This is a genomic window from Thermostichus sp. MS-CIW-38 (assembly GCF_054058415.1).
This window is the reverse complement of sequence record NZ_JBSSAH010000020.1, coordinates 1-51,494: the sequence shown is the minus strand read 5'-3', so window position 1 is coordinate 51,494 and position 51,494 is coordinate 1. Positions and strand designations below refer to the sequence as shown.

The 51,494-nt window shown below is 58.6% G+C and carries 42 protein-coding genes; 20 read left to right on the top strand and 22 right to left on the bottom strand.

Going from position 1 to position 51,494, the window contains the following annotated elements:
• Positions 1-331 precede the first annotated feature (331 nt).
• Positions 332-799: a peroxiredoxin family protein gene (locus ACVWXZ_RS08525; protein ID WP_011432999.1), complete on the top strand. Its 468-nt coding sequence runs from the start codon at positions 332-334 to the stop codon at positions 797-799.
• 223 nt (positions 800-1,022) lie between these two features.
• Here the strand turns inward: ACVWXZ_RS08525 and ACVWXZ_RS08520 are convergent, their stop codons facing one another.
• Positions 1,023-3,485 (bottom strand): glycoside hydrolase family 31 protein, encoded by a 2,463-nt coding sequence (locus tag ACVWXZ_RS08520; protein WP_457482392.1) that lies wholly within the window; start codon positions 3,483-3,485, stop codon positions 1,023-1,025.
• Between the two features lie 214 nt (positions 3,486-3,699).
• Between ACVWXZ_RS08520 and ACVWXZ_RS08515 the strand changes: the two genes are divergently transcribed.
• A complete protein-coding gene (locus ACVWXZ_RS08515) occupies positions 3,700-4,788 on the top strand; it encodes a PQQ-dependent sugar dehydrogenase (RefSeq protein ID WP_457482393.1) in 1,089 nt (362 codons plus the stop codon).
• Positions 4,789-4,882: 94 nt separating this feature from the next.
• Here ACVWXZ_RS08515 and psbH read toward each other — a convergent pair whose 3' ends face one another.
• A complete protein-coding gene (gene psbH, locus ACVWXZ_RS08510) occupies positions 4,883-5,086 on the bottom strand; it encodes a photosystem II reaction center phosphoprotein PsbH (protein ID WP_414331336.1) in 204 nt (67 codons plus the stop codon).
• A 210-nt stretch (positions 5,087-5,296) separates the two neighbouring features.
• Between psbH and psbN the strand changes: the two genes are divergently transcribed.
• Complete coding sequence (psbN, locus tag ACVWXZ_RS08505) at positions 5,297-5,428, top strand: photosystem II reaction center protein PsbN (RefSeq protein ID WP_011432995.1); 132 nt, start codon at positions 5,297-5,299, stop codon at positions 5,426-5,428.
• A 26-nt stretch (positions 5,429-5,454) separates the two neighbouring features.
• A complete protein-coding gene (gene dapF, locus ACVWXZ_RS08500; RefSeq protein ID WP_457482391.1) occupies positions 5,455-6,324 on the top strand; it encodes a diaminopimelate epimerase in 870 nt (289 codons plus the stop codon).
• 3 nt (positions 6,325-6,327) lie between these two features.
• Here the strand turns inward: dapF and ACVWXZ_RS08495 are convergent, their stop codons facing one another.
• A complete protein-coding gene (locus tag ACVWXZ_RS08495) occupies positions 6,328-6,972 on the bottom strand; it encodes a hypothetical protein (RefSeq protein ID WP_457482390.1) in 645 nt (214 codons plus the stop codon).
• Between the two features lie 130 nt (positions 6,973-7,102).
• The gene (locus tag ACVWXZ_RS08490) at positions 7,103-7,735 is read right to left on the bottom strand and encodes a hypothetical protein (RefSeq protein WP_457482389.1); all 633 of its coding nucleotides are present in this window, start codon (positions 7,733-7,735) and stop codon (positions 7,103-7,105) included.
• Between the two features lie 132 nt (positions 7,736-7,867).
• Here ACVWXZ_RS08490 and pcrA point away from each other — a divergent pair, with 132 nt between their 5' ends.
• Positions 7,868-10,228, top strand: a complete 2,361-nt coding sequence (gene pcrA, locus ACVWXZ_RS08485) for a DNA helicase PcrA (RefSeq protein ID WP_457402621.1) — start codon at positions 7,868-7,870, stop codon at positions 10,226-10,228.
• A gap of 251 nt (positions 10,229-10,479) precedes the next feature.
• Here pcrA and ACVWXZ_RS08480 read toward each other — a convergent pair whose 3' ends face one another.
• Positions 10,480-10,794: a hypothetical protein gene (locus tag ACVWXZ_RS08480; RefSeq protein ID WP_457440289.1), complete on the bottom strand. Its 315-nt coding sequence runs from the start codon at positions 10,792-10,794 to the stop codon at positions 10,480-10,482.
• Between the two features lie 520 nt (positions 10,795-11,314).
• Here ACVWXZ_RS08480 and ACVWXZ_RS08475 point away from each other — a divergent pair.
• A complete protein-coding gene (locus ACVWXZ_RS08475; RefSeq protein ID WP_414331736.1) occupies positions 11,315-11,806 on the top strand; it encodes a cytochrome c oxidase assembly factor Coa1 family protein in 492 nt (163 codons plus the stop codon).
• Positions 11,807-11,889: 83 nt separating this feature from the next.
• Positions 11,890-13,428 (top strand): YcjF family protein, encoded by a 1,539-nt coding sequence (locus ACVWXZ_RS08470; protein ID WP_457440291.1) that lies wholly within the window; start codon positions 11,890-11,892, stop codon positions 13,426-13,428.
• A gap of 20 nt (positions 13,429-13,448) precedes the next feature.
• Here the strand turns inward: ACVWXZ_RS08470 and ACVWXZ_RS08465 are convergent, their stop codons facing one another.
• The gene (locus tag ACVWXZ_RS08465) at positions 13,449-13,763 is read right to left on the bottom strand and encodes a hypothetical protein (protein WP_457440293.1); all 315 of its coding nucleotides are present in this window, start codon (positions 13,761-13,763) and stop codon (positions 13,449-13,451) included.
• Positions 13,764-13,958: 195 nt separating this feature from the next.
• On the opposite strand from ACVWXZ_RS08465, the gene rpsN reads away from it, so the two are divergent.
• The 4 genes from rpsN (at position 13,959) to ACVWXZ_RS08445 (ending at position 17,068) form a co-directional block, all read left to right on the top strand.
• A complete protein-coding gene (gene rpsN, locus ACVWXZ_RS08460; protein WP_011432985.1) occupies positions 13,959-14,264 on the top strand; it encodes a 30S ribosomal protein S14 in 306 nt (101 codons plus the stop codon).
• 57 nt (positions 14,265-14,321) lie between these two features.
• Positions 14,322-14,954, top strand: coding sequence for a ribonuclease D (locus ACVWXZ_RS08455; RefSeq protein ID WP_414409223.1), 633 nt, complete (start codon positions 14,322-14,324; stop codon positions 14,952-14,954).
• A gap of 438 nt (positions 14,955-15,392) precedes the next feature.
• Complete coding sequence (locus tag ACVWXZ_RS08450; protein WP_414426232.1) at positions 15,393-16,229, top strand: ABC transporter ATP-binding protein; 837 nt, start codon at positions 15,393-15,395, stop codon at positions 16,227-16,229.
• Positions 16,230-16,294: 65 nt separating this feature from the next.
• Positions 16,295-17,068, top strand: a complete 774-nt coding sequence (locus ACVWXZ_RS08445) for an ABC transporter permease (RefSeq protein WP_457482388.1) — start codon at positions 16,295-16,297, stop codon at positions 17,066-17,068.
• Between the two features lie 33 nt (positions 17,069-17,101).
• Here the strand turns inward: ACVWXZ_RS08445 and ald are convergent, their stop codons facing one another.
• The 3 genes from ald to ACVWXZ_RS08430 all read right to left on the bottom strand — a co-directional run bounded on the left by ald (position 17,102) and on the right by ACVWXZ_RS08430 (position 20,811).
• Entirely contained in the window at positions 17,102-18,190 is a 1,089-nt protein-coding gene (ald, locus tag ACVWXZ_RS08440) for an alanine dehydrogenase (protein WP_457441439.1), read from the bottom strand.
• 176 nt (positions 18,191-18,366) lie between these two features.
• Positions 18,367-19,479, bottom strand: coding sequence for an LptF/LptG family permease (locus ACVWXZ_RS08435; RefSeq protein ID WP_414417559.1), 1,113 nt, complete (start codon positions 19,477-19,479; stop codon positions 18,367-18,369).
• A 108-nt stretch (positions 19,480-19,587) separates the two neighbouring features.
• Complete coding sequence (locus ACVWXZ_RS08430; protein ID WP_457482387.1) at positions 19,588-20,811, bottom strand: pentapeptide repeat-containing protein; 1,224 nt, start codon at positions 20,809-20,811, stop codon at positions 19,588-19,590.
• Positions 20,812-20,976: 165 nt separating this feature from the next.
• On the opposite strand from ACVWXZ_RS08430, the gene ACVWXZ_RS08425 reads away from it, so the two are divergent.
• Entirely contained in the window at positions 20,977-22,782 is a 1,806-nt protein-coding gene (locus ACVWXZ_RS08425) for a DUF1565 domain-containing protein (RefSeq protein ID WP_457482386.1), read from the top strand.
• 166 nt (positions 22,783-22,948) lie between these two features.
• On the opposite strand, the gene ACVWXZ_RS08420 is transcribed toward ACVWXZ_RS08425, so the two are convergent.
• Entirely contained in the window at positions 22,949-23,692 is a 744-nt protein-coding gene (locus ACVWXZ_RS08420; RefSeq protein ID WP_414424424.1) for a response regulator, read from the bottom strand.
• A gap of 252 nt (positions 23,693-23,944) precedes the next feature.
• Positions 23,945-24,862 (bottom strand): ribokinase, encoded by a 918-nt coding sequence (rbsK, locus tag ACVWXZ_RS08415; protein ID WP_457482385.1) that lies wholly within the window; start codon positions 24,860-24,862, stop codon positions 23,945-23,947.
• A 388-nt stretch (positions 24,863-25,250) separates the two neighbouring features.
• Here rbsK and ACVWXZ_RS08410 point away from each other — a divergent pair, with 388 nt between their 5' ends.
• Positions 25,251-25,562, top strand: coding sequence for a YbjQ family protein (locus ACVWXZ_RS08410; RefSeq protein ID WP_457482384.1), 312 nt, complete (start codon positions 25,251-25,253; stop codon positions 25,560-25,562).
• Positions 25,563-25,615: 53 nt separating this feature from the next.
• On the opposite strand, the gene ACVWXZ_RS08405 is transcribed toward ACVWXZ_RS08410, so the two are convergent.
• Together ACVWXZ_RS08405 and ACVWXZ_RS08400 are read right to left on the bottom strand one after the other, a co-directional pair.
• Positions 25,616-26,365 carry a YebC/PmpR family DNA-binding transcriptional regulator gene (locus tag ACVWXZ_RS08405; RefSeq protein ID WP_011432973.1) on the bottom strand — a complete coding sequence of 250 codons (750 nt, stop codon included), beginning with the start codon at positions 26,363-26,365 and terminating at the stop codon, positions 25,616-25,618.
• Between the two features lie 172 nt (positions 26,366-26,537).
• Positions 26,538-27,290: a hypothetical protein gene (locus ACVWXZ_RS08400; protein ID WP_457482383.1), complete on the bottom strand. Its 753-nt coding sequence runs from the start codon at positions 27,288-27,290 to the stop codon at positions 26,538-26,540.
• A gap of 319 nt (positions 27,291-27,609) precedes the next feature.
• Here ACVWXZ_RS08400 and ACVWXZ_RS08395 point away from each other — a divergent pair, with 319 nt between their 5' ends.
• The 6 genes from ACVWXZ_RS08395 to ACVWXZ_RS08370 all read left to right on the top strand — a co-directional run bounded on the left by ACVWXZ_RS08395 (position 27,610) and on the right by ACVWXZ_RS08370 (position 34,640).
• The gene (locus tag ACVWXZ_RS08395; RefSeq protein ID WP_457402642.1) at positions 27,610-28,527 is read left to right on the top strand and encodes a CoB--CoM heterodisulfide reductase iron-sulfur subunit B family protein; all 918 of its coding nucleotides are present in this window, start codon (positions 27,610-27,612) and stop codon (positions 28,525-28,527) included.
• A 156-nt stretch (positions 28,528-28,683) separates the two neighbouring features.
• Positions 28,684-30,210: a hypothetical protein gene (locus ACVWXZ_RS08390; RefSeq protein WP_457482382.1), complete on the top strand. Its 1,527-nt coding sequence runs from the start codon at positions 28,684-28,686 to the stop codon at positions 30,208-30,210.
• A 140-nt stretch (positions 30,211-30,350) separates the two neighbouring features.
• The gene (locus tag ACVWXZ_RS08385; protein WP_457440311.1) at positions 30,351-31,337 is read left to right on the top strand and encodes a pentapeptide repeat-containing protein; all 987 of its coding nucleotides are present in this window, start codon (positions 30,351-30,353) and stop codon (positions 31,335-31,337) included.
• Positions 31,338-31,481: 144 nt separating this feature from the next.
• Positions 31,482-32,960, top strand: a complete 1,479-nt coding sequence (locus tag ACVWXZ_RS08380; RefSeq protein WP_011432968.1) for a sensor histidine kinase — start codon at positions 31,482-31,484, stop codon at positions 32,958-32,960.
• A gap of 109 nt (positions 32,961-33,069) precedes the next feature.
• Positions 33,070-33,828 (top strand): sensor histidine kinase, encoded by a 759-nt coding sequence (locus tag ACVWXZ_RS08375; protein ID WP_414343700.1) that lies wholly within the window; start codon positions 33,070-33,072, stop codon positions 33,826-33,828.
• A gap of 68 nt (positions 33,829-33,896) precedes the next feature.
• The gene (locus ACVWXZ_RS08370) at positions 33,897-34,640 is read left to right on the top strand and encodes a response regulator transcription factor (protein ID WP_011432966.1); all 744 of its coding nucleotides are present in this window, start codon (positions 33,897-33,899) and stop codon (positions 34,638-34,640) included.
• Positions 34,641-34,685: 45 nt separating this feature from the next.
• On the opposite strand, the gene ACVWXZ_RS08365 is transcribed toward ACVWXZ_RS08370, so the two are convergent.
• Positions 34,686-36,332: a DUF3352 domain-containing protein gene (locus ACVWXZ_RS08365; RefSeq protein WP_457402648.1), complete on the bottom strand. Its 1,647-nt coding sequence runs from the start codon at positions 36,330-36,332 to the stop codon at positions 34,686-34,688.
• Between the two features lie 872 nt (positions 36,333-37,204).
• Between ACVWXZ_RS08365 and ACVWXZ_RS08360 the strand changes: the two genes are divergently transcribed.
• Positions 37,205-39,928 carry a glycosyltransferase gene (locus tag ACVWXZ_RS08360; protein WP_457402650.1) on the top strand — a complete coding sequence of 908 codons (2,724 nt, stop codon included), beginning with the start codon at positions 37,205-37,207 and terminating at the stop codon, positions 39,926-39,928.
• 60 nt (positions 39,929-39,988) lie between these two features.
• Here the strand turns inward: ACVWXZ_RS08360 and ACVWXZ_RS08355 are convergent, their stop codons facing one another.
• The 8 genes from ACVWXZ_RS08355 to ACVWXZ_RS08320 all read right to left on the bottom strand — a co-directional run.
• Positions 39,989-40,498: a ribonuclease H family protein gene (locus ACVWXZ_RS08355; protein ID WP_457440313.1), complete on the bottom strand. Its 510-nt coding sequence runs from the start codon at positions 40,496-40,498 to the stop codon at positions 39,989-39,991.
• 483 nt (positions 40,499-40,981) lie between these two features.
• Complete coding sequence (locus ACVWXZ_RS08350; protein WP_414343695.1) at positions 40,982-42,088, bottom strand: phosphotransacetylase family protein; 1,107 nt, start codon at positions 42,086-42,088, stop codon at positions 40,982-40,984.
• A 78-nt stretch (positions 42,089-42,166) separates the two neighbouring features.
• Complete coding sequence (locus tag ACVWXZ_RS08345) at positions 42,167-43,639, bottom strand: TrkH family potassium uptake protein (RefSeq protein WP_457402653.1); 1,473 nt, start codon at positions 43,637-43,639, stop codon at positions 42,167-42,169.
• A gap of 11 nt (positions 43,640-43,650) precedes the next feature.
• Positions 43,651-44,340 (bottom strand): potassium channel family protein, encoded by a 690-nt coding sequence (locus ACVWXZ_RS08340; protein ID WP_414356515.1) that lies wholly within the window; start codon positions 44,338-44,340, stop codon positions 43,651-43,653.
• Between the two features lie 70 nt (positions 44,341-44,410).
• Positions 44,411-45,757: an ATP-dependent protease ATP-binding subunit ClpX gene (gene clpX, locus ACVWXZ_RS08335; protein ID WP_457402654.1), complete on the bottom strand. Its 1,347-nt coding sequence runs from the start codon at positions 45,755-45,757 to the stop codon at positions 44,411-44,413.
• Positions 45,758-46,551: 794 nt separating this feature from the next.
• Positions 46,552-48,612, bottom strand: a complete 2,061-nt coding sequence (gene ligA, locus ACVWXZ_RS08330) for an NAD-dependent DNA ligase LigA (RefSeq protein WP_457402656.1) — start codon at positions 48,610-48,612, stop codon at positions 46,552-46,554.
• A 32-nt stretch (positions 48,613-48,644) separates the two neighbouring features.
• Entirely contained in the window at positions 48,645-50,660 is a 2,016-nt protein-coding gene (locus tag ACVWXZ_RS08325) for an ArsA family ATPase (protein ID WP_457402658.1), read from the bottom strand.
• Positions 50,661-51,494: RNA-guided endonuclease InsQ/TnpB family protein (locus ACVWXZ_RS08320; protein WP_457482381.1), on the bottom strand; the 834-nt coding region annotated here is incomplete at its 5' end. It abuts the gene before it with no gap.

Below are 51,494 nucleotides of genomic sequence, written 5' to 3'. Positions count from 1 at the left end.
GCATACCGCCAGCGTTCATCCTGAGCCAGGATCAAACTCTCCGTGTCGATGCAAGAGCTTGTCTCTGGAAAAATGGAAACTTGACAGGGTTGAATGAGCAGCCACCAGCCGACTCAGGGAGCCTGCTGTGCTGCTTGGCGATGGTTGACTGAACGAGTTACTTGTCAAGGTTCTGGGGCGCCGGGGCTGGGTGGCCTTGTGGCGCTTTACTACCCTATCCCCACCACCACTCCCACGTCAAGATATCCAACCCAAAATTTTTTGAAGCCAGAAGGGATCCGGATCCACCGTTAGACTGTTGAAGTGAGCTCAGATTGGGTTAGACGGGTCTATGGGGATTGTGATTGGGGCTGTTGCTCCTGACTTTAGCTTGCCTGCGGTGGGGAAAGGGATCCAAAAGGGAGCCCAGATTTCACTGGCGGCCTACCGGGGCAAGAGCAAGGTGTTGCTGGCCTTTTACCCGGCGGATTTTTCCCCGGTATGCACGAGCGAGATGCGTTGCTTTCGGGAGGATTGGGAAGCTTTCCGGGCCGCGGGCTGCGAGATCTTGGGGATCAGCAGCGATCCCCTCTCCAGGCACCAAGCCTTTGCCGAGCAGCTTAAGCTGGAGTTTCCTTTGCTGAGCGATGTGGACAGAACCGTGAGCCAGCAGTACGGGGTGGACAGCCTGCTGGGGACGCGGCGGGCCTATTTTTTGGTGGATAGCCAAGGGATCCTACGCTACCAGCATGTGGAGTGGCTGCCCTTGTTCAAGCGAGACAACCGGGAGCTGCTGGAGGCCGTGAGGGCGATTAGCTAGCTCGCCGGGAAGCCCCGCACTCTCTGCAACAGCAGGAGGGTCGGGATGAAAGGCGGATATATTCTGTACTATAATCAACATGGTTGTACAAAACGGCGTTGCCGGAATCTGGTGCAACTACGCGGTGGGGCATCCCGTGTCTGCTCGCAGAGGGTTCTTGCAGTAGCTCCCCGATGAAGCGAGAAGCCCACGCTGTACCTGTAGGGTCAGTGATGGGAGTATGTCACCTAAACGGGGGATCCTCTGGGGTGGGCCAGAGAACCCGTTGCGGCTGTCCGGTGTCCGGCAGGGAGAGGGGAGTGTGGCCAAGGGGCTCCAGAAGCCAGCTACGCTGGGGCGGGCTCCAGTTGCCCTGGCGGGCCTCGATCTCCAGAATGAGCTGGCCATTTTGCTGTCGCAAGCGGAAGAGGGTGGTGGCCCAGGCTCCTGCTCGATGGGCGAGGGTTTCCCCGTCGTCTTCGTAGAGGGTGAAGCTGCCGTTGCCGGGGTAGAGTTTGAGGTGCGGTTGGTCACGGCGCAGGTGGGCGGTGGACGGGCAGGGGGGAGCTAAAGGCAGAACGGAGCCACCCCGCACAAACAGCGGCAGTTGTTCGAGAGGGGCAGGGACGAGAATGTAGCGGGGGCCGGTGTGGGCCTGACCTGTCCACCAATCAAACCAAGTGCCCTGGGGTAGGTAAACAGCGCGGCACCGCACGCCAGGCCGAACCACAGGGGCAGCTAGGAGGGCGGATCCCAGCATGGCTTGATCTGAGATCTCGTAGGTTTGCGGATCGTCGGGAAACTCGTAGAGAAGGGGGCGCAAGATGGGGGATCCGGTTTGGCTGGACTCCCAAAAGAGGCTGTAGAGGTAGGGCAGCAGCTGGTAACGCAACTGAATGGCCTGCCGGCAGATGGTTTCCACTTCGAGGCCAAAGCTCCAGGGCTCGTGGGGGCGGGTGCCCAGGGCGCTGTGGCCGCGCATGAGGGGGTAAAGAATTCCCATTTGCATCCAACGGGCAAACAGCTCGGGAGTGGCATTGCCACCGAAGCCGCCGATGTCCGCGCCGACAAAGCTAACTCCCGACAGGCCCAGGTTTAGGAGCATGGGCAGGGACATCTCCAGGTGTTCCCAGGAGGATTGGTTGTCGCCTGTCCAGACGGCAGCCCAGCGCTGGATCCCAGCAAAGCCGGAGCGGGTCAGCACGAAGGGGCGCCGGTTGGGGTTGAGCTGTTCCAAGCCTTCACGGGAAGCGCGTGTCATCAGCAGGCCGTACAGGTTGTGAACTTCGGCGTGGGTGGTGGGTTCGTCGGGTGGGCCTTGGGGGGCATCGAGGGGGATATCGACGATCTGGCCGCCGTCTCCAAAGGGGCGGTCGTTGAGGGCCGGCTCGTTCATGTCGTTCCAGATGCCATCCACACCGGCTTGGGTGAGAACCCGTTGCCAGGATCCCCACCACTGCCGCACTCCGGGGCGCAAGAAGTCGGGAAAGAGGACTTTGCCTGGCCAAACGTAGCCATGGAAGAGGTGGCCGTCGGCGCGGCGGATAAAGAAATCCTGGGCCAAGCCCTCGTCGAAGACGGCGTAGTCGGCTTCGGGCTCGAACTTGACGCCGGGATCCACAATGGCTACCACCCGGAAGCCAGCCTCGTGGAGTTGGGCCATGAGCCGGGCCGGTTCGGGGAAGCGGCGGGGATCCCAGGTGAAGACGCGGTAGCCGCGCATGTAGTCGATATCCAAGTAAATGACGTCGCAGGGGATCTGCCGCTGGCGAAATTGCTGCGCAACGGTTTGAACCTGAGCGGCGCTGGCGTAGCTCCAGCGGCACTGTTGGTAGCCCAAGGCCCAGAGGGGAGGAAGGGGAGGCCGCCCAGTGAGTTGGGTGTAGGTCTCGAGCACCAAGGCCGGGGTGGGGCCGTAGATCAGGTAGTAATCCAGCTCGGGGGCGCGCACCTCGATGGCCCACTGCTCGGGATCGATCTGGCCCAGGTCGAACTGGCTCCAGTGGGTGCAGTGCAGGAAGAGCCCGTAGCAGAGGTTGGGGCGAAGAAACAGGGCGAAGGGAATGGCCTGGTAGAGATTGTCGCTGTGGGCGTCGTAGTTCCAGCAGTCGCGAGTCCAGTGGCTGTAGCGCCGACCCCGTTTGTTGAGTAGCCCCGCCCGTTCCCCTAGGCCATAGATGTGCTCGGCAGGGTGGAGGTGTTTGACCAGGCGGATGCTATCGGATCCCCAGGTAAGGCCGGAAGGGACATCGGCGCAGAACTCTTGCCCTTGAGAATCTTGAAAACTAAACCGGATGGGATCCCGGTCGATGCGGACTTGCACCTGGGAGGTGGACAGGTGGATTTGGGTGGAGCTTTCCTGCAGTTCAAAGGGAGCCGGCGGCCACTCTTCATCGGCTGGAGCCACATCCCAGGAACGACGGGGCAAAAACGCTCCGCTGGGGCTAAAGCGCAGCCGAAACAGACGGGGGGTGAGCACCTGCATAGACCAGCAGCCCTGGGCACAGATGAGGTGGATCCCGCGAGAGTGAGCCTGGAGCTGTTGCAGGGATCCACAAGTTTGCCTTTGGGGCGGGCGAGCGGGGGATTGGCCGTTCGCGCCCGCGGGATCGAGTCCCAAGATCTCGCCAGGTTCCAGCATGCTTTGGAGACAGATTGCTGCTCTCAAGGCTAGCCTATGGCCGGGAGGGGACAGGGGGTTGCCCACGCTTGTCCGTAGCGGGTTCTGCCCTCATCGGTACCCCTCTCCAGAAGAGCAGCGGTAATAATCGACTAGCTCAGACCCCAGAATCCATCGCGAAAACGAGGCGGCAATGGCCATGAGGATCCCGGCGAGCAAACTTCTCTCCGCGCTACTGCTTTTGGGAGGGTTGTCCGCCCCCCCTGCCGTGGTGGCCTATCCGGTCAGCCCTGAAACGGTGATGGCCCTGCAACGGGGGGAGCATGCCCAAGCCTTGCCCAGGGCCAGAACAGAGCAAGCGTTTCGGGTGGTTACTTTGGCCCAGGGTTTGGAGCACCCTTGGGGGATGGCCTTTTTGCCGGATGGAACTCTCTTGGTTACCGAACGCCCAGGGCGGCTGCGCCGAGTTACCCCCCAGGGATTGGATCCCCAGCCCATAGCCGGTGTGCCCGAGGTGTTTGCCCAGGGGCAGGGGGGCCTGCTGGACATTGCCTTGCACCCTAATTACGCGGAGAACGGCTGGATTTACCTGTCCTATGCCGCTCCTGGGCCCAGTGGGGGAGGCACGCGGGTGGCGCGAGCCCGTCTGGGGGAAGGGGGCCTACAGGATCTGGAGGTGATTTTCGACATGGAGCGCAAGACCCCCGCTCAACAGCACTTTGGCTCCCGCCTGGCCTTTGATGAACAGGGATTTCTCTACATCAGCACCGGAGACCGGGGAGAACGGGATCGAGCCCAAGATTTGGGGGATTCTGCCGGTAAAGTGTTGCGCGTCACTGATTCAGGAGGGATCCCGGCGGACAACCCATTTGTCGGCCAAGCAGGGGCTTTGCCGGAAACTTTTACCTACGGCAACCGCAACATTCAGGGAATGGCCCGCCACCCTGAAACAGGGGCAATTTGGTCCCATGAACATGGGCCGCAGGGTGGGGACGAGATCAACATCTTGGCCCCCGGCGTCAACTACGGCTGGCCCCTAATCACCCACGGTCGAGAATATACGGGAGAACCCGTCGGCCAAGGACTGGCGGCAGCTCCCGGCTTGGCTTCCCCTCTGCTGCACTGGACGCCCTCTATCGCTCCTTCTGGCATGACTTTCTACACGGGGGAGGCTTTCCCCGAATGGCGGGGCAACCTGTTTGTGGGGGCGCTGGCCGGGCAACACTTGGCCCGTCTGGTACTGGATGGAGAGCGCGTGGTGGCAGAAGAGCGTCTCTTAGAGGGGGCGGTGGGCCGCATTCGCGATGTGCGGCAGGGGCCGGATGGACTCCTTTACCTGTTGACGGACGCCCCGAATGGATCCCTGCTGCGCCTGGAGCCAGCACCCTGAAGGCATCGGCTTAGGAGATGACGGAAACTATCCTGCTCCCGCTGGGCAGCTCTTTGGCGGGACAGGGACTTTCCCCAGAGTAGGGCTGGGGAACTCAGAAGCTGAGGCTCTCCCAAGAAACGTTGATGTCTTCCAAAAGCAGCGACTTGTTGTAAATCTGCAGGATGATCAACAGGAAGACGGCGAATAGGGCCATGAAGACCGCCATCAGGGGCGTGGTGCCCCAGCCGGGAGCCACTTTACCGTATTCCGAGTTGAGGGGACGCAGCAGATCGCCCAGTTTGGTACGAATGGCCATAGGTTCTCGCTTAGAAACCGAACACGTTGACGAAGTCGAAGATAGCAGGCTCGAAGGCGGATCCCTGGTGCTCGGCACCGCCCAGACAGCCACCCCATTAAAATCACGCTATCAGAATCTGGCCAACCCCTTTTGCCTTGAGCAATGAATTGTAAACTTGTGTAATACTGTAGTCGAACGCTCTCAGGATCTGAGGACTCAGACTTAGATATGGAACCCACCTTTTCCCTAATTGTGGCGATTGCGGCAGTCACCATCTGCATCACCGCGTTTGCCATCTACACGGCCTTTGGCCCCCCTTCCAAGGACTTGCAGGATCCCTACGAGATGCACGAGGATTAAAGCTTGTCGTTGGGATATCTGGGTAAATGTCTGCTCGGCTGATCCCCCGTCTCTCCTTTCACAAGTACCAGGGATTGGGGAACGATTTTATCTTGGTGGACAACCGCCGGCAGTCTCAGCCCTGCTTGAGCCCAGAAGAGGCCGTTGCCCTTTGCAATCGCCGCTTTGGGGTGGGAGCCGATGGGGTTATCTTCCTGCTGCCAGGGCAGGAGGGGGCAGATTTCAGCATGCGCCTCTTCAACAGCGACGGTTCCGAGGCGGAGATGTGCGGCAATGGGATCCGCTGTTTGGCCCGCTTTCTGCAGGACTTGGGGATCCCAGGTCGGGATGGCGCCTACCAGATCCACACCTTGGCGGGGCGAATCGTGCCGCAGGTGCGGGCAGATGGGCTGGTCACAGTGGACATGGGGATCCCTCGCCTTTTGGCCAAGCAGATCCCCACCACCTTGGTCGAACCGGATGAGAAGGTCATTCGGCAGCCGCTTGCAGTGGCCGGGCGAGAGTGGCGGGTGACGGCGGTGAGCATGGGCAACCCCCATTGTGTGGTCTTCCTGGAAGAAGAGGGATCCCTGGAGGAGCTGGACTTGGCAGCTGTGGGCCCCCTGTTTGAGCATCATCCGGCCTTTCCTGAGCGCACCAACACCGAATTTGTGCAGGTGCTCAGCCCGACTCGTCTGCGCCTACGGGTTTGGGAGCGGGGAGCAGGGGCAACGCTGGCTTGTGGGACGGGTGCCTGTGCTGTTTTGGTGGCTGCTGTTTTGGAGGAGCGCGCAGAATCGCAAGCTACAGTAGAACTGCCGGGAGGAAATCTGGAAATTCGCTGGGATCCGAGCACACAGCACGTGTGGATGACCGGCCCTGCCCTACACGTCTTCAGCGGCACCACTGCCGGTTGAGAACTAGGCTCCCAGACCCAACAGGAGGATGGCTAGGAGGCCGAGGATCCCATAGGCAACGCTCCAGCCCTGCCGCCAGATCAGCGCCACTGCCAGGCCCAATAAGACCAAGCCCAAGCCCAGGCCAAGGCGGAGAAATAGAGGGTGTACAAACTGGCTGAGGGAGCGTTTGAGCCAGGGGAAGATCACCCCCAAGGCGAAGGCCAGTCCTACGGGGATCCAATCGATCCAACCTGTCTTCTCCCAGCCCCCCAACAGGTAAAAGCCGCCCAGACAAAGGCCCAGGCAGAAAAACAGCACCCGCATGCCGGGATAGTCTTGTCGATAGTTGAAAGCAAGGCTTCGGAGCTCCTTGGGGTGGGCCAAGACCAATGGCTCTACAGCAAAGCTTTCGCTCCACTCCGGCGCTTCTTCAGTTTGTCCGCGGCACCAAAGGTAAACGTTGACCTTGCGCAACCCTTGCAGCAGAGAGGCTTCCACCGCACTGCGCACCACCTCCATCACCTGCAGGGTATCCACCACATCGCCCGGCAGCCGTTCCAGCAGCACGTTGAGAACAGGCCCCTTCAGCTCGGCTCGGCCAAACAGCCGCAAGTTGGCAAGCTTGTAATCGAGGATTTGGTTCAAGATTTTGAGCTGGCGGCGCATGGGATCCCGCGAACAGAGAGCCGTCGTTCGACCGGTTGACTCAAAGCTTCAACATGACCGGTATGACCAGTCTAACGGTTGGGCCAGAGCAGCAGAGGAGAGGCGTTGCCGGTGTGAAAGGGAAGTGGGACTATCCGATGAGGGTGCGAATGCACCGGCGAATGCTGAGGTTGGATTGCTCCAAGTCGGCAAATCCGCTCAGAAGAGTTCCCTGGCCGTCCAAAAGCAACAAAACAGCCTGGCGGCGAAAATTGATCCCAGGCAAGGTTGCAGCGGCTATTTCTTGCAGCTTCTGGATGGTTTCTCCCTCAAAATCGACCGAGACATACACAAACGGAGAAACCAGGCGGGGATCCGTCGGTACACTCTCCCGGATGGCCTGCAAAACCAAGTGGCGCACCAGCAGCAGCCCCCTGCCATCCACCAGCACGATCTGGCGCAGCCGAGGGTTTTGCCCAAACTCCAGGGCCAAACTTTTGGAGAGGGCTTCCGATTGCGAGCGGGTTTGGCTGTTGGTCAAGATCAACGCTTGAATGCCCTCATACCGACTTAGGTCAAGCTGCCCTCCGAAAACGCTCTCCACTTTGAAAGCCAGAGATTCATCACGGTTACCATTGCTGGGGCAGTTGCCGGCTTGAACGGGATCGAACGCACCTTGAGAAAGCAGGGCAAGGGTGGCAAACCCCAAAGCCACAAGTCTCTTTTGAACGCAAAGCCAGCAGCGGTTAGCCGGGGCACAGCAGCAGGACAGCACTCGGTTCATGGCGGGGAGCTCTGGAGCGGGCCGGCCAAATCTTAACCGATCTTCATCTTTGGTGCTCCAAAATGCCCTCTGGGCTTCTCATCCCCATTGGGTTGGTGCCCATAATGGAAGGCAGTTTCTGGTTTGCTGGCCATGACTCACGCCTCTTTGCTGGATGCCCTCAACCCTTCTCAACGGCAAGCGGTGCAACACTTTTGTGGCCCGCTGCTAGTGGTGGCGGGGGCAGGTTCCGGCAAGACGCGCGCCCTCACCCACCGCATTGCCTACCTGGTTCGCCACTATCGGGTGGATCCAGGAGAAATTTTGGCCGTGACCTTCACCAACAAGGCCGCCCGTGAGATGAAAGAGCGCATTGAGCAGCTCTTTGCCGAACAAGAAGCTCAAGAACAATTTGGGATCCCCTTAGAGGAATTGGAGCCGGCCCAGGCAACGCGACTAAAATCTGCTGTTTACCACCGCTGGATTAAGCCTCTTTGGATTGGCACGTTCCACAGCTTATTTGCCCAGATCCTGCGCCTGGAGATCGAAAAATATCAGGATCCCAAGGGGCGCAAGTGGACTCGCCACTTCTCGATCTTCGATGAATCAGATGCCCAATCTCTGGTGAAGGAGATTGTAACCAAGCAACTGAACTTGGATGAGCGCAAGTTTGACCCAAGGTCGGTACGCTACGCCATTAGCAATGCCAAAAACCAAGGTTGGACTCCTGCCGACCTGGAGCGCAATCAGCCCAACTTCCGTGGCCGTACCATTGCCCAAGTTTACGAAATCTATGAAGACCAACTGGCAGCCAACAATGCTCTGGACTTTGATAACTTGATTTGGATACCAGTGCAGCTTTTTCGACAAAACGAGCAGGTGTTGGCTTACTGGCACCAACGATTTCGACACATTTTGGTGGATGAATACCAAGACACCAACCGCACTCAGTATGAGTTGATTCGTCTGTTGGCCACCAACGGCGAGACCTGCAGATCTCGGTTGGATTGGAGAAACCGATCGATCTTTGTGGTGGGAGATGCCGATCAAAGCATCTATCGGTTTCGCGGGGCAGATTTTACCATCTTGCTGGAGTTTCAAGAGACCTTTGGCGATGGTCTTCCGGACGATGATACCCGCACCATGATCAAGCTGGAGGAGAACTATCGCTCTACAGCTACCATTCTGCAGGCGGCCAACGCCCTCATCGAGAAAAATACAGAGCGCATTGATAAAGTTCTCAGGCCAACCCGTCAGCAAGGAAATCCGATTTTTCTTCATCAGGCGGATGATGAGATTGCAGAGGCCGAGTTTGTTGTCAATACCATCCGACGATTACACGGCCAAAATGCCAATGCTTTTTCCTGGGGAGATTTTGCCATTCTCTACCGCATCAACGCTCAATCCCGTCCTTTTGAAGAGGTCTTGCTGCGGTGGGGGATCCCTTACACGGTGGTGGGCGGACTGCGATTTTACGACCGCAAAGAAATTAAGGATGTCCTAGCCTATTTACGGGTTGTGGCTAACCCTGCCGACTCCTTTAGCCTGCTGCGAATTATTAACGTGCCGCGCCGTGGCATTGGCAAATCCACCCTGGACAAGCTGACCGAAGCGGCGGCGGCTCTCAACGTGCCTTTGTGGGCAATTCTCAGCGACGAAACCTCTGTAAGTAGCTTGGTGGGTCGTTTGGCTAGGCCTGTCATTCAGTTTGCTCAGCTGATTCAGCATTGGCATCGACAGGCTTCTCAGACTTCAGCCGCCACCCTTATCGAAGGGTTGCTAAGGGATTCCGGCTATTTGGAGGATCTCAAGGCGCAGGGTACAGACGAAGCCGAAGAAAGAGCGGCCAACGTGATGGAACTTTACAATGCCGCTCGCCAATTCGAGGAAGAACAGGAGGATCCCAGCCTTGAGGCTTTTTTGAGCAATGTGTCTTTGGCTTCCGACTTAGATAACCTTCAGGAAGGCGCTGAGAAAGTTTCGCTAATGACGTTGCACTCTTCCAAAGGTTTGGAGTTTCCTGTTGTGTTCTTGGTGGGGGTAGAGCAGGGTCTGTTTCCCAATTTCCGGGCTTTGGAGGATCCCGCTGCCTTGGAAGAAGAACGACGCCTTTGCTATGTGGGCATTACCCGTGCCCGTGAGCAGTTGTATATCAGCCACGCCAGGGAAAGGATGCTCTACGGCAACCGCGAACCAGCTATTCCTTCGGTATTTTTAAGTGAACTGCCCCAAGAGTTAATCGAATTCGACAGACGCGGAGCCGTTTCTCGACAGCTCTCCCACGGCAGTGGACTGTCCCTTTCAGATGCACCCAAGGCCAGGCCCAATCGCCGCCAAAGCCGTTCAGAACAGTGGGCGATTGGAGATCGTTTGCAACATCCCCAATTCGGACAAGGCCAGATTACCCATGTGTTCGGCAGTGGTGAACGGGTCACGATTGCGGTGAGGTTTCCCGCTATCGGTCAACAGAAAATCTTGGATCCCCGTATCGCTCCTATTCAAAAGCTCAGCTAAGCGGCTGAACTCGGAAGGGCTCCAGCGATGAAGAGAGGCAAAGGGAAGTGCTGTAGAAGTCCGTAGCTCATTCGAGATTGCCTTGCCGTTGACGTCGTTGGTGATCCCTTGCTTTATATGTGTTTGCTTTATATGTGTTGCTGCACGACGGGGAAAGCAAAACCTCAGCTCCTCCTTTCCCTGATTTGACCGTTGCCCAACCCTCGACCTTACCTCTGCCCCCTCGTCACTAATTGCTTGTAATTGCTTGACTACCCGGTCTTGGGATCCCTCGCCAGGTTTAACCCAGTCGGCTGGGACTGAGTTGTCTCGGCTCTGTCCGGTACCAGGCGCAGGGGCGGGCCAAAGCGGCCAACCGCTACAGTGTTGTTCAGGGCCGGGATCTGGCGGATGGATCCCTGGCGTAGGCAGCGGTGTAGACGGCGCAGCAGGAAGAGGTCGGCTTCGGAGCACTCCTCTCGAAATAGCCTTACGTTAAGTTCGTGTTCCTGAGCAGCGGTGAGCAAACCGGTCATCATGGCGGTTTGAATGATCTGCTGCACGGTTATGGTTGTCGCTTCATCCATAGGTTTAGGCGATTGGATGGAGACCTTTTGCTGCTCTTATTCTCGACAAATCCCTCTGATATTGACTCCGCCAAATAGCGGATTCGGTATGCGCGCACTTTGTCTTCTTTCTCGGTGCTCGGAAATAGGGCTTTCCAGATACCTATTGACCTTCTGAGCCATCCGGATTCCGTGTAGGCGAAAAGCTTGAAATCTTTGTGTCACAAGCCTTTCTAATCGAAGTGGGAGCAGAGCCAACAATTGGATACGTAGGGATCCCATCCTCACCGCAGTACAAAATTAGACTCAACAGTGAGTTGCTTGAACTGGCCAAAGAGGTGCTGATCCCATGATTTTTCGAGCTGTTGCTTGAGGCCGTAACAGATATCTGTGGCAATACGGAACTGAGAAGCGATGTTCGTCACCGACAAATGGCGTAGGGTTGCTTGGCTTTTTGTCTGTACCTTGTCGGCAACGCAGGCATAGAGGATGAGCAACAGCCTTGTGTTAGGGTGGGGGCATTTTAGGGTGGCAATGGGCTGTGTCAGAAACTCCACAAAAAGTCGGCTGTGCTGTCCCTCTGGGCTGCTGTGGCTGCGGCTGTTTGGGCCTGCTGGCGGTGTTGGGCCTGGGGCTGGCGGGGGCAGGGATCCTAGTCTGGAATGGGATCCGTGCCTCAGGAGCCTATCGCACCTACCAGTTGGCGGTGGAGCAGCTCGAACAAAATGCCGTGGTGGTGGAACGTTTGGGAGAGCCCCTGAGGCCGGGATGGCCCTCGCGGCTGCGTTTTCAGGAAGATGAGGAAGCCGGTTGGGTGTGTCTGTTCTTTTTGATTACAGGGGCCCAGCGCACCGGCGATGTGGTGGTGGAATCGGAGCGGGGCATGGCCGGCTCGGCATGGCAGTTGCGCCATCTGCAAGTGAAAGTTGACGGGGATCCGCAGGCCATTCAGGTCATCGAGGGGGAATCTCGGTGTGAAAAGGAAGAGTCGGATGGAGAAGCCCTGCCCCTGCAGCCAGAAGGCGACATCTAGGTAGCCGGATATGCTCAGCCGCGGGTAGAGTCAAAAGGACTCCGTCCCGCTGACGCGAACGGTTGTGGCCTTGTTGGATCCCTATGCGGTCGCTCCCTTACCTGCGCTTGCTGCTGCTGTTGGCGCTGTTGGCCTCGTTCACCGGGCTGATCGTCTGGCTGATCCAATCGTTTCTCGATCTGTACTACGCCACCCGCTACCACCCGATTTTGGGGGGGCTGTTGATTGGGGTGCTGCTGCTGCTGCTGCTGGTGTTTTTGGCCGCTGCCATCTACTACTTGTTTCTGTTTCGCCAACCCGCCCCCAGCAGGAGGGAAATTACCCAACCCCTTGCCTTGCCGGAGACGGCTTTGGAAAAGCGGAAAGCGGCGCAACAGAACTTGGCCCAACTGGAGGCGCAGCTAGCGCAAATCCAGGATGAAGTGGCGCGGGCAGCGCTGGCGGAGCGGTCGGCTCTGCTGGCCCAACAGTTGGCCCAGCCCCAGCTGAAGGTGGTGGTCTTCGGCACCGGGTCGGCGGGCAAGACTTCTTTGGTCAACGCGCTGCTGGGGCGGCGGGCGGGGGCGGTGGGGGCCACTCTGGGCACCACCCAGGCGGTGGCTTGTTACGATTGGAACTTGCCTGGGATCCCGCAGCCGGTGCAGATCCTGGATTGCCCCGGCATTTTGGAGATCGGCCCGGCAGGGGTGATGCGGGAACAGGAGGCGCAAGCCCAAGCCCAAGCTGCCGATCTGCTCCTAGTGGTGGTGGATGGGGATCTGCGCCAGTCGGAGGTGGATCCCTTGCGCCGGTTGATCGCCCTGGGCAAGCGGGCCTTGCTGATCCTGAACAAAGCGGATCGCTACACCTCAGAAGAACGGCAGATCCTCTTGCAACGCCTGCGGGAGCGGGTCTACCCCCTGATTCCACCTCAGGATGTGTTGATAGCTGCCGCTGCTCCAGCCCCTGTGCGGGTGGGATCCCAAACCTGGCGACCGGAGCCGGATGTGGCCGCCGTGCGGGATCGCGTGCAGGCAGTGCTCTATGCCGAAGGTGGATCCCTGGCCTTGGACAATGCTCTGCTGCAATCGCAACAGTTGGGGGAAGAGGCCAAACGGATTCTCCAAGCCCAACTGCGCCGCCAAGCCGAGGAAGTGATCGATCGCTTTCAGTGGATTGTTACAGGGGTGGTATTTGCCAACCCCATCCCGGCGGTGGATCTGCTGGCCATTGCCGCCATCAACGCCCAGATGGTGGTGGAACTGGGATCCCTTTACGGCTGCAAAATGAACCTGCAGCAGGGGCGGGAGCTGGCCTTGTCTCTGGCCAAAACCCTAGCGGGCTTGGGCTTGGTGGAAGGGGCGATCCAACTGACCACGGGGATCTTGGCCACCGTTGCCGAAGTGAGCGTCGTCGGTTTTCTGGCGACAGCCCCCATTCAGGCAGCCAGTGCTGGCTATCTCACCCGCATTGCCGGCAAGAGCTTCATTGAGTATTTCCAGCACAACCAAAGCTGGGGAGAAGGGGGGATGCAGGCGGTGGTCAAAGCCCAGGTGCAAAATACCCAAAAATCCGGTTGGCTCAAAGAGTTTGTCCGCGAGGCTTCTCGGCGCATCTTCCGAAATGGAATGAGCAAAGACTAAAGGGCCAGCCCAAGGGATCCCTAGCAGCCACTCACGGCAATATCGGTCGGCATAAAGGCCAGCTCCATTTGCGCCACATAATCGGCGTAGCTCAGTGCCGGCCCAGTGTCCCAATCCGCCAAGCCATGCATGCACTTCGACCATTGAATGAAGGCGGCAGGATAGATATAGGCCAAACTGGGATCCTGCAAAACCTCTTTGGGCAGCGGAGGAGCGGACTTGAGCACCGCCAACAGAGCCGGGGGCTTGGGGAGAATCCCGCGCGTGGCCTCGATCTGCTCTGGGGAAACCCTAAACTTGGCGGCGATAAACGGGATCACTCTGGAAATGGCCATCACCCAACACCAACCTCGCCTATAGAGGTAGGTTGCCCCCAAGCCGAGGGGCTGGCCTCAGGGATCCTACGGAGAGCGGAAAAGAGGGATGAACATTGGCGAGGATGGCCGTGGGCGGGCCTGGGATCCCCTTGCTTGGGGCCGCTGCTCCCCGTTATTCTAGTAAAGCTGAAAAATCTGGGGAAACAGTGAGCCGTGGCTAAAAAGAGCATGATCGAGCGGGAGAAAAAGCGCCAACGCTTGGTCGAGAAGTATCGGGAGAAGCGCCAACAACTGAAAGCGGCCATGGCCGATCCCAACATCGACCAGGCCACCCGCATGGAGCTGCACGCCCAACTGCAAAAACTCCCTCGGGCCAGCTCGCCCACACGCCTGCGCAACCGCTGCTGGAAAACCGGGCGTCCCCGGGGTTACTTCCGCGATTTCGGCCTGTGCCGCAACAGCCTGCGGGAAATGGCCCACAGAGGCTTATTGCCAGGTGTGGTCAAGTCTAGCTGGTAGTTGCCTGGCCTTCGCCGCTTGGTTATGCAGCCAAAACACCCTTTTGAGAGATCCTGAGTGGGCCTGCAACCTTTCCAGCTCTGCGACGAAGATCTCACCCCTGCAATGGCAAAGGCCCTGGCCGGGGAACCCCACTTGGCCGTGGATACGGAGACGATGGGGTTGATCCCGCAGCGGGACAGGCTCTGCGTGGTGCAAATCGCCAACCCTGCCGGCGAGGTGGTGTTGTTGCGGTTGAGCCGTGGAGTAAAGCAGGCCCCCCTTCTGGCGGGGCTGCTGACGGATCCCAACATTGAAAAGATTTTCCACTACGCCCGCTTTGACCTGGCGATGCTGCGCTATCACCTGGGAATCCGGGCGTGGCCCGTCTTTTGCACCAAAATTGCCAGCAAACTGGCCCGCACCTACACCAGCAAGCATGGCCTCAAAGATGTGGTGAGCGAGCTGTGCGGGGTCGAACTCAACAAAACTGCCCAAAGCTCCGATTGGGGAGCCGTCCACGCGCTATCCGCCGAACAGCTGGAATATGCCGCCAACGATGTTCGCTATTTGATTCCGGTGCGCCACAAGTTGGCGGAGATGTTACGGCGGGAAGAACGCTGGGAGTTGGCGCAGCAGTGTTTCCAACATTTGCCTACTTTGGTAGAGCTGGATCTGTTGGGCTTCAGTAACGTCTTCGAACATCAGTAGTCGGAGTCTTATTTGATAGATAGTTATAGATAGTTATAGTCGTTTCAGGTTAGGTTGAGACGCCAGGGCTACTGAGAAAGGCTTTCTGGCTTCGTGCATTATTGCTCCGCAACGCTGGCGCGACGACGCGACCAACGTTTTAGTGTGGGTGCAGTGTCTTAGTTTGCATCGAAATGACCATATTCTTTTGGATGACCGGATTCTCAGGGATCCCCCCTCTCCCGAAGCTGAAAATGGGGATACGTCACCGGCGCATAAAGTATCTGCCAACACAGTTGGCCGCCCTTCTCTTTGATGTAGTGAGGATGGGGCTGGTCGTACCAATGGGCTTCTCGAGATAAACCGGCCTGCAACCCTCATTGCTCCCGCCATCATCTGTCTAGATCAGGGGGATCAGCCCTCACTTGGGCCACTATGAAAATCATTGGAGTTGAGTCAATGTTGGAGTCGCAGAGGGTAGTTCAAAGTGGGTTATCTTCCCCCGCTGTTTCGGGCAAGCCCGTTCTGGAGTTGCGCCACGTCTCGCTGCAGTACCCCACCAAGGGATCCCCGGTCACGATCATCCGCGACGTCAGCTTTTCTGTTGCCCACTCGGAGTTTGTCTCCATTGTTGGGCCGAGCGGCTGTGGCAAAACCTCGCTGCTGAAGATGGTCTCCGGCCTGAACACCAACTACAGCGGCACCCTCTACTTCCAGTCGCAGCCCATCACCGGCCCCCTGAAGAGTGTGGGCATGGCTTTCCAAAACCCGGTGCTGCTACCCTGGCGCACGACCTTACAGAACGTGTTGCTGCCGTTGGAGGTGGTGGAGCCTTACAAGCGTACCTTCAAGCAAAACCTGGCCCAGCATGAAAAGTCGGCGCTGGAGCTGCTGGCCACCGTGGGCTTGGAGGGTTTTCAGAAAGCCTATCCTTGGCAGCTTTCCGGGGGAATGCGGCAGCGGGCTTCCTTGTGCCGCGCTTTGATCCATCAGCCGGAGCTGCTGCTGTTGGACGAACCTTTTGCTGCTCTGGATGCCTTTACCCGCGAGGATATGTGGGAAATGTTGCAACGGCTGTGGATGCGCACCGGCTGCACTGCTATTCTGATCACCCACGACTTGCGGGAAGCAGTTTTCCTCTCCGATACCATTTATGTGATGGGGCCACGACCGAGCGAGATCATCTTTTCCCTCAAAGTGGATCTGCCCCGTCCACGCCCGCTGGAGATCTGCCTGACGGACGAGTTTCACCACTTGGTCTCGGAAGTGCGCAAGCACATTCGGCGCAGCTATTAGGCTAAACAGCCATTGGCCTAGTCAAGCCTGGATAGACTACTGCCCAACTCTGCCGAGGGATCCCGATGAAAAAATCATTTGACCGATTTTTGCAGACCAAAGCGGCTTCTGTTATTTTACCTGCTGCCACCATCGTTTTGACCATTGTGCTCTGGCAGGTGGGGGTGGGGCTGTTCAACGTTCCTCGCTTCATTCTGCCGGCGCCCACCCAGATCCTCGCAGCCATGAACCAGTGGAGCCCGGTGATTCTGCGTCACTCCCTAACCACCCTCACTTCGACGCTGCTGGCCTTTGCGCTGGCTTTGGTGGGGGGGATATTGCTGGGATCGATCATCGGCAGCTCCCGCCTGGCCCATCTGTGTTTGTACCCGCTGCTGGTGGGGTTTAACACCATCCCGAAGGTGGCTTTGGTGCCGCTGCTGGCGATTTGGTTTGGCTTGGGCCTGATCCCGGCGGTGATCACGGCCTTTTTGCTGGCTTTTTTCCCCATTGCGGTCAATGTGGCGGTGGGGCTGGAGACGGTGGAAGCCGAGATGCGGGATGTGCTGCGCTCGTTGGGGGCCAGCTCTTGGGAGATCTTCACCAAGGTGGGGCTACCCCACAGCATGCCCTACCTGTTTGCCTCGTTGAAGGTGGCCATCTCCTTTGCTTTTGTCGGCTCGGTGATCTCGGAGACGGTGGCTTCTAACCAGGGGCTGGGCTACCTGATCGTGTCGGCCAGTTCTTCTTTTGATGTGCCTTTGGCCTTTGCGGGTTTGGTTGCCCTCGGCATTATGGGCATTTTGCTCTACACCTTTTTTGCGGCTCTGGAGCGCTATGTCCTGTCCTGGCGACAGTAGCATCTCTCCCCAGGGAGCCAACCCCTGCCTGAGCTAGCCCAGGTCTGGAAAGGTGGCCCGCACCGCCGGGTGGATGAGCTTGCCTGCCCTGACGTTTAGCCCTTTGGCCAAGGCCGGGTCTTGTTCCAAAGCAGCGGCCAGGCCAAGGTTGGCCAGCTTGAGGATGTAGGGGAGAGTGGCGTTGACCAGCGCTTGGGTCGAAGTCCAGGGAACGGCTCCGGGCATGTTGGGAACGCCGTAGTGTAGCACCCCGTGGGCTTCGTAAACCGGCTGGGCATGGGTGGTAACCCGTGTGGTAGCAATGCACCCCCCCTGATCCACCGCCACATCCACAATGAGGGAGCGAGGACGCATTTGGGCCACCAACTCTTCTCCCACCAAGACCGGCGCCCGCCTTCCCGGCACCAACACTGCCCCCACCAGCAGGTCGGCCTCGCGAACACACTCTTCCACGCTTTGGGCCGTGCTGTAGAGCAGCTCCACACGGGATCCAAAGAGCAGCTCCAGCTCGTTCAGCCGCTGCAGGTTGATGTCCAAAATCTGCACCCGCGCCCCCAAGCCTACGGCCATTTTGGCCGCCTCAGTGCCCACGGTTCCCCCGCCCAGGATCACCACCCGCCCCGGCGGCACCCCCGGGATCCCACCCAGCAACACGCCTCGCCCCCCCTGTTGTCGGGTGAGGTAATGGGCGCCAAACTGCACCGAGAGCCGCCCGGCAATCATGCTCATGGGCGCCAACAAAGGCAGGGATCCATCTGCCAATTCCACCGTTTCATAGGCGAGGCAGGTGGCCCCCGATTGCAACAGCGCCTGGGTCAGCTCGCGGCTGGCGGCCAAGTGCAAATAGGTGAACAGAATAAGGTCGGGATGGAGCAGAGAATACTCAGCCGGCAGAGGCTCCTTGACCTTCACCACCAACTGCTGCTGGTAGATCTCCTCAGGGGTGGCGGCCAGTTTGGCCCCCGCTTTTTGGTAGTCCTCATCCGTGAAGCCCGCCCCCTGGCCTGCTTGGGTTTCCACCCACACCTGATGCCCCTGTTCGGTTAAGGCCCGCACCGCCGCCGGTGTCAGCCCGACACGGAACTCTTGCTCTTTGATCTCTTTGGGCACGCCAATTCGCATAGGGATCCCCGTAGGGCTGCTTTCCAGTCTAGACAGACTCTCCCCGCAATGGGATCCCTGGCCTGTTGATCCCTACCTTGTAAGGGGACGGAGGAAGGAGAAGCAAGGGAAGTTGATCCCTGTCTTCTGCAGGAGATTTTCGAGAACGTAGGACTGGCGGATGCTGGGGTGGATCTCTAGCGCAAGAAGCGGGCCAAAAGCAGCAGGCCGAGGCCGCCGAAGAGGATGTTGAAGCTCCAGGCCGCTGCCCAGGGGGGAAGGGCGCCGGCTTCTCCCAGGCTGCGAGACACGCTGAGCACCACGTAGTAGGCAAACACCAACAGGATCCCGAAGACGACGCCCCCGTAGCGTCCCACCCGCCGCGCGGTGGTGGATCCCAGGGGTAGCGAAATCAGCACGGCAAAAAAGCTGGCCAAGGGCAGGGAGAAGCGCATGTGGAACTCGGTGCGCAGAGCCTGAGTATTGAGATTGGAGCGGGCCAGGCGGGAAATCCGCTCCGCCAGCTCCGGCAAGCTCAACTCGCTGGGGGGAACCGGCGGCTGCATTAGGGTAGCCAGATCCTGGGAAACTTGCAGCGGCTTGCGATGAAACGTTTGCTCGGCAATGCTGAGACCCGTGGGGCCGTAAAGGTGGGTTGCCCCTTCGCTCAGGCTCCACTCCAGTCCGTTCCACACTGCCTGAGCGGCCAAGGTCACTTCCGCCAACTGGTATTTGCCCCCCGGCAAGGGATCCACCCGCAAAATCGTAACATCTTGCATCGTATTTAACCGGGGATCCACTTGGCGGATGAAGAACCAGAGGTTGTCTTCGGTTTTGAAAAAGACATCGTATTGCACCGGGGTGGTGGCCTGGGCCAGCAAAGCTTGCTGATCGATCTGGCGGATTTGCTGTTTGCTGGCCGGCAGCAGCACGTTGCTAATGAAAAAAGCGCTCAAGCTCATGGCCAACCCCACCAGCAGCAGGGGTCGGAAAATCCGGCTAAACGGGATCCCGGCTGCCCGCATAGCGGTGATCTCGCTGTTGCCGCTCAGCTTGCCCAAGGTGAGCATGGTGGCAAAGAAGGCGGCAATGGGCATGCCCAGCACCACCATCTCCGGCAGATCCAAAACCAAAAGACGCAACACCGTCAGGGGGGGGACGGATCCCTCGACCAGCCGCTCGGCCAGGGTAAACAGTCGGCCCACCAGCAGCAGCAGGGTTCCCCCCGCAACACCGGTCAGCACCGGGGTGAGCATCTGCCCAAATAGATAGCGCTCCAGCAGCCAGAACTTGGTGAGCAACCGTGCCATGTTTGAGAATTGAAAGGGATCGCCCTCATCCCCAAGGGAGAGGCGAGTTGCAATAGCCGAAAAATCGGCAGCAAAAGCCCTGAACCGGGCTCATCAATGCATTCTCGCTCAAGGGCTTGGGGCAGGTGGGGGAAACGACTCCGTTTTGTCGGCAGGATCCAAACGCGGCTGAGGAGAGTTGAGGAGAGGTTCGGACGCGGGATCCAGCTTGGCACCCCAGGTGACCAGGTAGGCCCGCTGTTCGGGGGAAAGGCGGCGAGCCTGGCGGAAATCTGCCCCTGCCACGATAGCTCCGGTGTAGGCTCCGGTCTTAAAATCCGGCTTTTGCCCCGGCTGAGCAGGGGAAGCTGTCTGAGGGGATCCCACAAACAGCAAAGCGCGGTAGAGATCGGCCCCGCGCAGGTCGGCATTCCGCAAGTTAGCTCCGCACAGATTGGTGTGGCTGAGATCGCAGCCGCTCAGGTTGGCCCGCTCCAGGCTGGCTTCGCTGAAATCCACCGCCCGCAACAGGGTGCCATGCAGGTCGGCTCCCTCCAGCATCGTGCCCAGGTTGACCACTCGGATGCCGTTCACGCGATCCCGCTGGTAACCCCCTTTGCCGTCCAGAATGGGTCGGCCCAGGTGTTCGTCTCGCCGCAGAGGGCTGAGCAGGTTAGCGGTGGAGAGAAAGCGCAGGATCTTGGCTTTGCCGAAGCGATCCACCCCGTTCAACAAAGCAGCCGTGCGCCCGGCAGCAATGGCCCGCTCCAGGGGCCAATCGTCCAACTGCCCATCGGGAGACAAGACCAGGTTGGAAATGCCTTCAAAGTAGGCGTCGATGGTCTGCTGCTGGGTGATGATATTCTGCTGAATGGTGAGATCGCGGGAGATGATGTACTGCCGCCAGGCAATGTAGGCAGCCAGGATGGCAATCAAGATTTGGCCTGTGGCCCCAAACACTTCTCCCAAAGCCCCAATCGCCTCCCAACTCAGGGATCCCAAAGCGGAAAACACCCCGCTCCCAGCAACCCCTCCCATCAGGGCCAAGCTGAGGGCCACTCCCGCCCAGGCCAATTGAGGCCAAGTGGTCAGCCACTGCCAAAGACGGCGTCCGATCTGAGCCCAAAGCGATCGCCCCCACCAGCCCGCCAGGCCCAGCCAAGCCAGCACCGCCCCCCAGCCCAAGACCGGCTGAGCCATCAGCTTTCCCAAGAGCAGCAAGAAGGCCGGGATCCCCAACAGCAGCAGATGAATCAGGGGTTGCCACGGTGAGACCGGAGACAGCAGGATCCCGGATTCAAGCAGCGACGGCTCTTGGGGCAGATGTTCGGGGACAAGGGTTTTGTAGGTCATGGCGCAAGCAGGGAGGTTACTCTAGGGCTAGTGTTAGACTTGCAAAAAAAGCCTGCGTTAGTCCGTATTTAGAGTTGGCGGATAGGGCAGGATCCCGCCTACTCAGTTTGGTAGGATAACCTCGGCCTTTCTTCTCTAGCCCAGCCTGGTGTGAGGATAACCACCATGATCTCTTCCTTATTGTCCTTACTGCCTATTGGTCTGCAGAAATCCGGCGAACACCAATCTACAGCAGTCCTGCCCGGCCTGCGGGCGCAGCGCCATCGTTCTGCAATGCTGACGCGGCTGGCAACCTCTCTGATGCTTGGCACCACCTTACTGCTGACAGCAAAGTTGGATCCCGGCTGGGCGCAAACTTCCCTGGACACCGGCATTACCGGCGAGCAGACCCTGCCTCAAGCTCCCCCGCTCCCGGACAATCGCCCGGCCATTTTCGTGGATGCAGCCAACGGCAGCGATACCCGTGGGGATGGATCCCGCAATAACCCCTTCAAGACGATTACTTATGCCATTCAGCGGGCTGAGGCTGGCAGCGTCATTCAGCTTTTTCCTGGGGTGTATAGCGAGGAGAGCGGCGAAACCTTCCCCATTCGCCTGAAAGCGGGCCTCACCTTACGTGGGGACGAGTCCACCTTGGGAGAGGGCTATCTCATCACCGGCGGCGGTACCTACATGAGCCCGACCCTAGGCCGACAAAATGTTGCTCTGCTGGCAGAAACCGGCGCAGAAGTGCGAGGAGTTACCCTGCGCAACCAAGGGCGGCGCGGCTATGCCCTCTGGGTCGAATCGGCCTCCCCGCGCATTCTCAACAACAGCTTTGTGGGCAGCATCCACGATGGAATCTTCATCGCTGGCGCTGCCAATCCCTGGGTAGAGGGCAACCGCTTCTATAAAAACGGGGCCAACGGCATTTCCGTTTTGGGCACCTCCCAGCCCACCATCGTCAATAACCTGTTCCAAGAAACCGGCTTTGGCCTCACCATCGACCAACGCTCGGCGCCTGTTGTGCGCAACAACCGCATTCTGCAGAACCGTACCGGCGTGATCGTCGGGGGCAGCTCCAGGCCCATCCTGCGCAACAATCTCATCGCCCAGAACTTGGAGACCGGCCTCACCGCCATCACCACTGCCCAGCCGGATTTGGGCACGGCCACGGATCCCGGCAACAACATCTTTGAGGGCAACGGCCAATACGACATCCACAACGCCACCCGCGGCCTGCGCATCAATGCCAACGGCAACCAACTGCGGGGCAAAGCCAAAGGGGATCTGGATCTGTCCGGTCAAACCACCGTCGCCGCTCTCCCCGATAGCGCTCCCCGCCCCATTGCCCCTGGCACTTTGGCTCTGCCCAGTGCCCCGGCCCAGCCGGCTACTCCCAGGGATCCCCGGCCAGCCGCTGAGACCCCCTCCACCTTACCGGTTGTGACGGTGCCGCAATCGACGGATCCCAGCCCAGTTGCCTCTCTATCGGGATCGGGGGGGCGCGTTTTGCCCAACGTTCCTGCCCAGCCGGCGGACACTCAACCCCAAGCGCAGGAGTTTGTTGCCGTCCCCTTCACGCCAGATGGCTCTACCGCACCTGCTCAGCCGGTTGGCCCTGCCCCCGCAGCTCCTGTTCCCAGGCCACCCTCGGCTCCCCTCACAGATATCACCACCCTTCTGCCCCCGCCGGCCCGTCGCTCATCGGCAGGGATCCCGGCCACTCCCTCTGCTCCCACTACAACTCCAGTTGCCCCCCCTGTGGCTGCTGTGGGCTCGGCAACCCAATTTCGCGTGTTGGTGACCCCCAAAAGCAGCGATGACTTGAACCGATTGCGGCAGCTCATCCCCGAGGCGGTGGAAACGGTTTTCAACGGCAGAACAGTGTTGCAGGCGGGCCTGTACGACAGTCGCAGCCAGGCCCAGTCGGTCTTGGATCGGCTGTTGGATGCCGGCTTTGAGGCGGTTGCCGAGATGATTTTCCGCTAGCGACCCCCCACCCTACCGGCTTGCTTCTCCATAGCGGTACGAGGGAGCTTTGATCCCAGTTCTTTGGCGGGGTGGCCAGCCATTGAGCCCAAGTCTCCTTGGTCGCTGGCAAGGGAATTGACTACAAGTGCTTGCCAAGAGCGATGACGGCTCGAACACCCCCTCTCTAGTCCAGCGGATCCAGTCGGTAGCGGCTGAGCCAGTGATCCAAATGCACTTCCTCCTCATCCAGCAGTTGGGCGTTGATCAACCCCCGTTTGAAAGCAAGGCGGATGGCTCTGGCCCGCAAGCTGAAAGTGGTTCCCCACTCGTCGCTCTCAATTTGGTCGTTGCTCACCTCTAGTTTGTCGTAGAGGTTGCGCAGACGGTTGGTTACCCCTCGGCGGGACAAAAAGCGCCGTGCAGCAATGGCTTGGTCGGTGAGGCCGAGGGCAATGTCGATCAACACTTCGTACTCGGCGTCGCTGAGACCGGTAATTTTGTTTTGTGAACGGGAATCGACTCCGCGCACCTCTCGGTCGATCACACATTGCTCATCCTGCACCACTGCTTGGATAGCGCTGACCAATTTTTCATCGGTGCAATTTTTCAAAAGGTAGCCATAGACGGTTTGCGGAGGCACGATCTTGTGCAGTTCCCGCACATAGACTTCATCGGCAAAATGCGACCAAAAAATGATGCGCGTGCTGGGGCACTCTGACCAAACCTGTCGTGCTACCTCGATCCCGGCCATCTCGGGCATGCGGATATCCATCAACACGAAGCTGGGGTGGTGCTGGCGGTAGAGTTCCAACGCCTCTCTACCATTCGAGGCTATATACACCGGGCCGAACTCAGGCAAATGTTGTGTTAGCAGGCTATGAACATGCTGACGGTAGAGAGCGTCATCTTCAGCAAGGAGGGTACTCACGGGCCTTTATCAGAATTACCGAATACTTTCTTTTCACTACCTAACTCTAAAGACACCCACAAGGGAAGACAAGGCACTATTGAGCAGTACTCAATGGAGCAAGGGATCCCCTCCGCCGGCGATGAGTAGCAGCTCGGAAAAAGGATTTGGCCCCGCTCTGTCCTGTGGAGGTTGCGGTTTCCCCTAGCACCCACGCAGACGGCTCATGAACTTCTCCACCGCAGATGTTAAAAACTTTTGACAAGCGGCAGTCTAAGCTGTTTCTACGGCAGAGGCCAAAAACGCCTCAATCTCAGAGCGCTGGGGCAAGCTGGGTTGGGCTCCCGCACGGGTTACGGCCAAAGCAGCGGCGGCATTGGCAAAACGCAGGGCTTCCCTCAGGGATCCCCCGGCAGCCAAACAGGCAGCTAAGGCCCCACAAAACCCATCTCCGGCAGCGGTGGTATCCACCACTTCCACAGGATGAGCTGGCCAATGGCCACTTTCTTCCCCATCTGCCCAGACCAGCCCTGCCCCTCCCAAGGTGAGGATAACGGTTGGGATCCCGTGTTTCTGCAGTTCTTGAGCCACCTTTTGGGCTTGTTCCGGCGTCTCCACAGGAGATTGGGCAAGGGCAGCCGCTTCGGTTTCGTTGAGCACCAAGTAGCGAACCTGGCGCAACAGGGATCCCGGCAATGGCGCGATGGGGGCGGGATTGAGCAAAATCGGGATCCCTTGGGCAAAGGCTTGTTCTGCTGCAGCTTGCACGGTGGGCAGGGGGATTTCCAGTTGCAGCAGGAGCAGGGCCGCCGGGGTAAAGGGAGGCAAATGCTCCGGCAGATAGCGACCATTGGCTCCAGGGCTGACCACAATTCTGTTTTGCCCGCCGGGATCCACTGTGATCAAAGCTAGGCCGCTGGGCCCCTCCAACTGCCTCAGGTGGCGGGTATCCACGCCGTTGTGCTCCAGGTTCTCTTGGAGCAGACGCCCAAACTCATCGGATCCCACCGCTCCCCACATTTCCACCTGGGCTCCCGCCCGCGCCGCTGCCACCGCTTGATTGGCTCCCTTACCGCCAGGGTAGGTGGCGTAGTCGGATCCCAGCACCGTTTCCCCAGGGCCGGGATGATGGGGCACCTGCACCACCAAATCCATGTTCAAGCTACCCACCACTCGGATCGGGCCTGCCATCGGGCTTGTGGGGAAATCCTGTTGGAAAAGCAGAGATCTAGAGATCTTTGGTTTGGATCCCTGGGCAGCTATTGTATCAGCCGCCGGTCTTGGCCAGGGATCCCCTTGAGCGCCCTACCACGCGGCAAGGGCTGATAGCAGTCGTGGTTTTTATTACCATCTATTTCAACTGATCGCGCTAGCGGGCCGGAGGCCTTAGCAGGAAGCAACCGGTCGTTTGTTTCACCTCAACGGTGAGATAAATGACTATGCGTTGTGGAACGGTTATCTGTAGGGATTGGTCGCCCTTCGACATATCGCCACTCTGCTGAAAACACAGGGCAAGAACCCGATTCCAAAGGTTGAGGATCCCGACTATCTTGGTGGGTGTTGACCCAGGAAGCAAGCCATGCTGCTGACCACTACAGACGTGCTCCAAGGTAGAGAGGTTGAGCGTTACTTGGGCATTGTTACCGCCGAGGTAGTTTATGGCACCAATGTTCTACGGGACTTCCTTGCTAGCCTCCGCAACATCATCGGGGGACGCACAAGAACCTATGAAGAAGTTTTCGAGAATGCCCAGAAAAAGGTTTTGGAAGAGTTGGAGCAGCGAGCCAAACGTTTGGGAGCAAATGGCATCCTAGGCGTTAGCATTCATACCAACATGAGCACGACAATGATCCTCGTTACCGCCGCCGGCACCGCCGTTAAGCTCCGCTGACGGATGCTTCTGTTGAAGGTTTCCCTTTCTCGGAAGATGATGGCAGCCTGTTCTCAGGCCAGGCTTTCCATCACCGCCTCGTCGATCTCGAAATTGGCGTAGACATTCTGCACATCGTCTAGGTTGTCGAGACGCTCCATCAGGGCAAGCACTGACTTGGCCGTATCGGGATCCTCCACATGCACCTCAGTGGATGGGATCCAGCGGATGGCCGCATCTTGCACTGGGTAGCCCTCTTTTTTCAGGTAGGTGGCCACCTGCTCCAGCAAAGAGTAGTCGCAGTACACCTCTGCTCCTGTGCCTTCCACCTTGAAGTCGTCTCCTCCCGCTTCCGCCACCGCCAGCAACAGGGCTTCGGGATCCAACACCTCCTCCAGGCTGATCACCCCTTTTTGCCGGAACAGCCAGCTTACGCAGCCGGCTTCTCCCAAGCTGCCGCCGGTTTTGCTGAAGGCTTCTCGCACCTCGGCAGCCGTGCGGTTGCGGTTGTCGGTCATGGCCTCGATCAACACAGCCACCCCACCGGGGCCGTAGCCCTCGTAGCGAACTTCTTCCAGGGGGCTGTCGTCGCTCCAGTTGCCGGCTCCCTTGGCAATGGCTCGTTCAATGTTTTCGCTGGGCATCCCCGCTGCTTTGGCTTTCTCCACTGCCGCCCGCAACTGAAAATTCCCATCCGGATCTGGCAAGCCGTTGCGAGCTGCCACGATGATGGCCCGCGAGAGTTTGGTAAAGAGGCTGCCCTTTTTGGCATCTACACGGGCCTTTTGCCGTTTAATGTTGGCCCACTTGCTGTGTCCTGCCATGCCGCCACACACCAGTCAAGCAATGAATTGGAGGGATCCCTCCACTTTTGAAGCCTAGATCACCTCGGCTCAGGACTCAACCCCGCGACAACTGGGAGGGTACCGGCCTGGTCACAAAACAAGGGATCCTGAGGATCCCTCACAACCCAGACTTAGCCACCCCATAACCCCCTCAGGGCTGGATCGGCTGCCGCTGGATCACATCCCCTTGGGGCGGAGGCGGAGGGGCTGGGGTTTCTTGAGGGGTAGGCGTTGCCTCTATGGGAGGAGTTTCCCCAGGAGGCGGGGGCAGAGGGGGCACACCTTCTCCAGGCACAGGCCCAGGTGTAGGCGTGGGGGTTGGGGATGGAGTTAGAAAGGGCGTCACCTGTCCCAACAGCTCGGCATAGAAAATCGCATCTTGCTCTGGCCCAAAGCGCCCCACTTCCCAACGGTGACGGGGCACAAACATTGTTTGCAGCAGCACTTCCCGGCTGACAAAAGCGGGAGTACCCGAGAAGACGTAGCCATCGACAATGACTCGATTCAAATCGGGCCGAGTTTGAAACACCCGATCCACCTCCCGCAGCATCTCCGTATCCAGCCGCCCCAGCAGAGTTTCCAGGGTGTCTTCAGGGCTGATCGGTACTCGTACCGAAAAGCGATAGCCTTCGCAACGATAGTCCCCACAGATCTTGACCAGCTCGTTACGCACCCGGATTTGCGCCCCAGGATCGAGATTGCGCCCCGGCACAAGGACTTCTTCCTGAGGTTGCTGTTCGACCGGCTGGGCCCATAGCTGGAGTTGACTTGCCCATCCTGCCCAAACTAGGGATCCGAAAAACAAGCCAAATCCCCAACCTTTTAGAGGAAGGCTCCAACCCAGACTGCCCTGCTTAGAGCGAGGTGAAACGGGGGGCTCACAATCCTGGATCGGGCTGTTCATAAGGCGTTGACCGATTCCTCAGCGATGGCTACCGCCAAATCTACCCGACATCGGCTAGGGAGGCACTAGGCAGGGAGAAAAATAGGGTATCGGCTCCGAATGGTTTCAAAATAGGGGCAGATAAATAGGGAAGCTTTGACAAACTCCCTGTCCTGGGCAGCAACGGATGTGCTGTGGCAGCGCATGGGTGTAGGATCTTAAGCTCTGGGTTCCCGCTCTGCAGGCAGGCCAGTGCTCTGCTGTGTGGGCAATGGATCCATGGATTGTTATTACCGTTGAGATCGCAAACCCAATTCTCTTCTTCTTCTCACGTCTTCTCATGACCGCGGTTGTTCCTTCACCTTTGCGCTACGCCTACTACCCCGGCTGTGTGGCCCAGGGGGCCTGTCGTGAGCTGTATGACTCCACCGACCAGATTGCGCGGCATCTGGGCATTGAACTGGTGGAGCTGGAAGCCGCTTCCTGCTGTGGTTCGGGCACCTTCAAAGAAGAATCGGAGCTGCTGGAAGATACGGTGAATGCCCGCAACCTGGCTTTGGCGGAAGCGCTGGGGCTGCCGATGCTTACCCACTGCAGCACCTGTCAGGGAGTGCTGGGCCGCGTGAATGAAAAGTTGAAGGCTGCGAAAACCGCGAGTCCAGAGTACTTTCACCAGGTGCAGGCCCTGTGCCAGAAAGGAGGCTGCGAGAGCTGCTACCAGGGCACAGGCGATGTGCGCCATTTGCTGTGGGTGCTGGCTCATGACTACGGCCTGGAGCGATTGGCCCAACAGGTCAAACGGCCTCTCCTGGGACTGCGCTGCGCTGCCTTCTACGGGTGTTATCTGTTGCGGGCCTACGACATCTCCCGCTTCGATGTGGCACGGGATCCCCGTTTGATGGAGGATCTCTTCGAGCGTTTGGGGGCCACCCCTGTTTGGTATCGCGGGCGCACCCAGTGTTGCGGTTGGCCCATTTCCAGCTATGCCCCGCAGCAGTCTTTCTCGATGGCAGGCCGGCATCTCGTAGAGGCAATAGAGGCGGGAGCGGATTGTTTGGTCACCCCCTGTCCCCTGTGTCACCTCAACTTGGACTCTCGGCAGCCGGAGGTGGAAGAGGTGATCGGGCGCAAGCTGGGGATCCCGATCCTGCATTTGCCACAATTGGTGGGCCTGGCCCTGGGGATCCCAGCGGAAAACTTGGGACTGAACCGCCATGTAGTACAGGTGGAAAGAGCCCTGCAAAAAATAGGCCGCTAAATCCCACTTGATGGCTGGGGGATCCCTGGGCAAACATCAGGTGGGTTCTGCCTGGGAAGGATATGCTATTCTGCCCAGCAAGGTGCCCGTCCTTGTTCAAAAACCGCAAAGATCCTCGTAAGCTTAGATCCACCTACTCCTGCTTAGCAGCTCCCTATGGTTGTCTCGGATCCCTTTGGCCTTGTTGTGCAAGAAGTGCAGCAGGGCGGGTACGCAGACCGAGTGAAAAAGCTGGTTTACTTTGCCTGCACCAGCACTTGGGAAAGCGATGTCAGCAAGTTGAACCAAATAGACCTGAAAGCTCTGCTGGAGCAGCTCTGCCGCCAGCACGCTACCCTTGATGCTTTGGGCCAGCGCTTTCGAGATGCCATTAGCCGCATCAACAAAAAAGCCGAGTATGCTCGCATCGCCAAGATGCTGCTAAGCAAGCTACAGCCCCTGTATCAACAGCCCCAAGCGGATCCCTCAGTTTGGGCTACGCCCTCGCCTGTTTTGTCCTTGGAATATGGCGGTCTGCAACTGCAAAAGCAAGACTATGATCCCTTCGAGTTGCGGGCAGGGGTGATGCGGCAAACCAGTCCTTTGCGGGCCAAGCTGGTTCTGTTCACGGCTTTGTACCACAAAATAGAGCCCACCCTGCAAGGGTTGGCCGCCCTGCGACGCCACAGCCTGGACGAACTGCTCAGAGCCCTTTACGATGCCTGCCACTCCCCCCAAGAACTGGAAACCCGGCTGAAGGAGGCGGTGCAGCAGTTGCAGGAGCCGGATCAGGATGGCCAAGCCGCCAACGCCGTGCTGCAGATGCTGAAGCCTCTTTACGTTGAGGTGCCCCCGGAAACGGTCGCCGCTGGAGGGTTGGCTGCCGAGCTCCCCTCTGCCGATCTGGATTGGCTGAATACGGAAGATGCCGTTCGTGCCGGCAGGACAGAGTCCTTGTCCGGTTCCATGACTTGGATTGACGCTGGGATCCCAGAGGATGAGGAAGAGCCTGCAGAGCTTTCGGCTTTTGCGACCCCGGCAACACCACCCGCCCCCTCTTCTGACCTGCAACAGGAGCTCCCAGAGTCCTGCCGCCAACTGCTCCATCACAGCGCCGGATCCTTGATGATTGCCATCGAGAACACCCTAAGCGAGTTGGGCAACGCCCTGGACGAAGGTCTGCAGGATGAGGATCCCGTCCAATATCTGACCCTCAAACACCAGGTGCTGCGCGGCTTCTTGAGGGATGTCGAGGGATCCGCCGCAATGTTCATGGGGATCTTGAAAAAGCTAGAACAATCGGAGTGGCGCCTGGTGCAGCCCCCTCACGTCAGCAGTGGGGAATACGCTTTGCCGGAGGCGATCACTGAGGTGCCCACCAACCTTGCGGATCCCTATGCTTCCCTAAGACAGGTGTTGGCCAGCAGCGAGCTGGCCCAGCAAAAGCCGCAGTTGGAGCAGGAGGTGATGCGTTTGGTGCGGCGCAGCGTCGGCTCTGTCAAAACTGCTATCGAACAGACCCTGAGCGAGTTGGGCAAGGCGTTGGATGAGCAGTTCCAAACCTGCACCCTAGAGGAAGCCTTGGTTCTCAAGTACCAAACACTACGCGCCTTTTTGCAGGAAGTGGGGGAGATCTCCACCAAATTTGCTGCTTTCTTGGATCGCATGGAGGAGGCAGAGCGCCGTCTGTTCGGGCTGGTTTGAAGCTCAAACCCGCTGTTTGGGGATCCCGTTCAACACTGGCGATCAGCTGCGCAGAGTGCTGGGGAAACGCCCGGATCCTTATCTAGAATAACCACCAGTGCAGCTCCTCTCTCACTTCTCTGAGCTCTCCCCTCTCTTCTATGGATGCCAAGGATCTGCTTCGGCTTTACCGGGCAGGACGGATCAACTTTGCCGGCGAGAACCTGGCCGCCCTTGACCTGAGCCGGGCCGATTTGATCGGGGTGGATCTCTCCCAAGCAAACCTGCACAGTGCCAATTTGATCTTCGCCTTCTTGGGGCGGGCCAAGCTGCAGAAGGCCAACCTCGTCGGGGCTAACCTTGGTGGGGCCAACCTCAGCCAGGCGGACTTGAGCGAGGCGGATCTCAGAGATGCCCAGTTGCACGGCGCCACCCTACAAGGAGCAGATTTGCATGGGGCCAACCTGACACTGGCTCTGTTGATCGATGCCAACCTGCTGGATGCGGATTTGCGTTGGGCCAACCTCACCAGTGCCAACTTGGGAGGGGCTTGCCTGCGGGGGGCCAATCTCCGTTTCGATAGCCGCCGGGGAGCGGTACTGCGCAACGCCAACCTCAGCCGCGCCGATCTCAGCGGAGCCAACCTGTCGGGAGCGGATTTGACACGGGCCGACCTGAGCGGGGCCAACCTAAAAGAGGCCAGTTTGATCAAGGCCAACTTGCGAGGGGCCAGCCTGCAGCAAGCCCGTTTGCAGGGAGCCATCCTGAGCGAGACCGACCTGAGGGGGGTTTCTTTTTTGGGGGCAGACCTGCAAGGGGTGCAGATGGCGCGGGCCAACTTGAAGGAGGCGATACTTCGCCAGGTGAATTTGACAGAGGCCAACTTGAGCGAGGCGGATCTGGCCGCAGCCGATCTTTCCGCGAGTTCTTTGTGCTCGGCCAAACTGGCGCGGACGGATCTCAGTCGGGCCAATCTGGCCGGGGCCGATTTGCGGTGTGCCAACCTGGTGGATGCCTATTTGGGCCGCACCAACCTGGAAAATGCCGATCTCGGCGAGGCAATCCTAACCCGAGCCGATCTGAGCACAGCCAACCTCAGCGGGGCCAATTTGCGCGGGGCAACTCTGCCGGATGGACGGGTAGGCTGATTGGACAGACTCGCTACCGTATGAGGACGAGGATTCTTGTCCCTGAGTGAGACGGGGATCCGCCCCGGAAAAGGTGAGGTTTTCCCCTGCCCCAGAGGGGCCACAACCGCTACCCTACAAGGGAAGGATGGGTCAAAGAGATCCGTGAACAGCCGCCGATTTCTGTCCTTGATGGAAGCTTTGTGGGCCGATCTGCCCTTGCCGGAATGGTTGCCGGGGGCAGGAGAGCGCTCCTGGCAGCAGACGGTGGCAGCCCTGCTCCAGCTATGGCAAGAAGTTGGACAGTTTGGGGTGGTGATCGGTGGGCCGGTGTCTTGGTGGCCCCCCTGGGTGGTTCGGGATCCGCTGCCTCAACTGCCGTCGCCCATTGACGCTCCAGAACCGAACCTGAAGCTGCGGGAGCTGGCCCGTGAAGATCCCTGGCTGTTTACCCCTGACTTGTCCCCTGAGTCGATTCTGACCCCTGGCCAGACGGTGATCCCTCTCCTGCCGCAGGATCCCCTGGTGGAGGAGCCTTTTTTGCTGGTGCTCACCCCTGTTTTTTCGGCGGTGGCCGCCCAAGGGCATCACCCCCACACGCGGCAGAGGGGGATGATGGTGTCTTTTGAGCCGGAAGTGGTGCATCGGGCTTGGCAGATCCTAGAGCAGCGGGTTCAACAGGGTAGGCCGGATCGCTTGCCCTTCTGGCAGGAGCTGATCAAGCACCATCCCCTCATGGAGCCTCATGTGCGGGTGCTGGCCCGCTTCAGCAGCCTTCTTCTGCTGGGAAACCTGGCCGAGTCGGGATCCCCGCCCGCTCGCTTACCCCCCGCCAGAGCCGAGAACTCCCCTGCGCCCACAACCCGGCCAGAAGATTGGCAGAAGCGGCGGTCTCCTCCTTCCCATGGCCAGCCTGCCGGTCAAGGCCAACAGAACAGCCTTTCGGAGGCAGAACTGTTGCGGGCTCTCATCCACGAGATCCAGACGCCCCTCAGCACCATCCGCACCTTGGTTAGTCTCATCCTGAAGCGGCACGATCTGCCGTCGCGGGTACGGGAATACGTGGAGAAAATTGACCGCGAATGTACCGAGCAAATCAACCGCTTCGGGCTGTTTTTCCAGGCTACAGAAACGGTGATGCCCGCTGCTACCCCACAGGAGGGGCGTCGGCTTCAGCTAGAGCCCATTGCGCTGGTGGACTTGGTGCGGCAAAACCTGCCTCGCTGGCAGGAGCAGGTGGAACGGCGGGGATCCCAACTGGAGTTGGAGATTCCCGATGAGCTGCCGGATGTGGTCAGCGATCCCAAGGCGCTGGAAGCGGTGCTGTTTGGCATGGTCGACCGCATTGCCCGCAGCACGCCGGCTGGCAGCCACATTCGCGCCCAGTTGGTCAGCGCAGGGGAGCTGGTCAAACTTCAGTTTCAGGTCAACACACCTGAGGGCAGCGACGCCACTGTTGCCTCAGAGCCCAAATCCCCTCAGGCGATTGGGCAGTTGTTGGTCGTGCAGCCGGATACCGGTGCAGTGAGCCTCAGCCTTCCCGTCACCCAAACTCTGTTCCGCGCCTTGGGGGGCTACCTCACCGTGCGCCATCGCGCCCGTCGGGGGGAAATTCTCAACATCTACCTGCCCCGCCAGCTATAAGCCACCCAGTTGGGATCCCGATACCGTCTCAACGCTGATGTGGCGGAACCCAGGGAAGATGGGGCTAGGATCGATCTGCCAGCGCCGGGAGAGTCTAGGGATTGGATCCATGCCGAGAGCCAGAAAAGTTGCTGAACACCACCCAGAGCCTGAACCCGTCTGCGGAGCCGGAGAACCCAAGGTTAAGGGGGTCACTCTTTCTGCCCAGCAGCTTTCCACTTTGCTTCACGAAATGCGCAATCCTCTCACCGCCCTGAGCACGCTGGCCAAGTTATTACAAAAACGCTTGCCCCCAGAGGATCGCAACCACTGGATTGGCCTGAGCATTGAACAGGAGTGCAAGCATTTGCAGGAGCTGCTGGCGGAGTTCGAGCGTTTGGACGGGATCCCGGCCCCCCTCCAGCTTCAGCCCCTCTCCTTGGCCGACCTGCTGCGGGAGTGGATCCCCATCTATCAAGCCTTGGCCGAAACCCAGGGACACCACTTTCAAGCCGTTCTGCCCCCTTCCCTACCCCCTGTACAAGCCGATCCGCGTGCCCTGCGGCAGGTGCTTGATAACTTGATCGACAACGCTTGCAAGTACACCCCGCCCCCAGGTGAGATCCGGCTGAAGGTGGAGTTGGGTGAAGATCCCTCAACTGCTTCGCAATGGGAAGTGTTCGTTGCCGTCTGCGACAACGGCCCCGGCATCCACCCTGAGAACCTGGAGCGGATCTTCGATCCCTTTTTTCGGGCAGATCTTTCTAAGCCAGGGCAGGGGCTGGGGTTGGCCATTAGCCGCGACCTGGCCACCCGGATGGGCGGAGATCTCCAGGTGGAAAGCTCCCCCCAAGGCTCCTGTTTTCGCCTGAGATTGCCCACAGGTTAGTAGGAAGATTGTAGAGATATGGGATGGCAGGTGCCGCCAAACGCTTGAACGCTACCCAGGAGCTGCAGATGGCCTCTTCTCCCCCAGCCAAACCCGAACCCCCTGCTGCCAGTCCAGCAGCCCGCATTCTGCTAGTAGATGATGAACCCGGCTTACGGGAAGCGGTGCAAGCCTACCTCGAGGACAGCGGCTTTGAGGTGATCCCGGCGGCCAACGCCCAGCAGGCTCTGCAACTGCTCAGCACGGCCCAGCCTCAGTTGATCATCTCCGACATCATGATGCCGGGCATGGATGGCTATCAATTTTTGGCCCAACTGCGAAAACTCGAGCCCTACAGCCATCTGCCGGTGGTGTTCCTCACCGCCAAGGGGATGACCGCCGACCGCATCCAGGGTTACCGGGCCGGTGTCGATGCCTATTTGCCCAAGCCCTTCGATCCGGAGGAGCTGGTGGCCATCGTCTCCAATCTCATTGAGCGATCCCGCGCTGCCAGCCCTTCGGAGGTGGTGGCCCGCGAGCTGGCCTCGATTCGCGCCCTGCTGTCGGAGCGCACCCTTGCCACAGCCACGCCTGCCCAGACCTCTGCCCCCACCCCCCTGCCCCCACCCATCAAGGTAGAGCTGACGCCGCGGGAACAACAGGTGTTGGAGAAGGTGGCAGAAGGGCTGATGAACAAGGAGATTGCCAAGCAGCTGCAAACCAGCGTGCGCAACGTGGAAAAATACGTCACCCGCCTGCTGAACAAGACAGGCACCAGCAGCCGCACCGAGCTGGTGCGCTATGCTCTCACCTATGGCTTGATTCGGCTGTAGCTCTCACCCCCAGCCCCTCTCCCCAAGGGAGAAGGGGGAAAGAGCTTACGGCTGTGGCTTGGGCGGCACGGTGACCAGCAGCTCCACCCCAAAGGCGTGATCCCCGGCAGGGTAGCTGGTAATCCCCAGCCCATCGATGCGGGTCAGCAGCTCACGGGCCTCCGGCTCCAAGCCTGCCAAACCACCCGGTAGTGTGGCCTCCAGCACTGTTCGGATCCCTTGCCAATTCAGCAAAAAGTAGCCGTAGTTGGGCTTGGGCAACTGATCGTAGAGGGTTTTCAGCGGCTCGGTTTGGGGAAGCAAATTGCCCTGGCGTTGGGCGAGGGTTTGCAGCGCCGCCGTGCTGCTGGTCACGATCAAATAGTTGCCTTCCCAGGCGCGGGTCAAAAGCGGGCGGTTAAACAAGGGATCCGCCCACGTCACCTGTCCACCCGCCTCCGTTACCCCTACTCCCGATTCTTGGGCCAGCCGATCCAACTGAGTCAGGGCCGCGTTGGCCTTGTCTTTTTGGCTGGTCTCGATCACCAAGGCTGCTCCCATGCCCTGCAACAGGGGATGGGCCTGGGCATCCGGTGCCACCAGCAAGGCCATCTCCCCATCCATCCAAGCCAGCAGATCTTTTTCCAAGTCCAAACGGGTATTGGCGCGAAACTCAGCCCGCAGCTCCTCTAACGACTCTTTGACCGGCGGATCTTTTTCCAGCTCAGGCATAACGGCTTGCCAGCGCTGGGCAATCTGTTGGGTGGTCAGCACCGCCAAGGCATTGCCGGGCAGCCGCTGAATGAGTTCGCCGCGAGCCGTTTGCCACCCCCCCTGCACCTGGGTTTTCGGATCGGTCTGGGTCAACATGCGCAGCCGCAGGCCCTGCTCCTGCCAGTGGGCAGCCATGGCCAAAGAGCGCAGGGGTTGCAGGGATCCCAGCGTCGCCGGATCCAAATCCTGCATCCAGTCTTGGAAAGACTCGGGATCCTCCTGCAAAGCCTGGAAGTTGAAGTAGGCAAAGGCCAGCGTGCCGCTCTTCTTGTAGAGATTGCCAACGGCGGTGCGGAAACTTTCGGAGCGGCCAATCGGCTCTGCTTCGCCGCGATACACAGCAATCGCCTGCTGCATCACCCTCGGGTCGTTGGCCACCGCCACAAAGCGGTTGCCAAACTCAGCAGTCACCCACCGCTCGCCCGGCTCTCCGTTGGTTTGCACATACAAGGTGACCCCTTGCTCCTGGCGCTGCTCGAAGTTCGCCCCTTCTGCTGCTGCCTGTTGCCGCACCTGGGCCAAGAATTGCCCAGACAAATCAGCGTTGCGGGTGCTGGCTCCAAACAGGATCCCAGGCACCGGCTCGGCAGCTCCGGGCACCAGATTGGGAATCACCACTGCCATCGTGAATTGCTCGCCGGCCCAGGCTTGCATCTCTTCCCGAGAGAACTCCTTGCCGGTTTCAGCCAAAGCTTCTGCCGTCCAGCTCTCCCACTGGGCCAAAAGGTCAGGGTGAGTGCGAAAAGATTCTTCCGGTTGGGTAGAAAAAGTCAGCACCAAGGGTGCCGACTGAGGAACCAGCACGGTTTCCGGCATAACATCGCCGGGCAACTGCACTTGTGGCCCTCTGAGTTGGCAGGATCCCAGAAGCCAAGAGCCCCCCACCGCCATCAACGTCAGAGAGAGAGGGCGCAGCCGAGAATGAAGCTGGACTTGCATGGCGGCTACCTAAGCAGCTAGTGGATATAGCCAATCGTAGCATCTAGGCATGAGCCTGCAAACCCAAATTTTCTGTAAGTGAAAAAATAGCCCACTCTAGCACAAGTCAAGATAGTCTAACAAGATAGTCTAAATTGTGAGTAAACCTACGGCCTGTTCACAGATCAAGGGATACAAAACGTCGTGTTTCTGAGGCTTGATTCCGATGAGTCCAGAACAGGCAGGCTTACAGCTGTATCCTGTAGCCTCTTAATAGGCTGTAGCGTAATAAGATCCCAAACTCGGCCTGGAGGAGCTGTAGTGAACCAAAGTCCACGAAATGCTTGCCCCGCGGCGATAGCAGCCAAGACAGGAATAGTTATCAGTTGAACATTTCCTGCAACAAACTTGAAGCTTTCCTGTACATGTTGCTTTTCCCCAGGCAATGACACTTCTCCCTTTGACAGAAGTTGCAATTCTTGCTATGCTTGAGCTTAAGCAGAGCTACTCCTTCTCTCTAGCAGGAAGAGCAATGGGGGTCATTAGCTGTGACGCAAGCCACCAACTTTGAACAGCTGGGAACTTTATTTTGGCAAGGATCCTACTCTGCCTTTTTTGCCCAGGCCGAACAAGAAAGTATTCCCTCAATTCTCCTAGAGACCATTGCTCTTTCCATCGCTCCTGAGTTTGCAGAAAGGTACAGGGGTGGATCTCTAGAAGGGTTATTGTGGCCACAGACAAAGCGACTTTTGCAAGTTCTGTCGATTGTCTATCAACCTGTTGCAGAACGCATGCGGGAGGAAGCCCTAAAGCTTCCTGTACACCACCACCATAGACTTCAGCTGCTGGCGCACAGCCTTGACTGCTTCGCTAGAGCTGGGGAAGAGGATTGGGTGTGGTTAGTATTGAAGCAAATTCTAGAAGATTGGCCTCCAAATGCCTTTATCAACTCTCTTTACGATCCCCAGACAGGCGAGGAAGTGGCGCGCCTGTGGCTATTTCAGGTTACTCAATACCTTCGTGACCTCTCTCAGGAGGAGGCTGATGCCTTTTTACCCACAGCCAGTTCCTTCTATCATCGAGAAGCTGCTGCTGCGTATGGCCGCTGGGTCAATCAGAAACGGAACGGCGACTCCGCCTGGCCAGAGTGGTATATCCCACCAGAAATCCGGCTAGATGAGCCTTTTGGAGCAGCTCTTGCAGAAATTTGCAGGGATCCCTCCCTGCGGGTGGTGGTCGAGGTAGGGGCCAGTAGTGGAGAAGGATCCACAGCTGTTTTGCGCTACGCCCTTCCCAACTCTGTTCGCATCTACAGCATAGAAGCTCATCCTGAGCGCTACAAAGAGCTGGCTAGAAGGGTAAGCAAGGATCCCCGCTGTATCCCCATTCACGCTGCTGCCCAACCTAGGATCGCTACAGTGGAGGAGGTGGAAGAATGGCTGAAATCTTGCTCCAGCTTTTGGGCCCCCTATAGCCGAGAGCAGGCTCTGGAATGGCACCAGGAGGGACAAGATTTACTCAAGTCTGTTCCCACAGATGGGGCAAGCCGAGTTCCCGACCCCGACCTTCTTCTCATTGACGGCGGCGAGTTTACGGGCTGGTATGACCTCCAAGCTTTTTTGGAACAGGGCGCTCGCCCCAAGTATATTGCCCTGGATGACATCTTCGCTTTTAAGAACAGCCGTTGCTTGACGGAGCTCTCCAGCTATGGCTACCGACTCATTTGCTGGGGAAATGTCCGCAAAGGCTTTGCCATCTTTAAAGACAGCAGAGCCACTCTTCCCATTCACTTCTTCACCATTGTTTTAGACGGGGAGCCGTACATTGAGCGCCACTACTCCACCCTCTGCGAGTTGGATAAGCTAGGGATCCCCTGGCAGTGGGTGGTGGTCGAGGGCGTTGCTGCCTTACGCCATGACACAGGGTGGAGCTTAGCCAACGGCGGCCGCATCCCTGAGGAATACTCCCAGGGGCACAGCTTGGATGGTACGGTCGAATACTTGAGGGACTTGGCAGCCAAAGACAGCCGTGTTCGGCTTGTTCAGAAGCCCGATGGCCAGTTTTGGGATGGCAAAATTGAAATGGTCAGGGCAGCCCAACCTGACTATCCCTGCTTGCTGTGGCAGTTGGATGCAGACGAAATTTGGACAGTCGAACAAATCCGGCGGGTTCATCGACGCTTTGAAGCAGATCCCACTCTAGAGGCGGCCCAGTTCTACTGTCGTTACTTCGTGGGCCCCAATCTTGTCCTGGACAACAAAGGTAAGTGGGGCAACAACCCCCAGATGGAGTGGTGGCGGGTCTGGAGATGGGATCCCTCTGAGTGCGAGTGGCAAACTCACGAGCCACCTGTATTGATCCGAAAGGGACGACTTCCCGAGAGGGTTCTGACCGCAGACCAAACGGAAGCAGAGGGCTTAGTGTTTGACCACTATGCCTATGCATTGCGAAAGCAGGTGGAGTTTAAGGAATCCTACTACGGCTACCAAGGAGCTGTCAGAGCTTGGGAAGAGTTGCAAAAAGCGGAAAAGCCCTGCTCCCTGCAGCCCTTTTTCCCCTGGGCATACGGGGATCCCTTGGTGGTAGAGGTGCGGCAACGTCTTCACCTATTTGTGGACGGGGTGTTCTTCCAGATGCACCAAACTGGTATTGCTACAGTTTGGCGCAACTTACTGCGGGAATTGCCTCAGCTGGGGATTCGCATCACTTTCTACGATCGGGGTGGCATGGGAGAGCTACCCCAGGGTGTCGAGAGAATGCAGGGTCACCCCTTTAGCTACGCCCGCTGGGATGATCCTGAGTTGAGACAAGCTTTTATTTGGTCAGGGGCTGATGTTTTTATGAGCACCTACCATACATACCTGCCCTCTGACATTCCGCAGGTGCTCCTGCTCCATGACATGATCCCAGAAGTGCTGGGTTGGGATCTCTCAGATCCCATGTGGCGCCAAAAGCACGCAGCCCTTGAAGCAGCCGCTCGCATTGTAGCTGTTAGCCAAAACACGGCCTGTGACTTGCTGCGTCTAACTGGCAAAGAGGCAGTAGTAGCTTACCCTGGGGTTGACACCAGTGTATTCAAGCCGGATCCCTCAGCTATTCCCAAGCACTGGCTGCTGATTGGATGCCACCAAGGCGCTTACAAACGACAGGAGTTATTTTTTGAAGCTTATCAGCAGTGGTCCTATAAGCCTTTCCCTGTCCTTTGCACTCATTCCTGGTCGACTCCAGAGGCTTATCGACAGGCGGCAGCTCCGCAACCTGTTATGAATGCTTATCTAGATCTGCAGCAGTTGGTTCAAGCCTACCAGAATGCCGTGGCGCTGGTTTACCCAAGTGCATATGAGGGATTCGGGCTACCCGTATTGGAGGCCATGGCCTGTGGGACCCCTGTCATTATCTATCCCAACTCTGCCTTAGTGGAAGTAGGAGGAGAAGCTGCATTTTATGTAGAGGACTCTTTGTCGGACACCCTGGTTCAGGTTCTGGATCCCAAGTTGCGCGCTGAGAAAGTCAGGAAAGGCTTAGAGTGGGTTAAGTCTTTTACCTGGGAGCGCATGGCTAAAACCATCCAGGAAGTTCTGCACCTTGCAGTCAAGCCAAGCCTAACAGCCTTGTAGTCTTGGCAAGCATCTTGCTGCTAACCAGTTTCACAGTGCCCCCACTGCCGGTGTGGAACCTCAACCCCTAACTTCTGGAGGAACGGTCACTCTGGCTCGAGCCTGGGCAACCAACCCATCCACGTACTCGTTCCAGCGCAGACCTTGGTGGGCTGGGATCCAAACCACCTGCACCTGAGGGCACTGCTGCTTTAGTTGATACAGTTCCTGAACCAGATCCAAGTTTTCCACCGGCCCGGTGCGCCGCCGCCACCCCTGCGCTGCCCAGCGATCCATCCAGTCGTTGTAGGTCTGTACGCAAAGGTGGGAGTCGCTGTAGATGGTATCTACGCCGTTGCCCTGGGTGTGGCGGCAATATTGCAAGGCCCGGATGAGGCCGGTCAACTCCATGCGGTTGCTGGTGCTATCGGGATCCCCTCCCCAAAACTCTTCCACAACCCGATCATCTTGAACCACCACCACGGCCCATCCCCCTGGCCCCGGATTGGGAGAACATCCCCCGTCGGTGAAGATGCCACTGTGGGGGCAGGCAACCAGACGGCTGGGGCCCGCTCCTTTGCGGCCGTGCATCCGTGAAACCTTGGCCATGGTGCTCATCCGGCGCTAACGGCAACATTTGGGATCCCGGCTCGACAACAGACACTGCATCTTATTGCAGAAGGGCGTGCCGGCACCACTGTTTAGTGTATTCAGCTTCAGAAAAGCTTTGTTTCACACTATTAGCAGCATAAACCCCGTCAACATCAGCTTACGTGACACTGACGCACAAGGTTAAAAACAGTACGAACAAAAACCCCCAGAAAATCTGGGGGAGGAGTGGTGTGTTGAGGTGATGAATACTCGCATGATATCTCTCGAATTTGGTGAGTAGGCCAAACCGGCGAGAGATCCCTGCGTTTTTTTGCAGAAATCATTGCAGATACTGGAAAGCATCAGACACTAGAGACCAGCGCGTCAAAACTGAGCTTATTTCATCTTGATCAGGTATAGTGCTCAATCTCGAAGAAATATCTATTTAGACACCAAATATAGAGAAGCCAGTAATAACTTTTCTTATGCACCTACCGCCGACACTAGGGGTTGTGTCAAGCCCAAATGAGCATAGAGACGGGAAAAGTCAAAATTCGCTGACATTAGCTCTTGGATGCAGCGGACTTTCACCTCCTCGTGCAGGCGAATCTGCCCAAAAACCCGTTCGATGCGGTTGATGGTGGTGAAGGTGTCCAGATCCACCGAGAGGATCGGCACTTCCAGCTCTTCTGCTCGAGACTGAATGCGGGGATCCAGAGGGAGCTTGCCGGTCAAGATCAGGCAGAGGGTGGAAGTTTCTAGGGCGGCCAGTTGAATATCGGTGCGGTCTCCGCCGGTGATCACCGCCTTGTGATCCAGCTTACGGAAGTACTTCAAGGCCGAGTTGACGTTCATCGCCCCTACCGCAATGTCTTCAACCATCAGGTCCATCCGATCCGGACAGCAGAGCACCTCGGCATCCAGTTGCCGCACCAACTCCCCAACGCTGATGCTGCGCAAAATGCGATGGGAGGGCAAAATCCCCAGCACCGGGATCCCGTGTCCCTCCAAAAAAGGCCGAATGATCGTTTTTGCCGGTTGCATTTGGTCAGGTGGCACATCGTTCAGCAGCACGCCTGCCAAGCGGGATCCCAGTTGACGATGGACAAAGAGAAGAGAATCAACAGCCAAGGAGGAATGGTAGCGACTGATCAGCAGTACCGGAGCATCCAGGGCTTGGGCCATCTTGGCCAGCGACAGGCCAAACAATTCCCCCTCGTAAAGATCGGCTGGGCCTTCCAGCAGCACCAAATCGGCAGGGGAGCGCTGGACAAACTCCAACAGAGGGGCAACCGGGCACTCTGGAGCTGGATCCCCGGGAGCTCGCTTCATTTGAGCCAGCAAAGCCTCTTCGTTGAGCCGGAGCAGCATCGGCGGCATTTGATCCATCGTCAGCCGCAGAGACTCCGCCACAAAGCGCATATCCGGATCGCCCCCTTCCAGCGAGCAATCTTCCCGCTCGCAAGAACCGATGGGCTTCCCATAGGTGACTTTTATCCCTTGCTGCTGCAGGTGTTTGGCCAAACCCAAGATGGCAGCCGACTTACCGCTGAAGGGCTCGGTAGAACCGATCAAAAGAAACTTGGACACAGATGGCTCCCGGTAACGAGAGGGACGAAGGGATCCCTTACTCAGTCTAACGGAGGCTGCTCTCTCCTCAGTTCTGGACTAACCGATTAGGATCGACTCTTCAGGGTAGGTTACCAACGGGCGGGGCTGTTGTTGAGCCAAGGCCAAGACAATCGTCAATGCCCCCAACCGGCCCCAGAACATCACCAGCACAATGATCAGTTGGCCAAACCAGTTGAGCTCCCCGGTAAAGCCCGTCGAGAGGCCGCAGGTGGCAAAGGCGGAGATCACCTCAAACAACACCGGATCCAACCTACTGTTACTGTGGGTCAGCAAAATCAACCAAGCCGCCAACAACACCACAAACAGAGAAACCGTTAACACCGCTGCCGCCTTGCGCACCATGGAGGGATCCAAGCTGCGCCCGGCAATTTGAGCGCTGGGCAAACCGCGGGCATAGCCCCAGAGAGCCAACACCAACACCGCCAAGGTGCCGGTGGTCATGCCGCCCCCCATAGAAGCTGGGGCTGCCCCAATAAACATGAGAGCCATCAGCAGCAACTGGCTTGCCGGGGTCAAATCCTCAATGGGGATCGCGGCAAACCCAGCCGTTCGGGCAGAAACCGACTGAAAAAACGTCAGGCCCAAGCGGTGGGGCCAGCTTACCTCCAGCAGGGATCCGCCGGGCAAGCTCTCTCCCAAAAACAAGCCAATGCCGCCCGTGCAGAGCAAAACCACCACCACGCCCAGGGTAATCCGGGTGTGCAGAGAGGGGCGGTGGCCCCGTGGCCAGGTTAACAAATCCGACAAAACCGGGATGCCCAAACCGCCGATAAAAATCAGACCGGCCAAAATCGCCAGCGACAGACCGTCTGTAGGGATCCCTTCCCGGCCAAACAGGTCAAATCCTGCATTACAAAAGGCCGACACCGCGTGAAAAATAGCCAGAAAAACCGCCCGCTCCGGCCCATAGAGATCCCGCCAGTGCACCCAGAGCAGCAGAGCCCCCCCCAACTCAATGAGGGTGACCCCCAGCAGCACCCGCCGAGTCAATTCCAGGATCGCCCCCGGATCGATGAGCCCCAGCGAATTGCACAGCGCCAAGCGATTGAGGAGGGAAATGCGCCGCCCGATCAATTGAAACACCACCACCGCCAACACCATGAAGCCCACCCCGCCAATCTGAATCAGGATCAGCAGCACAATCTGGCCCAACAGGGTGAGATCCTCCGCCACCACAATCGTCGAGAGCCCCGTCACGCTCAGGGCCGACATGGCCGTAAACAGCGCCTCATTCCAGCTCAAGGGATCCCCGCGCCCGATCCCCGGCAACATGAGCACCAAAGTTCCCACCACTGCCAAGAGCCCCAACCCTGTGACCAGCCGCAATGGCGGCGGCAGCGGGCGACGCCTGTCCCCCCCAAAAAACCACTGCAGACGATTCCCAAAGGCCCTAGAGGACTGAGACAATGCCGAGCCCGGTGTCGGCAGGTGGCGGGCGCGGGATGGCACTGATGGAACCAAGCGCTCAGAGCCCTCCTCTCGCGGAAGCGGGGCGGAGCCCTCTCTCATCGGAGCCCTCCCTACATTTCATTCAGCCGCGAGATGTTGGTATTGGCCCCCAGAACCACCAGCAAATCCCCCTTTTCCAGCAGGTAGTCTGCGGGGGGAGAGACCACCAGCGATTGCTTTCGCTTCACCACCAGCACCGTGATGCCGAAGCGGCGACGCAGATCCGACTCCGCCAGCGTATGGCCCACCAACGCCTCCGGCACCTGTAATTCCGTAATGCTGTAGCCCGGCTCCAGCTCTAGCTGATCTAGGATCCCCGGTGCTGTCAACACCTGAGCCAAACGGCGCCCTGCCTCTTGCTCCGGCAACACCACCCGATCTGCCCCCACTCGCAGGAGAATAGAGCGTTGCCGCTCGGTCGACGCCTTACAGACCACATTGCGCACCCCCAGACTTTTCAGGGCCACCGTCGTCAGCAAATTGCTCTCGAAATCGCTGCCAATGGCCACCACCACCGTGTCGAAGGAGAGGATATCCACCGCTCGCAGCGCATCTTCATCGCTGGAATCGAGGGCCACCACCTGCGTCAGCTGATCCGCCAGGCGCTGCACAATCTCGCGGCTGCGGTCGATCCCCAAGACATTGTGCCCTCGCTCCATCAAGGTGAGAGCCAAGCTAGAACCAAAGCGCCCCAGACCAATTACCGCATATTCACGATCCACCCGCTGCCGTTCGCGCCAGCGGAACGTAGTCCCTGCCATGTGCTCTCCTGCCCCCTCTTTCAAGAACAGATCATAAGTTCATCCAGCAGGGATCGGAAGGGCCGCGACTCTAGGCCGACTCAGGCTTGGGCAGCGTAGAGGGGTGAGGAATCAGCTCGCGGGTGGAACGGCGCTCCACCATCTCTGCGGTGATGCGGATGTGCTTTAGGTCGCGGCGGGAGGGTGCCTCGTACATCACATCCAGCATTAGCTCTTCCACAATGGCCCGCAGGGCGCGAGCCCCGGTCTTGCGGCGATAAGCCTCTTTGGCAATGGCAGCAATGGCGGCAGGTTCAAACTCCAGTTCCACCCCGTCCATGCGCAACAGCTTCTGCGCCTGCTTGAGAATGGCGTTTTTGGGCTGCGTCAGGATCGCCTCCAGCGCCTTCTCATCCAGCGGATCCAAAGTCGCCACTACCGGGAGCCGCCCCGTGAATTCGGGAATCATGCCGTACTTGATCAAGTCTTCAGGCTCCAAAGCCTTGAGGGCATTGGCCATACGTTGCTCGCGGCTAACCGACAATTGCTCCCCTGGCTTGATAAAGCCCATCAATTTCTTGCCAATGCGCTGCTCGATTACTTTTTCCAGGCCAACAAAAGCCCCCCCGCAAATGAAGAGGATGTTGGAAGTGTCGATTTGAATGCAGTCTTGATAGGGGTGCTTGCGCCCTCCCTGGGGAGGCACGTTGGCTATTGTCCCTTCCAGCATCTTCAACAAAGCCTGCTGCACCCCCTCGCCGGAGACATCGCGGGTAATGGAGGGGTTCTCGCTTTTGCGGGCAATTTTGTCGATTTCGTCGATGTAGATGATGCCGCGCTGGGCCTCTTCTACGTCCATGTCCGCCACCTGCAGCAAGCGCAACAGGATGTTTTCCACATCCTCGCCCACATAGCCAGCTTCCGTAAGGGTGGTAGCATCTGCAACCGCAAAAGGCACATCCAACATGCGAGCCAGGGTTTCCGCCAGCAGGGTTTTGCCGGAGCCAGTGGGGCCAATGATCAAAATGTTGGACTTCTGTAGCTCCACCTCATCCAGTTCCGAAACTCCGACGCTACCGGGGTTGGCCTTGGCAGCCAGACGCTTGTAGTGGTTGTAAACCGCCACCGACAAAACCTTCTTAGCTTTTTCTTGGCCAATCACATATTGGTCGAGATAGCGCATGATCTCCTGCGGCTTGGGCAACTGCGCCAAAGAAGGCAGGCTGCGGGAGGATTTTTTAGGAGCTTCACGCCGGCCGCCGGCAGGGGCGGCAGCAGGAGGAGTGTTGCCGTCGTAGAGTTCCTCATCCAAAATCTCGTTGCAGAGCTCCACGCACTCGTCACAGATGTAGACCCCCGGCCCCGCAATCAACTTACGCACCTGATCCTGTGACTTGTTGCAGAAGGAGCACTTTAGATGGGAGTCATATTTGGCCATGGGATCCTCGTTGCTGCTTGCTCTTGGCTATCCTAATCCGGCAAAAGCCAGAAGAAAACTAAACCTTCCAATCCAGTCGCAAATTGGCTGCGAAAGCGTAAGGAGGCCGAAGTTGGTGGAATCTCACTGACCTACTAGTCTAGCATCTCCACTGGGCTCGTAGGGCTTGTTTCCGGATCCCCAAGGGGGCAGGGTGCCAAGAGATTCCCATGGGGATCAACTGGAAAGACTGGAGATATAGTCATTTCAAACTGGATTGAGACACTTCCCAAGCGCTCCGTGCCGCTTCCGCGACCACCCACTCTTCAAAGGGGAGCTGGGAAGCAATGCAACGGAGGTGTTTCATTCTTGCTTCTCCAGCGCTCTGCGCTACCCGTGCAAACGCCACAGCCTCGGTTCTCCCCAAGTGTCTTACAAGGAGGAAAACTGGAAATGGAAGGGGTGAGCCGTTTCGCTGCTATCGGGAATGGTCATACATCCTTTGGACGGATTTATAGAAAAACCGCCCGACTTGACGCCGAGCGGAAGATGGTGTGAGGAGTGAACGGAAACATGCGTCTCCGCTGATCCCATCATAGTTGAACTTATTTGGCACTGGCAAAGGAATCCTTCAGTTAAGTTGGATACTTTTTGGAGGTGTGGCCGCGCCTTTTTGTAACCAAAAAGGGGAAGGAACTGTCCGTGTTTCGTTCGCTTCCCCCTATTGGCGTCCACTCCTCACTAGAGGTGAATCATAAATTATCCCTGCCGCTAAGACAACCCACCCTACCCAAGTTTTTCGGGGATCCACCCTGTCAAGGATGCAGATCACCGGATTCCACGGTGGGATCCAGCGCCAACAGCTCCGCTTCGGTCAGCAGGGGGATCCCCAGTTGTTGGGCTTGCTCCAGCTTGGAGCCGGGGTCAGAGCCCACCACCACGTAGTCGGTTTGGCGGCTGACGCTGGCGGTGACTTTGCCCCCCCGACTCTCAATCCAAGCCTTGGCCTGCTGGCGGGAGAGGGTGGGCAAGGTGCCGGTGATTACGAATTTTTTCCCGGCCAGGATCTGGGAGACGGCAGGGTTCTCCTGCTGAGGAAGAGCGGGGATCCCTAGCGCCTGCAACTCCTGCAACAGGCGACGATGGGCCGGCTCGGCAAACCAGGCCACCACCGCTTCCGCCACTTCCGCGCCTATCCCATAGATCTGGGCGATGGTTTCTGCGCTGGCTTGGGCCAAAAGCTCAGGGGTGGGAAAATGGCCGGCCAAAATCTGGGCGGTGACCACCCCCACATGGGGGATCCCCAGCCCGTAGAGCACCCGTTCCCAGGGCTGCTGGCGAGAGCGCTGAATGGCTTGCACCAGCTTTTGGCTGGAGCGGGATCCCATTCCCTCCAAACCCTGCAACTGCTCTGGGGTGAGGCGGTAGAGATCGGCTACGGTGCGCACCCCCAAGCTCTCCACCAATTGGGCTGCCCGCTTTTCCCCTAAGCCTTCGATATCCAAAGCATCACGGCTGGCCCAGTGCTGCAATTGGCCCCGCAGCTTGGCCGGGCACTCGGGGTTGGGGCAGCGGGTCACGGCTTCGCCAGGGGGACGAACCAAAGGGGCGTGGCATTCGGGGCACTGGCTGGGCAGGCTGTAGGGAACAGCGTCGGCAGGGCGCAATTCCTTCAGGATCCCGACCACCTCCGGGATGATCTCCCCGGCTTTGCGCACGATGGCAGTATCGCCAATGTGCACATCCAGCTCCCGCAGGCGATCGGCATTGTGCAGGCTGGCGCGGCTGACAAGGGTGCCGGCCAAAGGAACCGGCTCCAGCTCTGCCACTGGAGTGACGGCGCCGGTACGGCCCACGCTGGCGAGGATGGCGCGGATGCGGGTGGGGACTTCCTGGGCAGGGTATTTGAGGGCAATGGCCCAGCGGGGAAATTTTTGCGTAAAGCCGGCCTCCTCCTGCAGCCGCAAGGAGTTCAATTTCACCACCACCCCGTCGCTGGCGTAGGGGAGCTGGGCACCCCGCCATCGCTCATAAAATTGGATCACTTCTCCCAAGCCCCGACAGACCTGGGAAAGGGGGTTGACTGGAAATCCCAATTCCTTGAGCTGCTGCAGACACTGCCACTGGGTTTGCGGGGGATCCCCGGCAGGCCATCCCTCCGGCCAGTGGAGGGCGTAGGCGAAGAAGCTGAGCTTGCGGGCGGCCACAACGCGGCTATCCAACTGCCGCAGGGTACCGGCAGCACAGTTGCGCGGGTTGGCAAAGGGGGGATCCCCAGCGGAACGACGCTCTTGGTTGATCCGTTCAAACTCGGCTAGGGCCAGATAGACTTCCCCCCGCACCTCCAAAACGGGAGGCGGATCTGCTGTCGCCAGCCGCAGGGGAATCGAACGAATGGCGCGCACGTTGGGGGTGATGTCCTCTCCGGCCTGTCCGTCCCCCCGAGTAGCACCCCGCTCCAAAAGACCCTCGATGTAGGTTAGGGCCAAGGCGGCGCCATCAATCTTCAGCTCACATACATATTCCAGCTCTCCCTCTGTCCCGCCGTCGGGAACAGGGGCACGGCCCAAAACTCGCAGCAGACGCTCTTGCCACTCCTCTAGCTCTTCTGGGTTGAAAGCGTTTTCCAAGCTGTAGAGGGGGATGCGGTGGAAGACGGTGGGAAAATGCTCTGCAGGTTTTTCTCCCACCCGCTGAGTAGGGCTATCGGGAGTGACCAGTTCAGGGTAAGCCCGCTCCAGCTCTTGCAGCTCGCGGTAGAGGCGGTCGTAAACGCTGTCTTCCAGGATGGGCGCATCGTGGACATAGTAGGCAATGCTGGCCTTCTGCAGCAGGGTGCGCAGCTCGCGGGCGCGTTCTTCCAGATGGGGATCCATAACTCCTTGGGTGAGCAAGGTCTACCCCTAGGTTAGGGCTCCTGAGGAGCCAATAAGTAGGAGCCGATATTCTCCAAGCTGGGAGGATGTAGGAAGGGGATGGTCAAGATGGCCTGCTGGGAAAATGGCTGGGGGAGCTGGGCCAGAAGAGTCTGGTGACGACGGCGGAGGGCCTCTCCAAAGGGGGTAGAATCCTCTAACCACACCCGATTGAGAACGGCGTAGGGATGAGGGATCCCCAAAGCATCCAGTTCCGCCAAGAGACGCTCGGTTTCCGCCAGAACTGCTTGCTCGGGGTTAAAGACGGGGATAAAGGTAACAAACTGGGGATCCTGGAGCTGCTGCCGGAGCTGTCGCACCTGGGCCAAGAGCTCCCGCATCCGCTGCGCCCATTCCGACCTGCCCACCACATCCCGATATTTCAGCCACAGCTTCAGGGCCAAGCTCACCCAACCTTCCAGAGCCTGGGGCATCTGCAGAAACCGCAAGAGATGGCCTGTGGGAGCCGTGTCCAGCACCACCAGGTCAAACTGCCCGCTCGTCTCCTGTCGGAGAACACTCAACAGGGCCATCACCTCATCCAAGCCGGGTGGGGGCATCTGCAGCAGTTGCCGCCACGCCTGTGGGTCGTATTGGACTTCCACCCCTGCCGTCCCCTCCCCTGCCAAGATGGCCGCCACCTCCTCCAGATAATCCTGCCGGAATTGCTCCAGCACCGCCGCCGCATCGACCTCCTGCCCCAGCAGGTTGGGCAGCAGGGGGATGGGATCCTGACCCAGTTTCGTCTGAAACAGATCCCCCAGCGAGTGAGCCGGATCGATAGAGACCAGCAACAGCTGCTTGTCGGGATGGCGCTTGGCCAAGTTCCAAGCCAGGGCCCCGGCCACCGTCGTCTTGCCCACACCCCCTTTGCCCCCCACCAACACCAGTCGGATCCCTTGGGCCAAAAAGTCCGGTAGGGACGGGATCCCCCTGAAGGAAGGGAAGAGGGTAGAGAAGGGAGACTCTCTCTCCGCTCTCTGCTCTGGGATCCCTTCCAACTCCAGCAGCACCTCTGGCAAGGGGCGAAGCTGCTGCACCAGCCCATCTAGGGCCGCCAACCCAACCGGCTCCTGCAGTTGATAAGGACAGACCCAGATAGAGTATCCGGGCAGCTCCTCCTGTAGGGCTTTGAGCACGCGCCGCTGTTCCTGTTGCCGCGCCGAGTAGAGAGGAGAGGGGAGAGCAGCGGGCAGCGAAGGTTGGCTGTTATTCTCTCTTGCAAGCAGCACCTGATTGACCAGAAGACCGCCGATGGGCACGCGGCGGTTTTGCAGTTGCTGACAAAAGCGGCGGGTTTCCGCCACGCTCAACTGCTCCGGGATCATCACCAGCCAAGCAGAGGTGCTCTCCGGAGTGGTCAAGCGGGCTTTGCCCCCCTCCAGTTCCCTCTGCAACTGGGCTAAAAATGCATCCGCCTCATCCGGTCGATAGGTGCCTGTCAGGGCTTGGGCGATCTCCCGATGCTTGGCCTGAAAGGTGGCAAACACAGCCAGAAGATTATCTAAAAAGTCGGGCAGCTCCAACAGCCGCAGGGTGTGCCCGGTGGGGGCCGTGTCCAAGATAACGGTATCCACCTCCTCCCCAGCCAGCAGCCGGTTGACCTCCAGAATCGCCATCAGCTCATCCACCCCCGGCCAGGCTAAATCCCAGATCGGCAGCAGATCCTCTCGGCCAAACCAACTGCCCCGCTCGGCAATGAGCTCCAGGGCCGGCCCATAGGTTTGCCGAAAAGACCGCAGCAAAATCTCCGCCTGCAAAGCCCGCACCTGTAAATTGGGGCGATCCGGCAAGGGTTGGGCCACATCCGTAACCGAGATTTGCAGCACGTCCCCCAACGAGTGGGCGGGATCTGTGGACATCAGGAGCAGACGGCGCTGGGGATCCACCTGGGCCAGTTGGCGAGCCAGCGCGCAGGTCAAGGTTGTTTTGCCCACTCCTCCCTTGCCGCTGAACAGCAAGAGGCGTTGGGAAGCCAAGAGCAGAGGATGGCAGGAATGCTGATACATTTACGCTGAACACTGCTGACCATTACTGCTCAACGGTGAAGCGATAGCATTCTGTCCATTTCCGAACAGAAAGGCGGTATCCCGCAAAGCTCTGAGCATAACACCCAGAGCGCCTTGCCAATCTCGTGGTAGCCTATGGCTGCACTTTGGGCATCTAAACACCTTTGCGCCACCCAACTTGGTGTGGATGTGCCCGCACTTAGTACAGGTTTTACTGGTGTACGCCTCCGATACTTCCACGACGACCACGTTTTTCTTTTGGGCTTGAAACTTCAGGAACTGCTTGAACCGATAGTGCGCCCAGGTGAGCATCGCCCTTGCCGTCTTGCTACCAAACTTCCTCCCTGCCTTGGCAACCATCTTGGCTGACTCGAAAGTGGGGAGGAATATCAATCGGTAGTTATCCGTCAGGAACGCCGCTACCTTGCGATGGCACTCGTCCACCAAGTTCCTGATTCTCTCCCGCAGACGAAACACCGCTTGCCGCATTCGCCTACGTTTGAGTCTCGGTGCTTTACTCAGCCTGGACTGTAGATCGTCTAGGTGGTAGCACAGCCGAACGATCCTGCCAAAGTCTCCCTTGGCGATATCTACAAAGCCCGCCCCATCAAACCCTGTAAAGAAACTTCTTACCCCAGGGTCAAGCGCAACCACCCCCTTTGCTAACGAACACTGCTCGTTCACGGGCTCAGGGAAGATGGCATACCATCTGTCTTTCACCCGCATTAGTTCAGTCCCACGTGCCCATTCTCTGGGCATCTCCTCGGATGCACGGAACGCCAAACCTCGGGTGAGTTTCGGATACCACGTTCCATTGCGAAAGTTGCCGGCGTT

Coding starts and splice junctions, on each gene's coding strand:
- ACVWXZ_RS08385 (WP_457440311.1), top strand. CDS start 30,351: ATGGATGCCAAGGATCTGCTTCGGCTTTACCGGGCAGGACGGATCAAC.
- ACVWXZ_RS08465 (WP_457440293.1), bottom strand. CDS start 13,763: ATGGCCATTTCCAGAGTGATCCCGTTTATCGCCGCCAAGTTTAGGGTT.
- ACVWXZ_RS08490 (WP_457482389.1), bottom strand. CDS start 7,735: ATGAACCGAGTGCTGTCCTGCTGCTGTGCCCCGGCTAACCGCTGCTGG.
- ACVWXZ_RS08405 (WP_011432973.1), bottom strand. CDS start 26,365: ATGGCAGGACACAGCAAGTGGGCCAACATTAAACGGCAAAAGGCCCGT.
- ACVWXZ_RS08450 (WP_414426232.1), top strand. CDS start 15,393: ATGTTGGAGTCGCAGAGGGTAGTTCAAAGTGGGTTATCTTCCCCCGCT.
- ligA (WP_457402656.1), bottom strand. CDS start 48,612: ATGGATCCCCATCTGGAAGAACGCGCCCGCGAGCTGCGCACCCTGCTG.
- ACVWXZ_RS08325 (WP_457402658.1), bottom strand. CDS start 50,660: ATGTATCAGCATTCCTGCCATCCTCTGCTCTTGGCTTCCCAACGCCTC.
- ACVWXZ_RS08395 (WP_457402642.1), top strand. CDS start 27,610: ATGACCGCGGTTGTTCCTTCACCTTTGCGCTACGCCTACTACCCCGGC.
- ACVWXZ_RS08390 (WP_457482382.1), top strand. CDS start 28,684: ATGGTTGTCTCGGATCCCTTTGGCCTTGTTGTGCAAGAAGTGCAGCAG.
- ACVWXZ_RS08355 (WP_457440313.1), bottom strand. CDS start 40,498: ATGCACGGCCGCAAAGGAGCGGGCCCCAGCCGTCTGGTTGCCTGCCCC.
- ACVWXZ_RS08435 (WP_414417559.1), bottom strand. CDS start 19,479: ATGGCACGGTTGCTCACCAAGTTCTGGCTGCTGGAGCGCTATCTATTT.
- ACVWXZ_RS08515 (WP_457482393.1), top strand. CDS start 3,700: ATGGCCCTGCAACGGGGGGAGCATGCCCAAGCCTTGCCCAGGGCCAGA.
- dapF (WP_457482391.1), top strand. CDS start 5,455: ATGTCTGCTCGGCTGATCCCCCGTCTCTCCTTTCACAAGTACCAGGGA.
- ACVWXZ_RS08365 (WP_457402648.1), bottom strand. CDS start 36,332: ATGCAAGTCCAGCTTCATTCTCGGCTGCGCCCTCTCTCTCTGACGTTG.
- psbN (WP_011432995.1), top strand. CDS start 5,297: ATGGAACCCACCTTTTCCCTAATTGTGGCGATTGCGGCAGTCACCATC.
- ACVWXZ_RS08425 (WP_457482386.1), top strand. CDS start 20,977: ATGATCTCTTCCTTATTGTCCTTACTGCCTATTGGTCTGCAGAAATCC.
- ACVWXZ_RS08400 (WP_457482383.1), bottom strand. CDS start 27,290: ATGAACAGCCCGATCCAGGATTGTGAGCCCCCCGTTTCACCTCGCTCT.
- ACVWXZ_RS08375 (WP_414343700.1), top strand. CDS start 33,070: ATGCCGAGAGCCAGAAAAGTTGCTGAACACCACCCAGAGCCTGAACCC.
- ACVWXZ_RS08495 (WP_457482390.1), bottom strand. CDS start 6,972: ATGCGCCGCCAGCTCAAAATCTTGAACCAAATCCTCGATTACAAGCTT.
- rbsK (WP_457482385.1), bottom strand. CDS start 24,862: ATGGCAGGCCCGATCCGAGTGGTGGGTAGCTTGAACATGGATTTGGTG.
- ACVWXZ_RS08470 (WP_457440291.1), top strand. CDS start 11,890: ATGCGGTCGCTCCCTTACCTGCGCTTGCTGCTGCTGTTGGCGCTGTTG.
- ACVWXZ_RS08430 (WP_457482387.1), bottom strand. CDS start 20,811: ATGACCTACAAAACCCTTGTCCCCGAACATCTGCCCCAAGAGCCGTCG.
- psbH (WP_414331336.1), bottom strand. CDS start 5,086: ATGGCCATTCGTACCAAACTGGGCGATCTGCTGCGTCCCCTCAACTCG.
- ACVWXZ_RS08340 (WP_414356515.1), bottom strand. CDS start 44,340: ATGGCAGGGACTACGTTCCGCTGGCGCGAACGGCAGCGGGTGGATCGT.
- ACVWXZ_RS08445 (WP_457482388.1), top strand. CDS start 16,295: ATGAAAAAATCATTTGACCGATTTTTGCAGACCAAAGCGGCTTCTGTT.
- ACVWXZ_RS08345 (WP_457402653.1), bottom strand. CDS start 43,639: ATGAGAGAGGGCTCCGCCCCGCTTCCGCGAGAGGAGGGCTCTGAGCGC.
- ACVWXZ_RS08525 (WP_011432999.1), top strand. CDS start 332: ATGGGGATTGTGATTGGGGCTGTTGCTCCTGACTTTAGCTTGCCTGCG.
- clpX (WP_457402654.1), bottom strand. CDS start 45,757: ATGGCCAAATATGACTCCCATCTAAAGTGCTCCTTCTGCAACAAGTCA.
- ACVWXZ_RS08480 (WP_457440289.1), bottom strand. CDS start 10,794: ATGGATGAAGCGACAACCATAACCGTGCAGCAGATCATTCAAACCGCC.
- pcrA (WP_457402621.1), top strand. CDS start 7,868: ATGACTCACGCCTCTTTGCTGGATGCCCTCAACCCTTCTCAACGGCAA.
- ACVWXZ_RS08370 (WP_011432966.1), top strand. CDS start 33,897: ATGGCCTCTTCTCCCCCAGCCAAACCCGAACCCCCTGCTGCCAGTCCA.
- ald (WP_457441439.1), bottom strand. CDS start 18,190: ATGCGAATTGGCGTGCCCAAAGAGATCAAAGAGCAAGAGTTCCGTGTC.
- ACVWXZ_RS08410 (WP_457482384.1), top strand. CDS start 25,251: ATGCTGCTGACCACTACAGACGTGCTCCAAGGTAGAGAGGTTGAGCGT.